The organism is Nonomuraea sp. NPDC005983, from assembly GCF_040614375.1.
In the GTDB taxonomy this organism is placed as follows: domain Bacteria; phylum Actinomycetota; class Actinomycetes; order Streptosporangiales; family Streptosporangiaceae; genus Nonomuraea.
Window position 1 is genome coordinate 1 of sequence record NZ_JBEXUP010000037.1, and the last position, 56,984, is coordinate 56,984.

A 56,984-nucleotide genomic window follows, 5' to 3' on the forward strand; every position below is an offset into this window, starting at 1 on the left:
AGGGCCGCACCCGCTCGTCCTGCCGCTCGGCCAGCGCCACCCGGTTCTGCAACGCCGCCAGGCGCTCGTAGGCGGCCACCAGGCCCTCCTCCCGCGCCCGCCACCGGACCTGACCGCCTTTAGGCCGTACGATCCGCCCAAGTACCGCCCCCGCCAGGTCCTTCTGCGTGGAACCTGTCAGCCGCCGCGCGCCCTTGGGGCCCGCAGGCGGCAGGGTGACTCCGCCGGGGAGCGCAGGTCGTGCACGTTGATGGAGCTCTGCCCGCCCGCCGCTCGACTTGGTCATTTCGCAGTGGTTTACAGACGGCTCACAAAACCCGTTGATCATCATGAGTCGGACAGGTAGCGTCTACTCTCAGTGGCGAGAATTTGTTCGAATTATCGCCATGTGCTCCCGAGCGTATCTGGAGATGATGAGATGAAGCGAACACTAGTTGTATTAGCCGTCGGGCTGCTGGCCTCCGGTCTCGTGGCCGCGCCTGCCGAGGCATCCAGCGTGAAGAGCGGTTTTCTGGTCTCTTCTCAACCGGCCGCTGTCGAGGTCGCGACGTTCTGGCTCGGCGATGGCGGCGCCAACCTGAAGAACGCGACTCCGTACAACGTCCAGACCGCCGTCGACATAGTCATTCCCGGCGGCGGCGTCTCCTCCGATGCCAAGCCCGGCACTATCCCGCCTTCGCCCCCGTCCACCTCTGGTGTGGCGAACGACAAGACGCCCACCACCTCGGGCAAGGTGTTCTTCGTCGGCGCCGACGGCCAGCCACACTGGTGCACGGGCACCGCCGTGCAGTCGCAATACCGCAACCTCGTCGCCACGGCTGGGCATTGCGTATACGACACCCAGCGCTCCGCCGCCACCCTCGACAAGTGGGTCTTCGTTCCCGGCTACTCCGACGGCGTGACTCCATTGGGTCTCTACGTCGGAAAGCTGGTCTCCACCCACTACGACTTCACCATTTACGACGACTACGACCGCGACTACGCCTTCGTCAACGTCTACAGCGGCGTCGTCTCCTCTACCTCAGGTGAATTGACCAACTTCGGAAGGCTGGCCGACAACGTCGGCGGACAGGGCCTGACCTGGAACCAGCCGCTGCACTCCTCGGTCGACGTCTTCGGCTACCCGGCCGGCCCTCATCCCGACGGCGAGCGGCCCTACACGGGTGAGACCATCGAATCCTCCAGCGGTCGCACAACCGCCGCCAAGGTCCCCAGATTGAAGGCCGAGGAATTCACCGCCGTCGAGTCCCCGTTCACGGGTGAAGGCTCCCTCGGCTCCTCCTGGTTGTTGCGCTATGACAACAGCAGCCGCATGGGCTACCTCAACGGCATCACCATCAGCGTCGCCGACACCGATGGCAACCTGCGTTACGACACGAGCCTGTCTCCGTACTTCGACGGCGAACTGGGGCAGGTCTACACTGCCGCCACCGCGCAGTGGACCGGCTCGCTCATCCTGCCCGCGTAACCGGGCTCGGCGTTCGCCCCTCAGGAGGGACGTCACAGTTCCCGTGAACCGGTAGATCCGCCACCGGGCCCCACAGACCTGTGGGGCCCGGTGGGCGAGCACGGGGGCCCTTGCACGCCGACAACCTCGGGTTCTTCGTCGCGGCGCTCGTTCGCTCCCGCCGACTCGCCAAATGAGACGGCGTTTCAGGGACGGCGCGTTGCGCTCCAGCGCCACCTCCCCTGGCCGTTGGTGTGGTCCTCCACGATGCTCGGCCATCGATCCAGCCGTCGGCTCCCAGCGGCCGGCGCGGGGGACGTTCGGTGGGCCGGAACTGTCGGTGGTGGTCGATAGCTTTCGATCACCCCCCGACGCGATGGAGGTTGGTCGATGTACCGACAGGGCGACGTCCTGATCATGCCGGTGCCCGAGGAGACGGCGCCGCGCACGTTACGTCCGGAGCCGCGCGACGCACGCGGCAGGCTGGTGCTGGCCTACGGCGAGGCCACCGGGCACTGCCACGCGATCCCCGGGCCCGGCACGCTGTCCGGCGGCTACCTGCACCTGCCCGAGGGCGGCAGGGTCGTCCACGAGGAGCACGATCCGATCTCCCTGCCGAAGGGCTGGTACCGGGTGGTCCGGCAGCGCGAGTACGTGCCGGGGTCGTACCGGGTGGTGGCCGACTGATGGAGACCTTGTCTTGGGAGCGGGTCGCCTTCGCCACCGGGCCGGGAGGCGACGCCGAGGCGGGCGTGCGGCAGGCGTACCGCGAGGCCGGGCTGCCGGAGCCGGAGCGGATCATCACGCTCGGCTCGCCGGCGGCGGGAGCGATCGCGGCGGCCTGGCTGACGGGCGACGCCGCCCTGCGCGAAAGCCTGAAACAGACCGTCCTCCGCTCGCGTCCCGAGCTTGTGACACTCGCGGGGCCTGCGACACCTCCGGCCGTTGGATCTTCCGCTGACTCTGGTACGTCTGCCGGCCTTGAAAGCTCGGCCCGAGCCGGGGCATCGGTCGGCGCCGGCCCGTCCGGTGGAACGGAGCAGGTGGCCGGGCCCGCTGAGGGGGAGGCGTTCGGCTGGGAGGGGTTGCTGCGTGAGTTGGAGGTGCTGTCCGGGCGGGAGGGGTTCGACCCGGGGCGGTCCGTGCGCGACCCGGGGCGGTCCGTGCGCGACCCGGGGCGGTCCGTGCGCGATGCGGTCCGGACCGTGCCGTGGGAGCGAGCCCGGACGGCGGCCCACGGCGAGCTGGGCCCAGCCGGGTGGGCGGCGCTGTGGGCGGAGACCGGGGGGCGGCTCTGGCCGCAGGTGAACCGGATCGTCGCCGACCTTCGCCGTTCGGTCGCCGACCTCGGTGAGGGCCTGCGGCACGTCACCCTCGACGCGGTGCTCGGCCAGCATGAGGCGCCCTGGCTGTCGGCGTTCGACGGCCTCGACGGGCTCAAGCGGGCGGCCGAGACGTCCGGGTGGTGGTGGCCGTTCGAGCGGCTGGCGATCATCACCGAACGTCCGGTCGAGCTGCACCTTGACGACCTGGGGCGGCTGCACCGGGCCGACGGTCCCGCGATGGCCTTCTCCGACGGGTTCGCGCTGAACGCCTGGCACGGCATGCCCGTCCCCGCCGGGTTCGGGGCCACGATGAGCGAGCTCACCCCCGAACGGATCCGCAACGAGGAGAACGCGGAGCTGCGCCGCGTCATGCTGGAGCACTTCGGCCTCGAACGCTACCTGGCCGAGTCGGGCGCGCGGCCGCAGCACTCCGACGAGACCGGCGTCCTGTGGCGGATCGAGCTGCTCGACGACGAGCCGGTGGCCATGGTCGAGGTCGTCAACTCCACACCGGAGCCCGACGGCACCCGCCGCACCTACTTCCTGCGAGTGCCGCCATGGGTCCAGCGCGCCCGCGAAGGCGTCGCCTGGACCTTCGGCCTCTCCGAACAGGACTACATCCCCCAGCACGAGACCTGACCCGCAACCACCCAGGGCCCGCTGCACGGCATGGCCTTCCTGGTCGTCGTCACCACTCTGCCGGCCAGGACCGCCACCTCGGCGAGTGCCCGCTGGTTCGCCGTCGTCCCGGGAATCGGCGGGCTTCTGGCCGTGTGGCGCGACCAGACAAGCCGGCCAGCCGGGTGACACTGTCGAGTGCTCCACAAACGCGCGCGGCTACGAACGAATTCAGGGCGTGGGGCGCCAGGTGGTCGGGACGCGTTCCAGGATGCCGCCCGCGAACACGTCGTACAGGCCCGTCGGTTCCAGGTGGACGTAGCCGATGTGGCAGTCGCAGGCCGCCGCCGGGCACCCTCGCGGGCGGAGCGCCGCACGGTACGACCCGTCGTAGAGGTTGCCCAGCACCTGCGGGACGAAGTGGCAGCGGCGGACGGTCCCGTCGCCGTCGACCGAGATCACGCTGTCGCCGGTACGGCACGGCAGCCCCGCGCTGGCATGGGGGAAGCGGCTGTGGTGGAAGAGCGGGTCGATGGCCGACCACTCGGCCGCCTCGGCGTCGGTGTAGAGGCGGCCCTCTTCGGCGTTCACCCACAGGTACGTCTGGGCGGGCAGGTCGGCCCTGAGCCGCCTGGCGGGTTCGAGGTGGGCCGGGTCGCCCACGATGCCGACGCTGTGCCGCACCGGCAGCGACCGGACCTTGCTCACGAACCGCTCGTACGGCACCTGGGTCGGGTGGTAGGTGACCCAGAGCGCAGCCCGGTCCGAGGCGTCGGCGAGCCAGTTGGTGCGGCAGCTGAGGTTCGTCTGGATGGCCACCTTCCGGACGTTCGGCAGCCACGACAGCTCCACCAGCGTCCTTCGGTACCAGGACCGCACCAGCCCCTCACCCCACGGCGTGAACAGCACCGACACGTCGAACTCCTGCGCCGCCACCCAGGACGCGAACCGCTCCAGCGCGGCCCTGTCGGCTCGCAACTGCTCGGGCGTGTCGCGCCGCTTGGCGAACGGGCAGTAGGTGCAGTCGTAGTCGCAGCTCGCGAGCGGCCCCCGGTAGAGGATGGTCAGCACGCCGCGTCCCTCTCCCTGAGCGGCCCTACCTCGGAGGTGAGCACGCCGCGTTCCTCTCCCTGAGCGGCCCTGCCTCGGAGGTCAGCATGCCGCGTACTCGTCCATGAGCTGCCTGACCTCGGGGGAGAACAGCGCGGGGCCGATCGCGTCGGAGTGGGCGAGCCCCTCGGCGGTCAGCCTGATCACGGACGGTTCCACGACGAGCCGGCCGTCGAAGCGCTCCAGCGGGAAGTCGTCGAGCACGTCGCCGCCGAACCGCGCCCGGTAGAGGTCGCGCGACAGCCCGTCGGCCTGTAGCAGCGACTGGATGAGGTGCCGCCGCCGCTGCTCGCCCGGTGAGAGGGTGAAGCCGACGTTGGCCACGTCGAAGTCGGTGCGCCGCAGGTAGTCGTCGATGATCGACCGGACGTGCCGCACGCCCACCGCGTACTCGAAGGAGTAGTGCAGCGTGCTCGTGTACGACCGCGCGCCGCAGCCCAGCCCCACCATGCCGTCGCTCTGGCAGCAGTACTCGGTGGACGTGCCGGAACCGGGTAGCCGGAACATCCGCATCGACACCTGTTCGTACCCCGCCGCGAGGAGGTGGTCGCGGCCCGCCCGGTACAGCTCCAGGCGCTGGTCGTCCCAGGCCCGCCCCTGGTTGCCGAGCCCGGTCAGCGGCCGGACGTAGAGCGGGTAGAGGTACAACTCCTCGGGCTTCCAGCTGAGCGCGGTGTCGAGCGAGTACTGCCATGTATCGGGCGTCTGCCCGTCGATGCCGTAGATCAGGTCGATGTTGAGCGTCGCGACGCCGGACGCGCGGATCGCGTCGAGCGCGGCGTCGACCTCCGCGCGCTTCTGCGGCCGGACGGCCGCGCGGGCCTCCGCGTCGACGAAGCTCTGCACGCCGATCGAGATCCGGGACGTCCCGCGCTCCGCCAGCACGGCGAGCCGGTCGGGCGTGGCCGTGGCGGGGGAGGTCTCGACCGACAGCGGGATGCGCGTCAGGTCGACGTCCATGGCCCGCTCGGTGAGGTCGAACAGGCGGGACAGCTCGTGGGCGCTGAGATAGGTGGGCGTGCCCCCGCCGAACGCGGCCGTGCTGAAGGCGGTGGAGGCGGCCGCTTCCAGTGCGTCGCGGACGGCCCCGGCCTGCCGTTCGAGGGCGTCGAGGTAGGCGGCGACCAGGCCCTCGGGTGCGCCGGTGCGGGTGAACAGGTTGCAGAACCCGCAGCGCATCTCGCAGAACGGGATGTGCACGTACAGCGCGCCCGCGCGCTCCCCCGCCCAGACGTCCTTCAGCAGGGGACGCGGGTCGAGCGGCCGGTAGGCGGTCTTGTGCGGGTAAGCGTAGACATATCCCTCATACGGCCGCATGACGCTCCAGGATGAACTCGGTGTAGGGGACCGTCCAGACGACCTCGTGGCCGATCCGGTGGCCGACGTGCCCGTCCTCGCCGTACGCGGTTCCGTGGTCGGAGCAGACGATCACCAGGCAGGGACGGCGCATGACGGCGTAGAGCCGGCCGATGTGCCGGTCGACGTACTCCAGCGCGGCGGCCTGGCTCTGCTTCGAATCGGTGACGGCGCCGGGCAGGTAGAAGTGGTTCGGCTGGTGCAGCGCCGACACGTTGACGAACAGGAACAGCGGCCGCCCCGGCTGTCGGGGCAGGGCGGCGGCGCGGTCGATCTGGTGCTCCAGCGACGCGGGGTTCGTCACGCCGAACTCCGGAGCCCAGTGGCTCTCCGCGAACAGGCCCGGCAGCGCCGACCCGAGCGGGGTCAGCTTGTTGAAGAAGCCGACGCCTCCGATGCAGACCGTGTCGTAGGCCGCCCGCGCGAGGCCGGTGGGCAGGTCGGGCGCGTCGAACACCCAGGTGCCGCCGGACGTCGTCTCGCTGCCGGGGAACGTCGCCGCGAACAGCCTCGGATGGGGCCCGGGCGTCACCGGGGTGGGGAGGAATCCGGCGAACATCGCGGCGTGCGAGGCGTAGGTGAAGCTGCCGGGGCTGTGCCGCCGCTCCCAGCGCGCGCCGGCTGGCAGCAGATTGGGCAGCCGCCCTGCGTCGGCCGACTCGGCCGCCACGTCGTAGCGCAGCGTGTCGAGGGTGACGAGAAGGATGTCGTGGCTGCCCACGACCTCGTTCATGTCCACGACGCCCTCCTCGCGCTGTCGGGACGGTTCGCGCCGCCGCTGGCGGCTTTGGGGTGGTTCGTGCCGCCGTCGCCGCCCTTCGCCGCGCTGAGAAGGGCTCTGACCTGCTCTGTATAGGTGTCGCGGTGATTGCCCGACAGGTCGCCCAGGCCCGGCAGCAGGTCGCCGAACGCGTTGACCTCGGCCACCGCCAGGGAGCGCCAGTCGCCGCCGACCATGAGATCGACGCCCGTGCTCAGGCTGCCGGGGAAGCACGCCGCCGCCCGCGAGCAGACGTCCAGCACCCGCTCCCACAGGGCCGGACGGGAGCGCACCGCCTCCAGGTCGCCCCTCCTGCCGCCGAGGTGCAGGTTCGTCATCGGGGTGCGGCTGGCGCGGACCACCGCGTGGGTCGGCACCCCGGCCACGGTCACCACCCGCAGGTCGAACACCTCCGCGCCGATCGACGCCTTGGGGAACCAGCGTTCGACGTGCAGCCCGTCGGGGGCGAGCACGTCCACGAGCCGCCGCACGTCCGCCTCGCCCTCGTAGGAGCGGACGCGCAGCGAGTTGCTCAGCACGTCGCCCACCCACGCCGCAGAGGTGACGGCCTTGACGCGGCCCGCGTGGGTCTGGAAGGCGATCACCCCGGACGCCGACGAGCCGTGGGCGGGCTTCACGAACACCCTGGCCCAGCCCCGTTCCGCCATCTTCTCCCGCAGGTCGTCGTACGAGGCGGCCTCGAACGCGGGTGGCACCGGGACCCCGGCGCGTTCCAGCACGGCGTGGCAGCGGCGCTTGTCGAACAGGACGGCGATCTCGTCGACGTCGCCCAGCAGCGTGACGCCGGGGATCGAGGCGATCGTGCGCAGCCCGCGCGTGAACGCCGCGTACCAGGCGGCGCCCCCGCCGACCCGCGTCGGATCGCCCGGCCCGCGCAACAGCGCGTCGGCCCCGGCGTCCTCGCCCGGCGAGTCGATCCGCACCAGCGCCCCCTCGGGCACCAGCCCGGACGCTCTCGCGCCGCCCGGGTGGCCCTGTTGCGCCAGGACGTCGCGCCACGGGATCAGGTGGGGTTCCGGGAGGCCGTGGGACAGGACGGCGTCGCGGAACATGGTGAAACGACGGTCGCCGGGAGTTCCGACGACGGCGAAGCGGATCGTCACTCGCTCACCGCGACGTAACGCCAGTCGTCCTCACTGCTGGAACGCTCCTGCCCCGACAGGTCGACCTCGACGCCCGGCAGGGCTGTGGAGAGGCGTTTCATGATCGCGTCGGAGAGGTAGTGGTGGTGCAGGTCGAGCTTGCGCAGGTGGGTCAGCGGCTGCCCGCTCAACAGCGCCTCGGCCCCCGTGTCGGTGAGCGTGCCCATCGACAGTGCCAGCGTCTCCAGCCGCGCCACGACGGGCGCGAAGGCCACGGCGGCGGCGATGTCGTCCTGGATCTCGCTGTCCTGCAGGCCCAGGTGGCGCAGCGCCGGCAGCCGCTCGCCTGTCAGGATGCCGTCGAGGTCGGCGGCCGTCGAGTCGCCGCCGTAGGAGTCGACGCCGAGCCACAGCTCCAGGTGCTCCAGCGCGGGCAGGTCGCAGCCGGCGACGGCCCGCACCACCTCGCCGGGGAGGCCGCCCGACTCGATGCGGAGCATCCGCAGCGACTCGTGCCGCACGCTCTTCAGCGCCAGGCCGGTGCCGCCGCGCACCTCCAGGCGTTCGAGCCGGGGGAACGCTTCCAGCAGCGGGGTGATGTCGGACTGCTGGATCCACGAGATCTCGGCCTGGTCGCTGCTGATCGCGCCGAAGAAGAGCGAGCGCAGTGCCGGGAGCTTCGCGGCGCTCTTCGCCAGCCGCTCGACGATGGCTTCAGAGCTGGTCGAGTAGCAGTCTTCCCATTCGCCGACGACGATCGCGGTGACGCGCGCGGTGTCGACCTGCTCGAAGAACAGGTCGAAGGTCTCGGTCATGGCTTCGGGATCGTCGCCGCCGTACTCGTTCGCGCACAGCCGCCACGCGACCGCGCCGGGGTCGGACGGCTTCTCCTCGGAATACAGATGGGCAACCGGCAGGCCGGCGTAGGTCTCGTCGTACCGGTGTTGGTAGCCGAAGTACCGGTCGTATTCGATCATGGAAGGACGTCCTCGGTCGGGGGGTTGGCGCGTCCTGTCCTACCAGACCTGGCCGACAGTTTCGTCAGGCGAAGAGCGTGCGCCCCCAGTAGTCGCCGGCGTCGCGCACGCCGGGCGGGCAGGCGAACAGGCCGCTGGAGACGTGCTTGATGTACTCGTTCAGCGAGTCGTTCCTGGCCAGCCGCATCTGCACCGTGACGAACTGCTTGCGCGGGTCGCGCTGGTAGGCGATGAAGAACAGGCCCGCGTCCAGCCGGCCGAGGCCGTCGGAGCCGTCGACGTAGTTGTAGCCGCGGCGCAGCAGGTGGGCGTTGCCGTTGCTGCTCGGGTGGGCCAGCTTGACGTGGGCGTCGTCCTTGATGAGGGGCCGGCCGTCGGCGCCCTTGGCGGCGAAGTTCAGCGGGTCGAACTCGGCCTTCGCGCCCAGCGGGGCGCCTTCGCCCTTGCCTCGGCCGAAGATCTGCTCCTGCTCGGCGAGCGGCGCCCGGTCCCAGGTCTCGATCGACATGCGGATCTTCCTAGTCACCATGTAGCTGCCGCCCGCCATCCAGTCCGCGCCGTCCTGGGCGGCCGCCCAGAGCTGGTCGCGCAGCAGGTCGGCGTCCTCGAGCTTGAGGTTGTTCGTGCCGTCCTTGAAGCCCATCAGGTTGCGCGGCGTCGCCTGCGCGCGGGACGTGGACGAGGTGCGTCCGAACCCGAGCTGGGACCAGCGGACCGAGACCTTGCCGAAGCCGATCCTGGCCAGGTTGCGGATGGCGTGCACGGCGACCTGCGGGTCGTGCGCGCACGCCTGCACGCAGATGTCGCCACCGGAAATTTCCGGTATGAGCTGCTCTCCCGGAAATTTCGGCAGATCGGCGAGGGCGGCGGGGCGCTTGGACGCCAGCCCGAACCGGTCGTCGAACAGCGACGGCCCGAACCCGAGCGTCAGCGTCAGCCCGGAGGCGGGCAGCCCGAGCGCCTCGCCCGTGTCGTCAGGGGCGGCCTCGGGGGCGCCGCCGACCGCGCCGAACGTCCCCGCGTCCTTGCCCTGGGTCAGCCTGGCCGCCGCGGCGGTCCACTCCTGCAGCAGGTCGACCAGCTCGTCGCGGCTCTTCGTGATCACGTCGAAGGCGACGAAGTGCAGCCGGTCCTGGGCGGGCGTGACGATGCCCGCCTGGTGCTCGCCGTAGAAGACCACCGGGTCGGACGTGGACGACGCGTGCGCGGCCGGCGGCTCGTCGAGCAGCGAGCGGGTGGCCACCGCGCCCGCTCCGACCACCGCCGCCCCCGCCGCGCCCAGGCCGAACAGCGTCCTGCGGCTCATGCGCTCGCCCATGACTCTCCCCTCGGTCACTTCGCGACGATCGGCGCGATCTTGCTGATCGGCTCGGCCAGTGCGTTGATCGCGTCGGACAGCGACTTCAGCTCGGCCTTGGACAGCTCGTTGTGCAGCTTCCAGCCGTCGCCCTTCCGGTGCGCGCCCAGCGCGGCCTCGGCGGCGGCGAACTGCTCGTCCAGCGTCTTGACCAGGTCGGGCGAGCGCTCCTCCAGCACCGGGCGGAGCGCCTGCACGGCGGCCTTGGACCCCTGCAGGTTGGCGTCGAAGTCCCACAGGTCGGTGTGCGACCAGATGTCCTCCTCACCGGTGATCTTCCCGGACGCCACCTCGTCGAGCAGCCCCTTGGCGCCGTTGGCCAGGTTCAGTGGGGTCAGCTCGGCGGCGTTGGACTTGGCCACGATGGTCTTGACGTCGGCGACGAGCTTGTCGGCGACGGGGCCGTCCTTGCTCACGTCCTTGGTGATCCAGAGATCCTTCTCGATCTTGTGGAAGCCGGTCCACTTCTCGCCGGCGGCCAGGTCCGCCTCGCGGGCGTCGATGGCCGGGTCGAGCTCGCCGAAGATCTCCGCGACCGGCTCGATCCGCTCCCAGTACGTCCGCGCGACCGGGTAGAGCTCCTTGCCCTTGGCGAGGTCGCCCGCCTTGACCGCGTCGGCGAACTCCTGGGTCTTGACCAAGAGCGTGTCGCTCTGGGATTTGATGTACCGCTTGTAGCTGGCGATGGCGTCTGCCAGTTTGACGTCCTGCGAGAGCGGCTTGTGGTCGCCCGTCACCTTCAGCGGGTTGCGGATGCCCTTGCCCACCATGCCGGGCTTGCACACCGCCTCGTACGTGCCCGCGGGCAGCTCCGCGACCAGCTCCCGGGTCAGCCCCGGCACGATGTTCTCCAGCTCGGCCATCACCCGGTCACCCGGCGCGTACACGTAGAACTCGGTGACCTTGGTGCCGCCGTTGGTGATGGTGAACGTGCTGGTGCCCGCCGTCACCTCGGTGGCGGCCACCTTGCAGTCGGTGTCGGACGCGGCCACGGTGATCTTCCCGGGCTTGCCGGGGCCGGCGCTCGCCTCGGTCGTCGTCCCCGAGCCGCAGGCGGTCAGCCCGGCCAGGGTGAGCGCGCCGAGGGACAGGCCCAGAACACGGGCGGTGGTAGGCATGATGCTCCTGTTCAGGCCGCGGAGGCGGTGGACGCGGGCGCGGGGGTGGACTTCGTCCGCTGCGGGCGCAGGAAGAAGAAGAGGGTAGGCACCAGGTAGACCACCCAGGCGACGACCTCCAGGACGCTCGGCTGCGGCGTGATGTTGAGCATGCCGGAGAGCAGCGTGCCGTACCAGGAGTCGGCGGGGACGGCCGCGCTGATGTCGAACGCGTACGTGGTCAGCCCCGGCAGCAGGTTGGCCTCCTGGAGGTCGTGCACGCCGTACTTGAAGATCCCGGCGGCGACCAGGATCAGCAGAAGGCCGGTCCAGGTGAAGAACTTGGTGAGGTTGATCTTCAGAGCGCTGCGGTAGATGCCCCAGCCGATCAGCGCCGAGGTCACCAGGCCCAGGCTGATGCCGATCAGCGGCGCGGCGCTGGCGGTGGCGCCCTGGACGGAGGCGAAGAACAGCAGCGCCGTCTCCAGGCCCTCGCGGGCCACGGCCAGGAAGGCCATCACGACGACGGCCAGGGAGCCCATCTCGAGGGCGTCGGAGAGCTTGCCCCTGAGCTCGCCGGAGAGCGCGCGGGCGGCGCGGCGCATCCAGAAGATCATCCAGGTGACGAACACCACGGCGAGCAGCGACGTGATCGCGTCGAAGAGCTCCTGGCCGGTGTGGCCGAGGTTGGCGGCCGTGAAGGTCAGCAGCGCGCCGAAGCCCACGGACAGGGCGACGGCGCCGGTGACGCCGACCCACACCTGGGGGAGCTTGTCCCTGCGGTCGCTCTTGACGAGGAAGGCGACGAGGACGGAGACGACGAGTGTCGCCTCCAGACCTTCGCGCAGGCCGATGAGGTAGCTGGCGAACACCGTCACTCCCGCATGACAATAGGAAAGGCTTACCTAAATTAGGGCAGGTGGAGCCTACCTAATGCAAGCCTCGGCGCAGGACAGGGGTCCCCCCTTTGGCGTCACCGCAGGTAGGGGCCGGAAAGTGGTTCGGCGATCCGTGGGGGGAGTGGATCTCGGGGGAGGGCCGGTGGGGCGCCTAGGGTGACCCCGGAAGTTCGGGAAAGGACCCCTTGATGATCGTGATCGCCCAGCTCAGCGACACCCACCTCGACGGCGGCCGGCGCAGCACCGCACGCGCGCGGGCCGTCACGCGCTACCTCGACGACCTGCCCTACGACTTCGACGCGGTGCTCGTCACCGGCGACATCGCCGACCACGGCCTGGCCGCCGAGTACGCGGACGCGCGCAAGCTGCTCGACCTCCGCCACCCGGTGCTCGTCCTGCCCGGCAACCACGACGTGCGCGCGGAGTTCCGCCGGGGGCTGCTGGACCAGCCCGCCTCCGACGGGCCGATCAACAGGGTGCATCGCACGCCCGAGGCGGTCTTCGCGCTCTGCGACTCCACGATCCCCGGCGAGGACGCCGGTCTCCTCGCCGAGGAGACGCTCGACTGGCTCGCGGGCGTGCTCGGCGACACTCCGTCCGACACGCCGGTGTTCGTCGCCTTCCACCACCAGCCCATCGTGCTGAACCACCCGTACCTGGACGCGATCGGCCTGCGCAACCCGGAGCCGCTCGCGGACCTCGTCAGCGCGTACCCGAACGTGGCGGCGGTGCTCTGCGGGCACGCGCACGCGGCCGCCGCGTCCACCTTCGCCGGCCGTCCGCTGCTGGTCGCCCCGGGGGTGGTGTCGGAGCTCAGGCTGCCGTGGGAGCAGGGGGCGGAGATCGCCGACTACGACTGCCCGCCGTCCGTCGCCTTCCACATGCTGGGCGACGACGGGCGGCTGGTGACGCGGTACCGCGTGGTGTCCGTCCGCGATTGACCCGAGGTCTTCTCTCGCCCGCAAGGGCGGACGGGAGAAAATATCGGTTGTAATGCCAAGTGTATGCTTGTTACATCCGATCTTTCGCTCTAACTTGAAGCGGCGGGGGCTTTGTTGCGACTCTCAGTCAGGAGAGATCCATGAGCGAGACCGCCTTACGGAGAGCAGCCGCCTGGGTCGCTGCTCTCACCGCCGTCGGCCTGAGCGCCCTGGCGATCGCCGTCCCGGCCACCCCGGCCGTGGCCGCGGCGGTCTTCAACGTCAGGGACTACGGGGCGACGGGGAACGGCTCAACCAACGACACGTCCGCGATCAACGCGGCCATCACCGCCGCCAACAGCGCCGGCGGCGGGACCGTCCAGTTCCCGTCAGGGACCTACCGGTCGGCCAACTCCATCCACATGAAGAGCAACGTCACGATCCAGCTCGACGCCGGCTCGACCATCATGGGCTCGCCGAACGACACCTACGACGCGCCCGAGTCCAACCCGAACGACAACTACCAGGACTACGGGCACAGCCACTTCCACAACGCGATGATCTGGGGCGACCGCCTGACCAACATCGCCTTCGTGGGGTCGGGCACGATCGACGGCGGCGGCAACCTCATCACCGGCAACCCGAACTCGGGCGAGGCCGACAAGATCATCTCGCTCACCCGCTGTGACGGGCTCACGGTGAACGGCGTCAAGCTGCGGCGCGGCGGCCACTTCGCCATGCTGACCAACGCCTGCGACAACATCACCTCCGACGGGCTGCGCATCGACACCGCCAGCGACCGCGACGGCTGGAACGTGATCAGCGCCAGGAACGTGACCATCAAGAACGCCGACATCGCGGGCAACGACGACGCCCTGGTGTTCAAGAGCGACTGGGCGCTCGGGCAGACCTACCCCAACGGCAACGTCACCGTGACCGACAGCCACCTGTCGGCGGGTTGCTGCAACGCCCTCATGTTCGGCTCGGAGACCTGCGGCGACTTCACCGGCTACCACTTCGAGCGCATCAACATCACCGGCGCGAACAAGTCGGGCCTCGGCATGGTGTCGATGGACGGAACGGTGATCTCCGACGTCCACTACAAGGACATCACCATGAGCAACGTGCGCAGCGCGATCATGGAGAAGATCGGCACCCGACGACGGTGCGGAAACAGCCCAGGGGTCGGCCGCATCGAGAACATCACCTACGAGAACGTCACCTCGACCGGGCAGAGCAGCGCCAACTTCACCGCGACCCTGTGGGGCGAGTCCAACACCGCCAACCGGATCCGCAACGTCACCTTCAACAACGTCGACCTGACGGTTCCCGGCGGCAACGCCTGCATGGGCACCGGCGTGCCGAGCAACAACGCGACGGACTACAACCCGAACAGCATCGGCACCCGCCCGGCGTACGGGTGGTACCTCCACAACGCGCACGACATCTCGTTCGTGGACAGTTCGGTGCAGTTCGTGAGCAACGACTGCCGCCCGGCCGTGATAGCCGACACGGGCAGCACGGTCACCTTCGACCGCTTCACCGCAGAACGCGGCAGCAGCAGCCCCTTCGACATGGGATTCCAGTCGATCAGCGGCTACTGCGTGTCCAACAGTCAGAACAGCACGGGCGGCGCGCTGCGCACCAGCGCCACCGGCTCCACGCAGAGCTGCACCCCCGGCGGCACCGACTTCCTGGAGGCCGAGAGCGCGACGATCTCGCAGGGCGTGGTCGAGTCCAACCACAGCGGGTTCAGCGGCACCGGCTTCGTCAACGGCGACAACGTCACCGGCAGCTACGTCCAGTGGACGGCCAACGCCGCCCAGGCGGGCAACGCCGCGCTGAACTTCCGCTACGCGAACGGCACCACGTCCAACAGGCCGATGGACATCACGGTCAACGGAGTCCCGGTCGCCGGAGGGCTCACCTTCGCGCCGACCGCCAACTGGGACACCTGGGCGAGCGCCGTCGTCAACGCCCCGCTGAACGCGGGCGCCAACACGATCAGGGCCACCTCGACGACCGCGAACGGCGGCCCCAACCTCGACTACCTGGACGTGACCGCGCAGGGCCCGGCGCCCGTCGACTACCAGGCCGAGAACGCGACGATCTCGCAGGGGGTGGTCGAGTCCAACCACACCGGCTTCACCGGCACCGGTTTCGTCAACTACGACAACCTGGCCGGCGGCTACGTCGAGTTCACCGTGACCGCCGCGCAGGCCGGCGAGGTGCCGCTGACGCTGCGCTACGCGAACGGCACCTCGGCGAACAGGCCGATGGACATCACGGTCAACGGGGTCCTGGTGGCCGACGAGCGGGCCTTCGACGCCACGGCCAACTGGGACACCTGGGCGACGTCCACGCTCACCGTCCCGCTGACCGCGGGCGCCAACACGATCCGCACGACGGCCACCACGGCCAACGGCGGCCCCAACCTGGACAAGATCTCGATCGGCTAGCCGCGTTCACCCGGCGCCTGCCGCACCAGCACGGGTGCGGCAGGCCCGTCGCCGTTACCGGTAGCCGTCCCTCTCGGGGGCGTAGGGGCGAACGCCGGCGACCGCAGGCACGTCGCGGGCCAGGTACGGGTCGCCCGACAGGAGCGCCTCCGCCGCCTCCTGGATGGTCACGCCCCGCTCCAGCGCGACCGCCGCGATGCCGCCCGCGACGTACGCCGCCGCCGCCGACGTGCCCTCCCACCTGGTGACGCCGTCGAAGCCGACAGGGTCGCCGGGACGCAGGACGCCCGTCTCGTCGCGGCGCAGCAGCCTGGCGTGCTCCAGGAAGAGGCCGTCGTGGCGGCCGGGGGCCATCAGGTCGACCCACGGCCCCGACTGCGAGTACGCCGCCCGCTCACCCGCCTCGTCGAGCGCGCCCACGGCGATCACGCCCGGCAGCGCGGCGGGGAAGATCGTGCTCTCCCTGGTGGGGCTCGGGTACGACGCCGCCTGCGTGAGGTTGCCCCAGTTGCCCGCGCTCGCCACGTGCAGGCAGCCGAGCCGTGCCTCGGCCCGCTCCAGCACGAACGGCGGCTGGTCGTCCCAGGTCGCGCCGCCCAGCGAGGTGAGCAGGATGTCCACGTCGTGGCTGAACTCGGCCATCGTCCTGGCCAGGGTCCAGGAGTCGACCTGGTTGGAGCCGTCGAGCGCCTGCCTGACCACCAGCTCCACGCCCGGCGCGCGCTGGAGCACGATGCCGCTCAGGTAGACGGCGTGGCCGAGGGTCGCAGGAGGCGGGTCGGCGGGCTGCTCGAAGGCGGCGGAGTCGGTCAGGTACCGCTTGTCGAGCTGCGGGTGGCGGTAGAGCGCGCAGTCGAGAATGCCGACCCGCACGCGGCGGCCCCTGGTGGACGCGCGGGCCGGGATCTCCACCCGCTCGCCCGGCGCGAGCCGCTCAGGGTCGCCCGCGCCGCCGCCCGTGTACGGGGTGCCCTCGGCGTACATGCGGACCTTCGCCATCGTGGGGGTCCAGCCGTGATGCTCCTCCCTGAACTCCTCGCGGAGCTGGAACAGCACCCTGTCGAGGACGCTCGGCTCCCCGGTCAGCCGGGTCTGCAGGTCGGCCCTGAGGGGGAACTGGCCGAGGTCGACGAGCTGGAGCCGGGTCAGCCCGAGCACCGGGTCGGTGTCGTGGCCGGCGGTGACGCTCTTCAGCCTGTCGAGCACGAGCTGGTCGTGCTGCGCGTCGACGACGATCTCGTCGAGGCGGTAGGTGCCGGTGCTCGTGCGGTGGATCGGCATGAACTGCTCCTCTTCGTTGGTCAAAGCGTGATCCAGCTCGTCGAGACGCTGGTCCCGTCGGCTGTGCGGCAGTGCAGGTAGAACGGGTGGCCGGGGATCGGACGGATGGAGAACCCGCCGATCTCGTCCGCGTGGACGGTGGTGTCCTGGCTCGACAGGACACGCACCTGGATGTCCACCTCCTGGCCGGGCACCACCTGGCCGACCAGGGCGTCATCGGTGACTTCCAGCTCGATCGTCAGCGCCGGGCAGACGAAGGTGAGCGCCCGCAGCGAGGCCGACTCGGCGCGGGTGAGCGCCGCCAGGCCGTCGACCTCGGAGTCATAGGCGAGCCGGGCCAGCTCGTCGTCGAGGTCGCGGGCGAGGAACGCGGCCTGCGCCGCGTGGACGACCTCCGGCGGCACCATCTCCTCGGCTCTCAGTGCCGCCGCCAGCTCGGCCAGCAGTTCCTCGTCGCTCCAACGTCCTTCAGGCATTGCCCTCGCCCTCCTCGTCAAGGCCCAGGTAAGCGGTCAGATAGGGGCTTCGGCGAAGCTTGGCCAGGCAACGGGCCCGGTTCGGGCCGATGCCGCCGACCGGCATGCTCAGTTGCCGGCTGACCTCCGCGTACGAAGGCCGAGGGTCGCCCATCAGCGTCGTCAGCAGATCTCGGCACAACGGCGGCAGCTGGGCGAAGGCGGCGCGCATCGCCGCCTGGAACTCCGCGCGCTCCAGCTCCCGCTCGATCACCTCCGAGCCGTCGCCCGCCAGGTCGCCGCCCAGCGGCGACTCCGAGAGCTCCCGTTTACGCGCCGAGCGGAGCACCCGGAAGCACTCCCGCTGGGTCGTCACGGCGATCCAGCCCGGCAGCGCCGACGGGGTGCGCAGCACCGCGAGCTGCTCGACGAGCCGCAGGCAGACCGTCTGCACCACGTCGTCGGCGTCGGGCCGGCCCACCCGGTACCGGTTGCAGATCGACCACATCAAGGGCAGATACCGATCGAGCAACTCGTTCCACGCCGCCTCGTCGCCCTTGCCGGCCCGTGTGACCAGGGCGATGACCGTCGGGTCTTCTCGCATCCAATGCCTCCTGCCGCCGTGAGCGGAATGGTGCCTAGAGCTAAAGAGAAGGGTTGTCGCCCGCCTGATACATCACAGGCGGAAAAATGTCCGCCAGACTTCTGTGGTGACGACGGATCAAGCCGAGGAGCTGCTGCGCCTGGCCGAAGCCGATCCGGCCCGGCTGATGCGCGACGCGGCCGAGGCCGCCGAGCAGGCCAGGGCCGAAGGCGACTCCGCGCTCGGGTCCGTGGCCGAGCGCGCCATGGGTGTGGCCGCCACGCACCTGCGCGACCTGGCCACCGCCACCCGGCACCTGCGCGCCGCCATCCGCCTGGGCCAGCGGGCCGGCTCACCGGAACTGGCCGCCGAGGCGAGGATCAGGCTGGCGTTCGTCATCAGCCTGCGCGGCAAGCCGCAGCAGGCGCTGACGGAGATCGACGGCGCGCTGCCCGCCCTGCACGGCGTCGCGCGGGCGCGCGCCGAGGCCCAGCGCGCCGCCGTCTTCAACCATCTCGGACGCCGCGACCACGCGCTCGCCGGATACCGGATCGCCGTCCCCGCCCTGCGCCGGGCCAGGGACCACCTGTGGCTGCAACGGGTGCTGTCGAACCGGGGCATCGTGCACGGCTACCGCCACGAGTTCGCCGCCGCCGAGGCCGACCTGCGCGAGGCGGAGGAGCTCTGCACCGCGCTCGACCTGGACCTGTCGCTCGCCATCGTCCGGATGAACCTGGGCTGGGTGAGCGCCGTGCGGGGCGACGTCCCGGCCGCGCTCGCCTACCTCGACAGCGCCGAGCAGCGCTTCCGCGCGCTGGGCACGCACCAGCTCGGCTGGCTCCTCACCGACCGCAGCGAGCTGCTGCTGTCGGTCGGCCTGGTCACGGAGGCCCGGCACGCCGCCCAGGAGGCCGTCGAGGAGCTCCAGAGCGGCCGGCGCACGATCGGCCTGCCCGAGGTGCGCCTCCTCCTCGCCCGCACGTCCGGCCTGGACGGCGCCCACCTCGAAGCGGAGCAGGAGGCCAGGCGGGCCGTCGCCGAGTTCACCAGGCAGGGCCGCCCCGACTGGGCGGCCCTGGCCCGCTTCGCCGTCCTGCGCGCCCGGGTCGCCCTGGCCGGATCGAGGGGGGCGAGGCCGCCGGGCGTCGGGACGCTGGAGCGGGCGGCGCGGGAGCTGGGCGAGGCGGGCTGGCCGGGTGCCGCGCTGGAGGCGCAGATCCTCGCCGCCCGGCTCGCCATGGAGCGGGGGGGTGGCCGAGCGGGCCCGCGGCCAGCTCGGCCGGGCCGCCGCGGCCCGGTTCCGCGGGCCGGCCCTGCTGCGCGCCCGCGCCTGGTACGCCGCCGCGCTGCTGCGCTCGTCCACCGGCAACCGGCGGGGGATGGCGACGGCGGCGCGGGCCGGGCTGCGCGTCCTGGACGAGCACCGGGCCACGCTGGGTGCGACCGACCTGCGGGCGCACAGCGCGCAGTACCGGGTGGAACTGGCCGAACTCGGGTTGCGGACCGCCCTGAGCGCCCGCCGCCCCGCCGCCGTCCTCGCCTGGGCGGAGGAGGGGCGGGCGAGCCACCTGCTGATGCCGCCTGTCTACCCGTCCGACGACCCCGACCTCGCCGAGCGGCTGAGCGAGCTGCGGATGGTCGTGGACGAGATCAACGACCGGCGGCGCTCGGGGCAGCCCACCACGCTGCTCGACCAGCGCCAGCTCGCCCTCGAACGGGAGATCCGCGACCACCGCCGCCGCCAGCCGGCCGCCCGTCCCGGCCTGCCCGCGCGGCCCGTCCAGGCCGGGCGGCTGGCCGAGGTGGCGGGGGACGCCGTCCTGGTCGAGTTCGTCCTGCTGGACGGGGAGCTGCACGCGGTCACCGTCGCCGGGAGTCGCCTCTGGCTGGACCACCTCGGGCCCGCCGCACCGGTCCGCGACCTCATCGACCGCGTCCCCTTCGCTCTGCGCCGGCTGGCTGGGCGCACGAGCAACGCGAGCAGCAAGGCGGCGGCGGAGATGCTCGGCCACGCCGTCGAGCACCTGGACGACCTGCTGCTGCGCCCGCTGTCCCGCCGCCTCGCCGACCGCCCCCTCGTGGTGATCCCCACCGGGCCGTTGCAGGCGCTGCCGTGGTCGCTCCTGCCGTCGTGCGCGGGCCGCCCGGTCACCGTCTCGCCGTCCGCGACGCTCTGGCACGCCGCCGCGTCCCCGGACACCGGAGCGGGGAACGGGGCGGGGCCACCGGCCAGGGACGGGCACGTGCTGTCCGTCGCCGGGCCGGGGCTGCCGGGCGCGCGGGTGGAGGCGGAGGCGGTGGCGGGCATCCACGCGGCCGGGGCGCTGGTCGGCGGGCAGGCGACGGCCGAAGCGGTGCTGGAGGGGCTCGACGGCGCCCGCCTCGCGCACCTGGCCGCGCACGGGCGGCTGCACGCCACGAACCCGCTCTTCTCCGCCCTCCACCTGGCCGACGGCCCGCTGACCATCTACGACCTGGAACGGCTGCGGCGCGCCCCGCGGCTGGTCGTGCTGGCCGCCTGCGACAGCGGACGGCCGATCGTGCGGGCCGGCGACGAGTTGCTCGGGCTCAGCGCCACCTTCCTCGCGCACGGCTCCAGGACCATCGTCGCGTCCGTCATCCCCGTCCCCGACGCCGAGACCACCGCGCCGATGATCGCCCTGCACCGGCTGCTCGCCGCCGGCCACTCGGCCGCCTCCGCCTTGGCGCGGGTCCAGCAGTCGGCCTCCGACGAGGCCCTGGCCGCCTCGGCGGGGTTCGTCTGCATCGGCGCCGACACCGGGATCCCGTTGACGCCGCTCTGACGCGGCGGGGTGTCAGCGCAAGTCCCAACGCAAGTCCTCCGGATTTTTGCGGATCTCTGTTGGTTTCCCACATTTCAACGGCGCTGCGGGCGCCTGTCAATGACTTGCCGCCGACTGCTGTCGCTTGGGCTGAAAGTTTTCGTTCAACTCTTGCAAGTGTGAGAAATCTGGATGTAACGTCTCGGCGCGTCAGGCCCATCTCTGCGCCCCCCGGGAGACCGACCATGGCCAACCTCGACCGCCGCCGATTCCTCCAGCTCAGCGCTCTGGCCGCGGGAGGTGCGGCGCTCACCGCGTGCGGCGGCGGAGGCGCCGCCTCGGCTCCCGCCACCGTCGGGCCCACCGGCACGGCCGCCACCGGCGACATCACGGTGTGGAGCTGGCAGGGCCCGGCCGCGATGATGAAGGCCCTCGTCCCGGACTTCCAGAAGCAGTTCCCCAAGATCAAGGTGGAGGTCCAGGACATCGGCAACCCCGCCATCTGGGACAAGATCACGTCCGGCATGGCCGCCGGTGGCCAGGGGCTCGGCGACGTCCTGCACATCGGCGTCGACTACCTGCCCGCCTACATCGAGAAGTTCCCCGACGGGCTGGCCGACCTGGTGCCGCTCGGCGCCGACCAGCACAAGGCCAAGTTCGCCCAGGGCATGTGGGAGACGGTCAGCCGCGACGGCAAGGTCTACGCCCTGCCCTGGGAGGCCAACTCGGCCGGCTTCTACTACCGCGCCGACCTGTTCGACAAGGCCGGCGTGGACGTGGAGGCGCTCCAGACCTGGGACGAGGTCATCGAGGCCGGGATCAAGCTCAAGGAGAAGACCGGGGTCCAGCTCCTCGGCATCAACAAGCCCGCCACGCAGGCCGACTCCGCCGGCCTCTTCCAGACGCTGCTGCAACTGCAGGACAGCTTCTACTTCGACATGCAGGGCAACGTCACGCTCGACACGCCCCAGGCCGTCACCGCCCTGACGATCATCAAGAAGCTCAACGACGCCGGACTCGTCGCGGACATGGCGGGCGGCTGGAACACGATGATCAGCTCGATCAAGAAGGGCAGCGTCGCCGTCCAGGCGATGCCGACCTGGTTCGGCGGCATCATCGAGGAGAGCGCCCCCGGCGACAAGGGCAAGTGGAAGGTGCGGCTGCCCCCGGCCGTGACGGCGGGCGGCAAGGTCTCGGCCACCGTCAACTCCACGCACCTGGCCGTGGCGGGCACCAGCAAGCACAGGGAGGCGGCCTTCGCCTTCGCCGAGTTCATCCTCACCCGTCCCGAGAACCAGGTGAAGATCTACAAGGGGAAGGGCATCGCGCCCGCCCTGATGGCCGCCTACGACGACCCGGTCTTCCACGAGCCGTCGGCGTTCTTCAGCGGGCAGAAGAAGGGCGAGATCTTCCTCAACGCGCTCAAGCAGCCGTCGTACGTGACCAACTACTCGGCCGACTACTCCCGCGCGCTGAAGGCCGTCGACGACGCCCAGAGCAAGGTGCTGCTCAAGGGCGCCGACCCGGCCGCCGTGCTCAAGGAGGCCGCCGACCTCGTCGCCCAGCAGACCGGGCGCAAGGTCCTGCGATGACCGCGCTCTCCGAACGGGTCTCGGCCAGACCGGCGACCAGGACGCGGGACAGGCGGCAGGGCATGCGGCTCGCGCCGTACCTGTTCGTGCTGCCCGCGCTCGCCCTGTTCGCGATCTTCAAGCTGTACCCGATCGCCTGGTCCTTCTGGCTCAGCCTGTTCAGGACCGACGGCGCGCTCCAGACGTTCGCGGGCGCCGCCAACTACCAGCGGCTGGTCGGCGACCCGCTGTTCTGGACGTCGCTGCGCAACACCGGCGTCATCCTGCTGGTGCAGGTGCCGGTCATGCTGGTGCTGGCGATGGGCCTGGCGGTGGCGCTCAACTCCTCGCTGCTGAGGTTCAAGGGCTTCCTCCGGCTCGGCTTCTTCATGCCGATGATCACCGGGCTGGTGGCGTACGGCGTGCTCTTCACGGTGCTGCTCAACCCGCAGTCGGGGTTGGTCAACTGGGTCATCGGGCTGGTCGGCGTGCCGGAGATCCCGTGGCTGACCGACACGTTGTGGGCCCGCATCGCCATCGGGCTCGCGCTGACCTGGCACTACACCGGCTACAACGCGGTGATCTTCCTGTCGAGGCTGCAGGCGCTGCCCAAGGACCACTACGACGCCGCCAGCGTGGACGGGGCCGGCGCCTGGAACCGCTTCAGGCACGTCACGCTGCCAGGGCTGCGCCCGGTCATCCTGCTCACGCTGGTGATGTCCACGATCGGCACGCTCCAGCTGTTCGACGAGCCGTACGTGATGACCAACGGCGGGCCCGACAACAGCACCATGACCGTCGGCCTGTACCTGTACAACAACGGCTTCAGGTTCCTCGACTTCGGCTACGCCTCGGCCATCGCCTACGCGCTCGCCGTGATCATCGGGATCCTCGGCGTCGTTCAGTTCCGCTTCCTGGGAGAGCGACCGTGACCCGCCGCGTGATGCTCACCTCGTCGCTGCTGATCATCGTCACCGTGGTGCTGGTGCCGTTCTACTGGCTGGTCGTCGCCAGCACGCACAGCACGGCCGAGGTGTTCGACAGCCCGCCGCCGCTGCTGCCGGGCGCCCATCTCCTGGAGAACCTGGCCAACCTGGAGTCCTCCATCGGCTTCAGCAGAGTCGTGCTCAACTCGGTGCTGATCGCCACGATCTACACCGTCCTGGCCGGGCTGGTCTGCACGATGGCCGGGTACGGCTTCGCCAAGTACGACTTCCGCGGCAAGGAGCTGATGTTCGGCCTGCTGATGCTCGGCCTGGTCATCCCCAGCCAGGTGACGCTGGTGCCGCTGTTCAAGATGATGCTGGCGCTCGACTGGCTCAACACCTACCAGGCGGTCATCCTGCCCAACCTGGCGCTGCCGTTCGGCATCTTCCTCATGCGGCAGTCGATGTCGGCGCTGCCCACCGAGCTGCTGTCGGCCGGACGCGTCGACGGCTGCGGCGAGCTGCGGCTGTTCGTCCGGGTGGTGCTGCCGCCGATGCGGCCCGCGCTCGCCGCGCTGGGCATCTATCTCTTCCTGTACCAGTGGAACGACTTCGTCTGGCCGCTCATCGCGCTGCGCACGCGGGACGCCTACACGATCCCGCTGGCCATCGCGTCCCTCCAGGGCGCCACCGAGACCGACTACGGCCAGATCCTGGCGGGCACGGCCGTCGCCGCGATCCCGATGGCGATCCTCTTTCTGCTGCTACAACGACACTTCGTATCCGGACTTCTCGCGGGAGCTGTAAAAGAGTGAGCGTCACTACCGCCGGGCTCGCGCCCGCGCCCACCGAGCACCTACTCGACGACGTACGGCTGGCCGTCCTCACGAAGGGCGCGCCCGCCCGGTGGTTCCTGGAGCCCCGACCGGACGGCACGGACGTGCTGGACGTGCACGCCGACGACGACCTGGAGATCAGGCTGTCGGTTCCGCTCGGTGACGCGGTGGGGTTCTGGCATCCCGACGCGGGCTGGAAGCGGACGGTCGTCGCCGACTGGGCGGGGCATGCGCGGGTCTCGCTGGTGCAGGGGGCCGTCGCGGGGTGCCTGTATGACAGCGCCGGGGCGTCCATGCTGGCGTTCGCCGCGCTCGACTCGGTGCCCGAGACCACGATCCGGTTCGGCGTCTCGGAGGAGAACAAGACGTTCGTGGTGCACTTGCACGTGCCGGCGGGGCGCTCGCCGTACAAGATCGCGTTCGCGCGGCGGCAGCCGAGTGTCGCCGCCGCGATGCGGGTGCTGCGCCGCGGGCTGGGAGAGGGGCAGGCGGAGGTGCCGGAAGGGGCGCGGCTGCCGGTCTACTCGACCTGGTACGGGTTCAGCCAGGCGGTCGAGGACGCGGCCGTCGCCGCGGAGGCGCGGCTGGCCGCGGAGCTGGGCTGCGGCGTAATCATCCTGGACGACGGGTGGCAGGAGCTGGGCAACGGGCGGGGCTATCAGGGTGTGGGGGATTGGCGACCCGATACGACGAAATTTCCGGATTTCGCGGGGCATGTCGCTCGGGTGCGGGGATACGGGCTGAAGTACCTGGCCTGGGTGGCTCCGCTGCTGCTCGGCCCCGAAGCCGAGTGCTACGCGGAGCTGTCGCCGTACGCGCCGCAGCCGGGCTGGACGCCGGGCGCGCAGGTGCTCGACCCGCGCAGGCCGGAGGTGCGCGCGCACGTCGTGGACCTGTGCGTGCGGCTGGTCGCCGACTACGGGCTCGACGGCTTGAAGATCGACTTCCTGGACCAGGCGATGGTCTACGCGGGGCGGCCAGGGCGCGACGGCGACATCCCGGACGTGGGAACCGCCATGCAGCTCATGCTGTCGGACCTGGTCGCCGCGGTCGAGGCGGTGCGGCCGGGGGCGCTGATCGAGCTGCGGCAGCCGTACGTCGGGCCGGGCATGGCGCCCTTCGGCTCCATGCTGCGGGCCGACGACTGCCCGGCCGACGCCGTCGCCAACCGGGTGCGCACCATCGACGTCGGGCTGCTCAACGTCCGCGGCGCCGTCCACGCCGACATGCTCATGTGGGACCCGGCCGCCCCCGCGCACAGCGCCGCGCGGCAGCTCATCGGCGCGCTGCACGCCGTCCCGCAGATCTCGGCCAGGCTCGGCGAGCTGACGGACGAGCACCGGCGGATGGTCGCGTTCTGGCTGCGGCGCTGGCAGGAGCTGCGGCCGCTGCTGCTCGACGGGGAGGTCGAGCCCGGCCGCCCCGACGAGCTGTACCCGGTGGTCAGTGCCGCCCTGGGCGACGAGTGCGTGATCAGCGTGACGAGCGACCGGGTGGTCCCCGTCGGGGCGTTCCGTAAGGTCACCGTGGTGAACGGCACCTCGTCCGGCAGGCTGGTGCTGGACGTCGCCGGCGACGATCTGTCCGTCTCGGAAACCCGCGCCGCTGACGGCTCTATGATCGTTGCGACGGCCGGGACGTTGCGGCCGGGCCTGTGCTCGCTGGACGTCCCGCCCTCTGGGCTGGCGGTGCTGGAGGTGAGATCGTGAAGATCGGCATCACCGAGGTCGCGGCCAGGGCTGAGGTGAGCGAGGCCACCGTCAGCCGTGTCATCAACCGCCGCACCGGGGTCTCCGCCAAGACCCGCGAGGCCGTCGAGCGCGCCATGGCCGAGCTCGGCTACGAGCGCAGCACCCGGGGGCAGATCGTCGCGGTGATCACGCCCTGGCTGTCCAACCCGTTCTTCGCGGACGTCGCCGAGCTGATCGAGGCCGCGCTGGCCCCGCACGGGCTCAAGGGGGTCGTCTGCCCGGCGCTGCCGGGAGGGATACAGGAGCGCGAGTTCGTCACGGCGCTGGCCGACCACGGGGTGGCCGGGGTGGTGTTCCTGTCGGCCAGCAACACGATCGAGAACGCCGACCCCGAGACGTACAACGTGCTGGCCGCCCGGCGCATCCCGTTCATCGGCGTCAACGGCGGCTTCGACGGGCACGACGCGCCCGTGCTCGCCACCGACGACTACCTGTCGGCTGAGCTGGCCGTCGACCACCTGTGGGCTCTCGGGCACCGCAGGATCGGGCTGGCCTCGGGCCCGACGGGCAACCGGCCGGCCGACCGGCGGGTGGAGGGGTTCACCTCCGCGCTGGTGCGGCGCGGGGTCGACGATCCCGGCGCGCTGGTGGTGAGGCAGCACTACACGATCGAGGGCGGGCAGTCGGCGACGGCCGAGCTGCTGCGGCGCGGGGTGAGCGCGGTCGTGGCGGCCAGTGACTACATGGCGCTCGGGGCCGTCAGGGCGGTGCGCAGGCAGGGGCTGACCGTCCCCGGCGACGTCTCGATCGTGGGGCACGACGGGTCGATGATCATGGAGTTCGTGGACCCGCCGCTGACCACCGTCCGGCAGCCGATCGACCGGCTGGCCAAGGAGGTGGCCCGCAGCATCGTCGCCCTGGTGAGCAACCGCGAGGTCCCGAAGGGCGAGCTGCTGTTCAGCCCCGAGCTGGTCGTGCGCGGCTCCACGGCGCCTCCGCGCGGCTCCCGGTAGACCTTCGCGAATCCACCTTTCTCATCCTCTCGTACGCCCCCCATTCATCCGATCATCGGGAGAATAACCATGAGAGTGCTATCCGTCCTGCTGGGTTCCTCGCTCCTGGCCGCCGCCGCCCTCACCCCCGCACACGCCGCCGCGGGCGGCGGCCCGCTGGTCGTGGTCAACCCCGGCTTCGAGAAGGGCGCCGAAGGCTGGACGTTCACCGACGGCACCGGCGTCGCCACCAACAACCCCCACGGCGGCGCCAAGCTCATCTACCTCGACGCGGGCGCGGGCAGGAGCGTGAGCCAGGTCATCACGTCCCCGGCGGCCGGCCGCTACACGATCTCGGCCTGGATCGCGACGGGCGGCCCCGGCGGCACGTTCGCCGTCCGGCGCAACGGCGCCGACGCCGGAACCGTCACGCTGCCCGCACGTTCCACCTACAGCAGGTACACGATCTCCAACGTGGAGCTGGCCGAGGGTGACCGGCTGGAGATCGTGTTCGGCTCGGGATCCGGCTGGGTCAACGCCGACGACGTGATGGTCTCGCCGGGAGCCACCGCCGACCCGCGCGTGACCTCGTCCAACCCCAAGGTCGTCGAGCTGTTCGCGTGGTCGAAGGCGAAGGCGGGCAGCTGGGTCCACCAGGACGGCGCGCCCGGCCTGCTCGACGTGGACGAGCGCCAGCCCGGCGGCACCGGCGAGGGGACCTACGCCCCGTCGTACTGGGCCGGGTACGCCCACCGCAGCGGCTACTACTCGCGCGACTTCGCGCACCAGCTCGCGGGCGCGCACATCCTCGGCCTGGCCGACGAGAACAGGAACATGCTGCGCTCCTTCGCCGTCTCCGCGACCGAAGAGCACAAGTTCTACCCTGTGTGGGCGCTGAACTTCGACGCCAAGACCTACCTGGACATCGACTACCGGTCGCCGACGAACTTCGTCCGCGAGGTGCCGGCCACGTTCGAGCTGGTCGAGAAGGCCAACCAGGCCTACCGCTGGAGCGGCGACCGTTCCTACCTGGACGACCCGGTGTTCTGGGACTACTACCGGCACGCCACCGGCGAGTTCGTCACCCTGCACGACGGCCGGCTCGCCAACGGGGTGGCCGAAGGCACCGGCAAGGGCATCTTCCAGGGGGCCGCCAGCTACAACGAGGCCGGCGACGAGCCGCTGGCGGAGGCCGGCGACTCGATCGGCGCGCAGTACCAGGCGTACCGCGCGCTCGCCGACCTCGCCTTCGACAAGGACGACGTCAAGCTGTCGCGCGCGTACGCCAAGAAGGCGGAGGACCTGAAGCGGTACTTCAACGACACCTGGAGCGTCAAGCCGGGCACGGGCGAGTTCGTCCGCGCCTACACGGTCGACGGCACCCCGCTCACCGGCTTCGGCAACGAGAACAGCTGGTTCATGCCGATGAAGGGGATCATCGACGCAGGCCCGCGCAACGACGCCTACCTCGACTTCGTCGACGCCGAGGCGAGCGGCGCCGGGAAGCCGAGTAACATCGAGGCGATCACGTACCTGCCCGACACCTTCTTCAGGCACAACCGGAACGAGACCGCCTGGAAGTGGATGCAGTACGTCTACGACCAGCGCGAGAACAAGCACGTCAGCCGCCGCCAGGGGCTCAACGGCGACTACCCGGAGGTGTCGTTCACGCTGGTCAGCCAGACGGTCGAGGGGCTGATGGGCATCCAGCCCGACGTGCCCAGGCGCACCGTGGCCACGCTGTCGCGGCTGCCCGCCGACATCGGCTGGCTGCAGGTGGACGACGTGCCCGTCGGCGACGGGACGGTGAGCGTCCGGCACGACGGGCAGACGTCCACGACGTTCACCAACGGGTCGGACGAGCTGCGCTTCTGGGAGGCGCGCTTCCTGGGTGAGCACCGCTGGCTGGAGGTCAACGGCCACCGCGCCGCCGGCCACCCCAAGGTGATCGACGGGGTCCGGTACACGGTGGCCGTCGTCCCCGTGCGCGGCGGCCAGACGGCCACCGCCAAGATCGCCGGCTGATATCGGGAGGGAGCGGGCGCCGTAATCGGCGCCCGCTTTCCCATTAAGCTCATAGGAAATACAGGAAAACCTATGATGCCAGCCAAGGATCGGTGAATCTCCATGAGTGCGCGCCAGCCGGCTCCTAGCCTCGTCCCCATGTCGATCGATGTGCTTCCAGAGCCCGGCCGCTCGGTGGTCGCGGTCCTCCCGCCCGTCGCGGGAGAGGGACACTGGGCGGGCGCGCCCAGCGCGGTCGCGGCTGACGGCCGCATCTATCTCGCCTACCGCCTGCGGCGCCCCGTGGGGGAGGGGCGCGGCTACGCGATCGTGGTCGCCGTTTCCGCGGACGGCGAGCGGTTCGAGACGCTGACCACGATCACCCAGGACGAGATGGACACCGACTCCCTCGAACGTCCGGCCCTGGTGCGCACGCCCGAGGGGCGCTGGCGGCTCTACCTGAGCTGCGCCACCCGCGACACCAAGCACTGGCGCGTGGAGGTCCTGGAAGCCGACGACCCGGCCGCGTTCGACCCGCGCGAGCGCCGGACCGTCCTGCCCGGCGACCCCAAGACCGGGGTGAAGGACCCGGTGATCCTCAGGAAGGGCGGCAGGTGGCACCTGTGGGCGTGCTGCCACCCCCTGCAGGACCCCGGCGAGACCGACCGCATGGTCAGCGACTATGCGACCAGCGCGGACGGCCTCGACTGGACCTGGCACGGTACGGCGCTGACCGGCCGCCCCGGCGCCTGGGACTCCCGCGGCGCCCGGATCACCGCCGTGCGCTTCGACGGCGACCGGGTCCTCGCGTACTACGACGGGCGGGCCGGCGCCGAGGAGAACTACGAGGAGCGCACGGGCCTCGCGGTGGGCACGGACCCTGCCGCGCTGACCCCGGTGGGCGCCGCGCCCGCCGCGTCCTCCCCGCACCGCGGCGGCGGGCTGCGTTACCTGGACCTGGTGGACCTGCCCGGCGGGCGGGTGCGCCTCTACTACGAGTACACCCGCGCCGACGGCGCCCACGAGCTCCGCACGGAACTCCGCTGACGGTCACGAGGCGGCGAAGCGGCCGTTTCTGGCCTGGCGCTGGCCCGGCGGGCGGGCGCCGATCAGCCCGCCCGAGCGCTCCCTCGGGCGGAGCCAGTCGGAGTAGTCGTCGCCGGTGACCTTCTGCAACAGCTCGACGTCGGCCGCGAAGTACGGGATGAGCTGCTGCCGCTGCTCCCAGGTGAGCGGACGTCGCGACCGTCCCCGGCGCTGGAGCAGGCGCTCGATCGGCTCGCCCAGCGCGCCGGGCAGGAAGCGGCGGAACGTGGCGAGCATCCGGTGTCGCTGGCCCGGGTCCGGATGCGCAGTCACGTTCTCCCGCGGGGCCTCGGTGAGCAGGCCCTGTTCCACGCCGAGGAAGGCGCAGATGCGGTCGAGCGTCCCGGCTGGTCTGTCGACGAGGTCGCGGTATCGGAAGATCAGCACCTGCTCGCGGGGGAAGAGCGTGAACAGGCTCGCCAGTTGCTCGCCGTACCGGCCGAGGGCGGTGTAGTGCCAGAAGTGGTCCCAGCCGGCGGCGATCCGCTGCTCCTCCGCGGCGCAGGCCCGGACGACGTCGTCGATCGGTTCGAGCCCAGCCGACCACAGGTGCGTCCAGTTGGAGTGGGCCCGCTCGACGGGGTCGCGCAGGATCACGATGAGCCTGGCCTGCGGGATGGTCTTCCTGATCCGGTGGTGCGCGGCGCGGTCGTAGAGGTAGAACGGGGTGGACTCACCGCACAGCGTCCCGGCGGGGGCGGCGGCGAACAGGGCCTCGTAGTCCGCGCGCCGCCAGATCCGCTCGCGGAACGTGCGGGCGTCGCCCGGGCCGCCTCTTGCCGGGGGCGGGCCGTCCGTGAGGAAGTACTTGGGCTCCTTCACCGGCGACAGGTAGAGGGCCGGATGCGCGCGGAGGGCTGAGTGCAGGGCGGTGGTCCCGGCCTTGGGTGCGCCGATCACCAAGAAGTTCGGTAAAGGCATGCCTTTCAGGTTAACCTCAATTTCCTACCAGATATATGGGATACTGAGGTATGAGCCTGGATCGCACGCGCTCATCGAGCGAACGTGCCGAGACACCGCTGACCGCCGCGATCATGGCGGGTCGGTGGATCCGCTCGGCCGCCGTGGACGACGAGCACGGCCGCCACTGGCGGGCCAACCCCGACGTCCGGGGCAGATCGGCCGTCGCGCCGGAACCCGCGTCCCTCTACGCGGGCGCGTCCGGCATCGTGCTGTTCTTCCTGGAACTGGCCGCCGCGACCGGCCACGAGGCCTACCTCGAAGACGCCCGCGCCGGCGCCCGCTACCTCGCCGCCACCTGGCAGGACGTCACCGATGTCACCCTCTACCACGGCCTGGCCGGGATCGCCGTCGCCCTCACCCACGCGGGCTGGGTGCTCGGCGACGGCCGCTTCGACGAAGCCGCCGCGGGCGCCGCCGACCGGATCGTCAGATCCGCGCGCCGCCTCGACGACGGCGGCCTCGGCTGGTCACGCGAGCACGCCCAACGCGGCGACGGCGGCGTGGTGCTCGGCCTGCTGCACGCCGCCGCCATGCTCGGCACACCCGCCTACGAGGACGTGGCCGTCGAAGCAGGCGCCCGCATCGCCGGGCTCTCCGTGCCCGGCCACCGCTTCGGCGACTGCGCAGACCTGCCCGTCGACGCCGTCACCCCAGGCTTCCTGTCCGGGACGGCCGGCACCGCCTACCTCCTCGCCCGCCTGTACGGCGTCACCGGCGACCACGCGTTCCTCCAGGCGGCACACCGGGGCGCCGACTTCGTCAGAACCGTCAGCGCCATCACCGACAGGTGCGCGGCCGTGCCCCACCACCTGCCCCACGGCAGGGAACTGCACTACCTCGGCTTCTGCTCCGGCTCGGCGGGCGTGGCCCGGACGTTCTACGAGCTGTACCGCGTCACCGGCGACGTCGAGGACCTCGACTGGGCCGAGCGGCTCGCGCACGGCATCGTCCGCAGCGGGGCGCCGCACCGGCAGACGTCCGGGTACTGGAACGTCTCGTGCCAGTGCTGCGGCACCGCCGGGCTGCTCGAACTCTTCGTGGGGCTGTGGGCGGCGACCGGGCGGCCGGCCTACCTCGACCACGCGCGCACGCTCGCCGACCACCTCATCGGCCGGGCCACCGACCACGACGGCAGAGGGTTGCGCTGGTACCAGGCGTACCGGCGGCTGCGTCCGGGGGAGGTGTCGGCCGACACCGGGTACATGGTGGGCGCGGCGGGCATCGGCGCGGCCCTGCTGCACCTGGACGCGGCGATGCAGCCCGACCAGGCCCGCCGGGTCATCCTGCTGCCGGACAACCCCTTCCCCGCCATCCCCGTTCCGCCCCCGGCCCTGCGCGGGGACGGTGAGAGCTAGCCAATGGGGTCACCGGGCGCGCTACCCCGGGAGGAGGGCGAAGCGCTCGGCGAACGCGGACATCTCCTCGCGTTGCTGCTCCGGTTCTGCGGCGCTGAGGTTCACCACGATGCGGGTCACGCCCTGCTCGGCGTACGCCTCGACCTGTTCGGCGGAGATGTCGGTCGAACCCCATCGGGTGTACTCCAGCGCCTGCGGGTCGCGTCCGGCCTCGGCGGCGGCCGAGCGGGCGAGGTCCATCTGGATGGCGCGCTCCTCGAGGTCGAGCCTGCCGCCGGGGAAGTAGCCGTCGCCGCGTCGACCGGCGCGGCGCGCGGCCGCCCTGCTCGACCCGCCGACGTGGATCGGCAGGTGCGAGACCCCGTAGGGCTTCGGGAACTGGCACAGGTCGTCGAAGGCGAAGAACTCTCCGTCGTGGCTGACACCCTGCTCGTCGCCGGCCCAGAGCAGCCGCATCACGTCGATCGCCTCGTCGGCGCGGCGGCCGCGGGTGCCGAAGTCGACCCCGGTCGCCTTGGCCTCGCCCGGCAGCGAGCCGAGACCCACGGTCAGCAACCGCATCCGCCCCTTGGACAGCACGTCGATGGTCGCCAGGCGCTTGGCCAGGACCACCGGGTGGTGGTACGGCAGCAGCAGCACGCCCGTCCCGAGCAGGATCCGCTGCGTGGCCGCGGCGACGAAGCTCAGGCAGTCGAGCGGATCGCCGTACGGCAGCGACGGCGGGAGCTCGAAGGGGCCGACCATGGCACCGGGATACAGCGCGATGTGCTCCGGCAGGTACAGCGACTCGAAGCCGCAGTCCTCGGCATGCCGAGCGTAGGCCGTGATCTTTTCAGGGTCGACGCCGTAGTAGGCCGTGTTGTAGCTGATCCCGAACTTCATCGCCACTCCTCCGATCGGCGGATGCGCGATCGCCCTCCTGTCGCCTGACCACCCGCCACCGCGGCCACGCTAGAACCTTCTCACCGGTGTCAAGGCAACTCGCGCCGCTCGGGCGGGCCGGGCAGCGGACGCTGTGCCCGCGTCGTCCAGGCGCAGACCGGGCGCTGTCCACGGCCCGCCCGCGTCGCCCGGGCGCAGACGGGGCTGTCGTGGTGAAGGGCCTGTCGCTCACCGAATCCGGGGGCGAGCCGCGTTAGCCTCGATGACCACTGCCTGGGCTTCCTGCCCGGCTGACGTGCGGACGGCATGGGGGACGGGGCGCATGACGGTCGGTCAGTTCACCACACACGACCTCGACATCCGCGACGACATCGTGATCAAGCGGTACACGTCGTGGCACCGGCGAGAGCCCCAGCGTGAATGGGCGGTGCTGACGTTCCTGGCCGAGCACGCCCCCGGCCTCGCACCCGCACCGGTCAGGGCCGAGCTCGACGCGGTCCCGCCCACCGTGGTGATGACCCGGCTGCCCGGCAGCCCGCTCCGGGGCCGGCAGGCCGGTCGCGAGCAGATCGCGGCCCTGGCTGCCGCGCTCACCCGGCTCCACCGCGACATCCCGGTTCGGGCGGTGAACACGATCCCGCCGGCCGCGTGGGGCCCGGGCGCCGCCGTCGCGAAGGTACGCCGGAGGGCCGGCGAACGGCCCGACCTCGGCGACGATCCGCGCGTCGTGGAGGCCGTCGCCCAGGGGGTGGCCTGGCTGGCCACCTCGGCCCCCGACCGGCTCGCCACCGACCCGTTGCCGCCGGTCCTCGGGCTGGCCGACGGGAACCACGCCAACTACCTCTGGGACCCGGCGAGCGGCCAGGTGCGGATGGTCGACTGGGAGGACTCCGGGCGCAGCGATCGCGCGTTCGAGGTCGCCGAGGTGGTCGAGCACATCTCCCACCTCGACGGCGGCTTCGCCGGTGATGCGCTGCTGTCGCAGCTCGACCTGACCGGCGTCGAGGTGAGGGTGCGGGACTTCCGGCGGCTGCTCGCGCTCGGCTGGCTGCTCATCCTCGGCCCTGGCGGGCCGTGCGCCCGCCGGAACCCGCCCGGCGCACTGGAGCGGCAAGCCGAGCACGTGCTCGCGCTGCTCGGTTGACGGCCCGCGCAGCCGCTCCCGCCACTGACACCGTCCGGGAGCCGACCGGCGGACCGGCGCGCAGGCCCGCCGGCTGGGCCGCGGAGTACGCCCCGGACCTCGGGTGAGTGGTTCGCGGGCCGGTTCGGGGCCTCAGGCCTTGAAGGCGGCTTCGAAGGAGTTGCGGGCGAGCTGGTCGAGCTGGTCCTCCGTCATGCCCAGCTCGTCGCGGAGGGCGCGGTAGTTGTCCTCGACGTAGCCGCCGAAGTAGGCCGGGTCGTCCGAGTTGACCGTGACGAGCAGGCCCTCGTCCAGCATGGCGGGCAGGATGTGGTCGCGCAGCGACGGCACGGCGCGCAGCCGGACGTTCGACAGCGGGCACACCGTCAGCGGGATGCGCTCCTCGCGCAGCCGGGCCACGAGCTGCGGGTCCTCCATGGCCCTGATGCCGTGGTCCACCCGCTCGACCCGCAGGATGTCCAGCGCCTCCCACACGTAGTCGGGGCCGCCCTCCTCACCCGCGTGCGCCACCCGGTGCAGCCCTTCGGCGGCGGCGATCTCGAAGACCCGCCTGAACAGCGACGGCGGGTAGCCCACCTCGGCCGAGTCGAGCCCGACGCCGATGAACTGGTCCCGGTACGGCAGCGCCGCCCGCAGCACCTGCTCGGCCTCCTCGGCCCCGCGGTCGCGCAGGAAGCACAGGATCAGCTCGGCGGACACGTCGCTGTCGCGCAGCGCCGCCGTCAGCCCGCCGAACACCACCCCCAGCGGCACCCCCCTGACCAGGTGGGCCTGCGGGTCGAAGAAGATCTCGGCGTGCTGGACCCCGGCCCGCTTCAGGTAGGCGGTGGCGAGGTCGTAGAAGTCCTGCTCGGTCCTGAGCACCGCCATGTTCTCGTAGTAGATGTCGAGGAACGACTGGAGGTTCGTGAAGTCGTAGCGGGCCCTGATGGCCTCCACGTCGAAGGTCGGCAGCTCGATCCGGTTGCGCCGGGCCAGCTCGACGACGAGCTCGGGTTCGAGGGTGCCTTCGATGTGCAGGTGGAGTTCCGCTTTGGGCCGCATGGCGTCGAGTAAACCGGACGGCCGTGGGGTCACGGTATCGTGCGAACCTCCGAACTATCACCGCATGAGCTGGCATAACATCAGATTTCGGGAGGTGTCGCTCTTGAGACTGGCGGATCTGCTGGCGCGCGACGACCTGCATCTGACGCCGGTTACGGGCCACGGCCACCTGGGCCGCGAGGTGCGCCGCGCATACCCTACCGACCTGCCCGATCCGCGCCGCTACCTGCGTGCCGGCGATCTCGTGCTGACCAGCGGCGTCTGGTATCGGCGGCCGTCCGACTGCGACTCCTTCGCCGACGCGCTCTGGGCGGCCGACGTGGCCGGCCTGGTCGTCGGGCTGGTCGTGCTCGGCGAGCTGCCTCCCGCTCTGGTCGAGGCGTGCGAGCGGCGCAACCTCCCGCTGATCCTGGCCGCGCCCGACCAGTCGTTCGGCGCCATCACCGAGGCCGTCGCGGAGGAGTCGTTCGCCGCCGAGCAGCGCAGGGCCGAGCGGGCCAGGGCGCAGACGCTCCTGGACGTGCTGGTCACGCAGCAGATCCCGCCCGGAGAGGTGTCGGCGCACCTGCGGCTGCTGGGGGCCGACCCTGGGCTGCCGACGACGGCCCTGGTGGTGCGGCTGACAGGCGGGTCCGACGGCCACGACCTGCCCGCCGTCCTGCACGAGGGGCTGGCCAGGAAGGGGCGGCACCTGATCGTCGGCGGGCTGCCGGGCGAGGCGGTCGTACTGGTCAACGGGAAGACCACACGCAAGAGCCTGAGCGAGGAGCTGCGCGGCTTGGCGGCGTCCAGGCCGGGGCTGCGGATCGCGGCGGGGATCAGCGAGGCGGCGTCCAGCGTGTCGCGGCTGGCCGAGGCGCTGGAGACCGCGCGGCGCGGCGTCGAGGCGGCCGGCGACGGCGCGGGCCCCGTGTCGATCATGTCCGCGGCCGACGTCGACACCCACGAACTGCTGCTGGCCTCGCTGCCGGCGAGCGTGCGCAGATCGTTCAGGGAGCACCTGCTCGGCCCCGTCGAGGAGTACGACGCCAGGCACGGCTCGGAGCTGCTGCGCACCCTGGACGTCTTCCTGGAGACGTGCGGCTCCTGGCAGCGCACGGCCGACGAGCTGTACGTGCACGTCAACACGTTGCGCTACCGGATGCAACGAATCGAGGAGCTGACCGGGCGGCGCATGTCGTCCATGCGCGACCGCACGGACCTGTACCTCGCGCTCAGGTCAGGGCAGCCGCCCGGCGACCAGCCGGCCCCGTGAGACCACGGCGACGACGTTCTCGGTCGCCAGGTCCTCGATCCGCTCCCACGGACGGCCCCGCAGCACGACCAGGTCGGCCCCGAGGCCGGGGGCGATCCGGCCCACCGGCATGCCGATCGAGTCGGCGGCGTCGGACGTGGCCGCGCGCAGCGCCGTCTCGGCGTCCATGCCCAGCACCCGCGTCATGTGGACGACCTCCGCGAGCTGGTCGCCGAACTGGACGTGGTGCCCGTTGGCGTCGGTGCCCAGCACGAACCGGACGCCCAGCGCGTACGCCTCGGCGAGCAGCACGTCGCGCCTGGCGACCAGCTCGGCGGCCTTGGCCATGGCCTCTTCGGTCACCGGCACCCGGCCCGCGGCGATCGCCTCGTTGATCAGCAGGGTGGGGGCGACCGGGGTGCGGCGGGCGGCGAGGGTCTCGGCGAGGTCCCGGGACATCAGCGTGCCGTGCTCGATCGAGTCGACGCCCTCCTCGACGGCGACGCGGATGCCCTCCTCGGAGTGGGCGTGCGAGGCGACCAGCATGCCGAGGGCGTGCGCCTCGTCCACGACGGCGCGGATCTCGTCGCGGGTGTAGTTGCGCCAGGCGTTCTTGTCGCCGATCGACAGGACGCCGCCGCTGGTGGTGAGCTTGATGCCGTCCATTCCGGCCCTGGCCCAGGTACGCACCAGCTTGCGGCAGTCGTCGGGGCCGTCGGCGGTGGGCTTGCGGATCGGGAACGCGGGCGGTACGAACAGGTCGTTGTGCCCGGCGGTCATCCCGACGACGCCGTGGACCTGGATGCGCGGGCCGGGCAGCACGCCCGCGTCGAACGCCCGGCGCAGCGCGATCTGCGCCTCGTCGCCGGCCAGGTCGCGCAGGGTGGTCACGCCGTGGCGCATGGCGCGCTGGGCGTGGGCGACGCCGTGCAGCACCTGCTCGTCGCGGGTGGTGACGAGCGGCCAGGTGGCGAAGTCGGACTGCCGCGGACTGGCGTCGCCGATGAGGTGGACGTGCGTGTCGACCAGGCCGGGGATGACGCACAGCTCGTCGTGACGCTGGGCGGCGGGCCGGATGTCGACGATCTCGTCAGGCTCCCAGGACAGGTCCACGGGGCCGCGGGGTTCGGTACCGTCCCAAAGCGGGATTCCGTCAAGTCTCATTTCAGGCCTGACGTTACCGGCTCCGTCCTGCGGCTGGAGAGACCTACGGACCTCGTGGGGTGCTCTCGTAGCTACCTACAGGTGGCGTTCCAGCGTGTACAGGGCTTTCGCCGCCCGGGCCGGGTCGCGCGGCCCACCTCCGCCGCGATGCCCGAAATTCCGTCACATGATGGTAATAATCGATATATACCCTCCTGACCTGCATCTTCACCGCCCGCTCAAGGAGAATTATGGCTACCCTCGACCGTCGCGCGTTCCTGCGGACGACAGGTATGGCCGGACTGGCGCTCGGCCTGGCCGCCTGTGGCGACAACGGCACGACCAGCGGGGCCGGCGGCGGAGAAGGCGGGCACGGCTCGGTCAAGCTCCAGCTGTCCTGGAAGAAGAACGTCGAGTTCGCGGGCGAGTACTTCGCCGACAGCAAGGGCTACTTCAAGGCCGCCGGGTTCTCCCAGGTCGAGCTGCTGTCGGGCGGCGGTTCCGGCACCTCGGTCGAGTCGGGCCTGGCCACCGGGCGCTGCTGGATCGGCCTGTCGGCGCCGACCATCACCGCGCCCGCCATCCTGCAGGGCGCGCAGCTCAAGATCGTCGGCGCGACGTTCCAGAAGAACCCCTTCGCCATCGTCTCGCTCGGCAAGAACCCGATCGAGGACCCCAAGGCGCTGGTGGGCAAGAAGATCGGCGTCCAGGACTCCAACGAGCTGGTCTGGAACGCCCTGCTCAAGGCCAACGGCATCGACCCGTCGAGCGTGACCAGGGTGCCGTTCCAGTCCGACCCGTCGATGCTGACGTCCGGACAGCTCGACGGCTACGTCGGCTTCGTCACCAGCGGCCCCGTGCGGTTGAAGATGCAGGGCGTGGACGCGACCCACATGCTCTTCGCCGACCACGGCCTGCCGCTGGTCGCCGAGACGTTCACGGTGACGCAGCAGACCATCGACAGCGAGCGCGACAAGCTCAAGGCCTTCCTGACGGCCGAGATCAAGGGCTGGAAGGACGCGGTGGCCGACCCGGCCAAGTCGGCCGAACTGGCCGCCGGCACCTACGGCAAGGACCAGAACCTCGACGTCAAGGAGCAGACGGAGGAGGCCAAGATGCAGAACGAGCTCGTGGTCACCCCCGACGCCAAGGCCAACGGCCTGTTCACGATGACCCCTCAGCTGATCGAGCAGAACATCGCCTCCCTCGCCAAGGCCGGGCTGACCATCAAGGCCGAACAGCTCTTCGACCTGTCGATCATCGACGAGGTGTACAAGGCCGATCCGAGTCTCAAGCTCGCATGAGCGGCATCAGCATCACCGGGCTGAGCAAGACGTTCAGCAAAGGGCTGACCGCGATCGACGGCGTGGACCTTCAGACGCCGAAGGGCTCGTTCCTGTCGCTGCTCGGCCCGTCAGGCTGCGGCAAGTCGACGGTGCTGCGCATCCTCGCCGGACTGGAGGAGCCCACCACGGGCGAGATCCGGGTGAACGGCGAGACGCCGGAGGAACTGCGCAGGAGCCACCACCTCGGCATCGCCTTCCAGGACTCGGCCCTGCTGGCCTGGCGCAGCGTGACCGCCAACATCCGGCTGCCGCTGGAGGTCGCCGGGATCAAGCCGGAACCCGGCGTCATCGAGGACCTGGTCAAGCTGGTCGGCCTGGAGGGCTTCGAGAAGGCCAGGCCCGCCGAGCTGTCGGGCGGCATGCGCCAGCGCGTCTCGATCGCCCGCGCGCTGGTGGTCAAGCCCAGCGTGCTGCTGCTCGACGAGCCGTTCGGCGCGCTGGACGACATGACCCGCCAGCGCCTGAACCTGGAACTGCTGCGCATCTGGACGGAGAAGCCCGCCACCACGCTGATGGTCACCCACGGCATCGGCGAGGCCATCTTCCTGTCGGACGTGGTCGCCGTCATGAGCCCGCGCCCCGGCCGGGTCGTCGAGATGGTGGAGATCGGCCTGCCGCGTCCGCGCACCCCCGAGATGATGCGCACCCCCGAGTTCCACGCGATCCACGACCACCTCAGCGACCTGCTGTTCGGGCACGGCTCATGAGACGGCTGCAGGGACTGGTCGGCGTCGTCGCGCTGATCGCGCTGTGGTGGCTGCTCGCGGTGACCGTCTTCGCCGGTGGCGGCGCGGTGCCGACCCCGTGGGCGGTGCTGTCGGGCATGGCCCACGACGGCTGGGCCTTCTACTGGCCGAACGCCTCGGCCACGCTGGGCGCGGCGCTGCAGGGCTTCCTCTGGGGCAACGGGCTGGCGCTCGCGGTGGCCGTGGTCGTCCTGCTCGTCCCCAGGTTGGAGGCCGTCGCCACCCAGCTCGCGGTGATCAGCTACTGCATCCCGCTGCTGGCCATCGGCCCGATCATCCTGGTCGTCTTCGGCGGGCAGGCCGCCGTGGTGTTCCTGGCCGCGATCTCGGTCTTCTTCACCACGCTGATCGGCGCCCTGCTCGGGCTGCGCTCCGCCGACCGGGCCAGCCTGGACGTGATCACGGTGTACGGGGGTGGCAAGCTGGCCAAGCTCCGGCACGTCCAGGTGATCTCGGCGCTGCCGAGCACGTTCGCCGGGCTCAAGATCTCGGCCCCGTCCGCGCTGCTCGGGGCCATCATCGGCGAGTACCTCGGCAGCAACGACCAGGGGCTCGGCGTGTCGCTGATGATCTCGCAGCAGCAGTTCCAGGTGTCGAGGACGTGGGGGCTGGCGCTCGTCGCGGGCCTGATCGCGGGGCTCGGCTACGCGGTCGTGGCCGTGCTCGCGCGCGTGGTGACCCCTTGGTCGTCAGGGAGAAGTCTGTGATCGGCCGTACCGTGTTGCGGGTCGTCGGCCCGCTGCTGCCCTCGGTGGTCATCGTGGTCGCCGCCTGGTGGCTGCTCCTGGAGGCGTTCGGGATCAGCCCGCTCGTCGGCAAGCGTCCGCCCCAGGTCTGGGACTACCTGTTCACCGTGCCGGAGGCCGCCGCGCACCGCGACGCCGTGTTCGGCGCGCTCGGCGTCACGATCAGGGACGCGGCCATCGGCTTCGCCAGCGGCATGGTCGCGGCGATGGCCGTCGCCATCACGTTCGTCCTGCTCAGGACCGTCGAGCAGACGTTCATGCCGGTCGCGATGCTGTTGCGGTCGGTACCGCTCGTGGTGATGACGCCGCTGATCACGCTGGTGTTCGGCAGGGACCTCGTCGGTGTGGCGGTGATCGGCGGCATCGTGGTGTTCTTCCCGGCGCTGGTCAACATCGCCTTCGGGCTGCGTTCGGCGTCGCCGCAGGCTACCGACCTGGTCATGGCCTACGGCGGCGGACGGCTCACCGTGCTGCGCAAGGTCGCGGTGCCGACCGCGATGCCGTCGGTGTTCGCGTCGGCCAGGATCTCCGTGCCCGCCTCGATCATCGGCGCGCTCATCGCCGAGTGGCTGGCCACCGGGCAGGGCATCGGGGCCGGCATCCTGCGCGCCATCGGCGGCTTCCGCTACGACGAGGTCTGGGCGGACATCGTCGTCGTCACGGCCGTGTCGATCCTCGCCTACGCGGCTGTCGGCGTGGTCGAGTCGCTGGTCCTGGCCCGGTTCTCGGACGGGCAGCGGTGATCTGACATTGGGAACGCGGACGCCAGATGTGCAGGTCACCGGGGAGGTTGGTCGGGGCCGAGTTCCTTGCTGATTCGGGTGCGCAGGGAGTGCAGGGCTTGCCTGAGTTCGGCCGGTTCGATGTCTGTGATGTCGGCGTCGAAGGTGAGGAGCAGTCCTGCCAGTCCTGGCCATGACCATGCGCCGAGTGTGAGTCGGCAAGTGGTTTCGGTGTCGTACTCGACTGTTGATCCGCCGGGGGCGAACCGGGCGACGGTGGAGGCGGGCAGGGCGAGGATGGCTGAGCCGCGGCATCGCCATTCTGCTGCGGCGTCTCCGCGGTCGTGTGTGGTCATGACGAAGGCGACGGGATCGCCGTGCGGGATGTCACGTCGGTCGAAGGGGGTGTGCGTGGGCATGTGCGGTTGGATGCGGTCCACGCGCATCGCGCGCCATCGGTCCGCGTCCGGGTCGAAGGCGACCAGGTACCAGCGTGCGGCCCAGACCACGAGGTCGTGTGGTTCCAGCGTGAGCGTGACGGGTTCGCCGTCGCCGGTGTAGTCCACGCGAACGAGGTGCCGCCGGTTGATCGCGCTGCCAACGGCGCGGACGATCTCGGCGTCGATCGGTGGCGCGGGGAACTCCCAGTAGTTGCGGGCTGAGGAGACGGTGAACGCTTCGGCGTGCAGGCGGCTGCGTGCGGGCATCGCCTGGTGCAGCGTGGCGAGAGCACGGGCCGCGTTCTCGTGGATGCCGGAGAGGATCGTCGGGACGGTCTGGAGCGCGACGGCCGTGGCGACGGCCTGGTCTTCATCGAAGACGACCGGCGGCAAGCGGGTAGCGCGACCGAGCCGGTATCCTCCACCTGCTCCGCGGACGGCCTCGATCTCGTACCCGAGGTCCCGGAGCGTGTCTATATCGCGACGCACGGTTCTCACCGACGCTCCGAGTCGGGCGGCGAGTTCCTCGGCGGTCAGGGGCGCACCGATTCCGAAGATCGACAGCAGCCTGAGCGTCCGCGCGGAGGTAGCAGCCATGATTCTCCGATTCTCTCACCGATAGCGGTCACTCCGTGGCAACTATGCCTGCGACGGTGGCCGACATGAACGACTCACCGAGCCCCCGAGAGAGCACCCGCACAGCTGGGGCTTCCCCGACACTCATCGCCAGCGCCGGCGCGACCACGGCGCTGTTGGTGGTGCTCTTCGGTTCCTTCATGGACCTTCTCGACGCGACGATCGTCACCGTCGCGGCCCCGGCGATAGCCCGAGACCTGGGTGCCGGCGACGCTCAGATCCAGTGGACGATCGCCGCCTACGTCCTCACCCTGGGCGCGGGCTTGATCACCGGCGGACGGCTCGGTGACCAGTACGGCCGCAAGCGGTTGTTCATGATCGGGCTGGCCGGGTTCATGGTCACCTCGGCGCTGTGCGCGCTGGCCGTCGATCCGGGGATGCTCATCGGCATGCGCGCCGGGCAGGGACTGACCGCCGGGATCATGGTCCCGCAGGTGTTCGGGATCATCCGGGCATCATTCGCTCCGGGCGAGCGTGCCAAGGCGTTCGGCGCCTACGGAGCGGTCCAGGGCCTCGCCTCGGTCGCCGGCCCGCTGCTGGGCGGGCTGCTCGTCGACGCCAACCTGTTCGACCTGGGCTGGCGCACGATCTTCTGGGTCAACGTGCCCGTCTCGATCCTGGCGCTCATCATCGGCGCGAAGGCCCTGCCGGAGTCCCGCTCCGCCTCGACCGCGCGACTGGACCTCCCAGGCGCGCTCCTCGCGGCCACGGGCATCCTTCTCCTGCTGCTGCCGATCATCCAGACCGAGACATGGGGATGGACCTGGGCCAGCTACGCCCTCCTCGCAGCCGGAATCATCATGATCGCGATCTTCCTCGCCTACGAGCGCCGCCTCACCGGTCGCGGAGACGAACCTGTCTTTGACCCGGCTCTGCTGAGAATCCGCGCCTTCGCAGTCGGACTGAGCGCTTCGGTGCTCTTCTTCGGCGGCATCGGGTCGTACTTCCTCACCCTGTCGGTCTACCTCCAGAACGGAACCGGCCGAACCGCATGGGAGACCGGCCTGGTGATCCTCCCGTACGCGCTCGGCTCGATCATCACCTCCGGCCTTGGCGTCGCTCTCGCCGCCAAGGCGGGCAGAACGCTCCTGATCACCGGCTCGCTCACCATTGCGGCATCTCAGCTCGTCCTGTGGTCCATCGTCAAGGACGGCAACGATCCCGGGTACTGGCTCCTCGCCCTCGCACTCTTCATCGGTGGCCTCGGGCTCGGTCTTGCCGCACCCATTCTCGTCAACGTCGTCCTCGCAGGCGTCCCCGGACGCAACGCAGGCGCCGCAGGCGGGGTGCTCTCCACTGTCAACCAGATCGGCGGCGCCGTCGGCATCGCCGTTCTCGGCACGATCTTCTTCACCGCCGTCACCGGATCAGCCACCGGAGCACCGGTGCTGCCCGACTACAGTCACGCGCTCAGCATCGTCCTGATCGTCTCCGCCGCGCTCTACCTGATTACGGCACTCGTGATGCTCGCACTCCCGAAAGCCGCAGTCGAGCACGCCGAGTAGAGGCTCGCGGTGCCGTTCGCCCTGTCGGCCCCGCCGCTCCGCGTCCCGGGCCCGCCCGCCCTGCCGCCGTCATGGCGCGCCCTGACCGGCCTGCTCCGCCGCCGCCGGCTACGGCGCGCCCTGACCGGCCTGCTCCGCCGCCGCCGGCTACGGCGCGTCCTGACCGGCCCGCTCCAGTGCGTCCCACGGTGTCGCCTCGTAGGCGCCGACGACCGTGGCCACGGCCTCGTCGTTCACCTTGAGGACGACGTCGTCCACCTGGCCGACGGCCACGACCCCGTGCGAGTTGCTCAGGAACACCGCCTCGAAGCCCGGCAGGTCCGCCACGCGCAGCACCCGCCTCTCCGACGGGATGTCGGACACCTCCAGCAGCCGCATCGTGATGCCGCGCAGCATCGGGGCGTCGGGCCAGATGATCCGGGAGCCGTCGAAGCAGCCCAGGTTCGTGATCGAGCCCTCGGAGATCACCCCGTCGGCGGTGGTGAACAGCGCCTCGTCGAACCCCTCGGCCTTCACCTGCCTGCCCAGGTAGCCCTGGGCGAAGCCGCCCGTGTGCTTGACGTGCGCGAGGAAACGCTGATGGCGGACCGACCTGAGCCGCTGCGGGACCGTCGCGACCTCGGCGGGCGGCGCGGCAGTGGCGATCACGCGCAGCCTGTCGACCTCGCACACGTACACCCGCACGCTCGCGTCGTCCCGGTCGAGGACCGTGCGGATCGAGTCGAGGACGAGGTCGCGGTCGAGCTCCTGGCCGAACAGCTCTCTGGTCGCCGAGTCGAGCCGGTCCAGGTGGAAGGCGAGGCCGCGCACCCGCCGTCCGCGCACCTGCATGGCCGTGAAGTGTCCGTACCGGGCGGTGATGGCCAGCGCCACATCCCCGGCGCCCGCCGGCCGCCCATCGATCACCGTGTTCACAAACCGGAACATACCCCGCCAAGCACCGCCCGCGGGGACCTATCCGGTGGCCACCCCGGGCTCCTTCGTCCCCCGGAAGACGCCGGCACCGGATCGGCGGGAAGCCGATCCGGTGTGAGGGGCGGTTCGTCATGCGGCGAGCTCCGCCTCCCGCTCGCTCTCGACCGGCTGCGGCGCCTGCCCGTAGCCGCGCAGGGCGATCACGGTGACGATCGAGAGGCCCAGGAAGACCACCGCCCCGACGGCCGCCACGGCGTTGAGCCCGGAGGTGAAGGCGGCGCGGGCGACGTCCAGCACCTCGGGCAGGTCCTTGGCGGCGTTGACGGCGGCGGCGATGCCCTCGCGGACGCTCTCAACCGGCAGCGTGTCCGGCAGCTCGCTCCGGTAGACGGCGGTGCCGAGGCTGCCCAGCGCCGCGACCCCCACGGCCACTCCGAACTCGCCACTGGTCTCCGACAGCGCGGCGGCGGACCCGGACTTCTCCGGCGGCGTCGCCGTCATGATCACGGTGTTGCCGAGGCTCATCGGCAGCGCGATCCCGGCCGAGGCGAGGACCAGCCCGACCACCACCAGGACGGTCCCGCCGGCGCTGGGCACCTGCGTCTGCACGAGCATCCCCACTGCGCCCAGTGCCAGCCCGGCGGCCATCACGTAGGCGGGACGGACCCGGCGGGCGATGGCCGGGCCGAGCGACATCGCGGCGATCATCGCGACGTTCTGCGGCACCAGCCACAGCCCCGCCTGCAGGGGCGACAGCCCGGCGACGGTCTGCAGGTAGAGCGTGGACATCAGGGACGTGCCCGCCATCACCACGCCGCCGAGCGACATGATCCCGAGCGTCGAGGCGAAGGCGCGGTTGCCGAACAGGCGCAGGTCGAGCAGCGGGCCGGCCAGCCGGCGCTGCCGCCGGACGAACACCGCGCCGACCACGAGACCGAGGACGACGGCCGCGACGGGCACGGGGTGCCAGCCGTTCCTGGCGACGTCCTTGAGGCCGTAGATGACCGGCAGGATGGCGGCCAGCGACAGGCCGACGCTCGGTAGGTCCAGCCGCCCGGCCGACGCGTCACGGTACTCCGGCAGCAGCACCCGCCCGGTGGCCAGCACCAGCACCATGAACGGCACCCCGAGCAGGAACGCCGCCCCCCACCAGAAGTGCTCCAGCAGCAGCCCGCCGACCAGCGGGCCGAGCGCCATGCCGAGCATGAAGCAGCTGAACCAGATGCCGAACGCGCTGCCGAGCTGCTTGCCGTCCTGGAACATGTTGCGGATCAGCGCCATCGAGGACGGCAGCAGCGTCGCCCCCGCCACTCCGAGCAGCGCCCGCGTGACGACCAGCATCTCCGCGCTGGACGAGTACGCCGCCACCACGGAGGCCACTCCGAAGGCCGCCGCGCCGGTCAGCAGCAGCCTGCGGCGGCCGATCCTGTCGCCCAGCGTGCCCATCGTGACCAGGAACCCGGCCAGCATGAACGAGTAGATGTCCATGATCCAGAGCTGCTGCGACGCGCTCGCGCCCAGGCCGGCGCTCAGGTGCGGCAGCGCCAGGTACAGGACGCTGACGTCCAGGGAGAGCAGCAGCGCGACCGAGGCCAGCACACCCAGCCCGATCCATTCCCGTCGTCCCGCCTGTGTCGTGGTGTTCATGTCTGTTCCCCTTTCGTCGCCACCACGGTGCTGGACGGCGCTTCGGGTGCGCTTCTCGCCGGCTTAAGGTCGCGCATAAGGTGGCTGACATGCGCTTTGGGGTGCTGGGACCACTTTCGGTGTGGACCGACCAGGGAGAGCCCGTCACGATCCCCGGGCTGAAGGTGCGGGCGGTCCTCGCGGACCTGCTCGTCCACGACGGCGTGACCGTGTCGGCCGACCGGCTCGTCGACGACCTGTGGCGCGACGAGCCGCCGGGCAACCCGTCGGGTGCGCTGCAGGTCCGGGTCTCGCAGCTGCGGCGGGCGCTGGAGGAGGCCGAGCCGGGCGGCAAGAACCTGGTCGTCTCGCGCGCCCCCGGCTACCTGTTGCAGGTCGCCACCGAGGCCGTCGACGCCGGGCGGTTCACCGCGCTGGTGGCGCGCGCCCAGTCCGCCGACGGGCCGGGCGAGCGGTCGGCGCTGCTGGGCGAGGCGCTGGCCCTGTGGCGCGGGCCGGCGCTCGCCGACTTCGCCGACGAGGAGTGGACCAGGGCCGCCATCCTCAGACTGGAGGAGCAGCGGCTGGCCGCCCTGGAGCAGCGGGCGGAGGCGCGGCTGGAGCTGGGCGAGCACAGCCTGCTCGTGGGGGAGCTGGGCGATCTGGTGGCCCGGCATCCGCTCCGCGAGCGGCTGCGGGCCGTCCACATGCGGGCCCTCTACCGTGCGGGACGGCAGAGCGAGGCGCTGGCCGGCTACGCCGAGCTCCGCGAACGGCTGGCCGACGAGCTGGGGCTGGACCCCGGGCCGGAACTGGCCGCGCTGCACCAGGCCATCCTGGAGCAGGACCCAGGGCTGGCGCCGCCCAACCCGAACGCGGCCGTCGGTCCGCGCACCAACCTGCCCGCCTCGCTCAGCCCCCTGATCGGCCGCGACGACGGGCTGGACGAGGTCCGCTCGCTGCTGGAGACCGGTCGCCTGGTCACGCTCACCGGGAGCGGCGGCGTCGGCAAGACGCGCCTCGCCCTGGAGACGGCCACGCACCTCGTCGACTCCTACGCCGACGGCGTCTGGCTGGTCGAACTGGCCCCGCTCGACCTGCGCCGGGCGGCCGATCCCGCGCCGCCGGACCGGCAGGCGGGCGAGCGGGGAGTGGAGGCGCTGGCGGAGGCGGTGCTGACCGCGCTGGACGTCCGGCAGGACACCGGCCCGTCGGCCACCGTGGACCGGCTGGCAGAGGTCCTGCGCCCGCGCCGGACACTCCTGGTGCTCGACAACTGCGAGCACGTGGTCGAGCAGGTCGCCAAGCTGGCCGAGCGGCTGCTGAGGGCGGCTCCCGGGCTGCGCGTGCTGGCCACCAGCAGGGAGCCGCTGGCCCTGGTGGGCGAGGTGCTGTGGAACGTCCCGCCGCTGGACGTCCCCGACGGCGCCGGCCTGGAGGCCGTGAGAGGCTCCGACGCGGCCCGGCTGTTCGTGGCACGGGCCGCCGCCACCGCCCCCGGGTTCGCGCTCGACGCGGGCAACGCCGGGGCGGTCGCGCAGCTCTGCAGGCGGCTGGACGGGATCCCGCTGGCGCTGGAGCTGGCGGCGACCAGGGTCCGGGCGCTCGGCGTCAACGGCGTGGTGTCGCGGCTCGACAACCGGTTCCGGCTGCTGACGGGCGGCCACCGCGGCACCCCGGCACGCCAGCAGACGCTGACGGCCGTGATCGACTGGAGCTGGGAGCTGCTGACCGAGCCCGAACGGACGGTCCTGAGACGGCTGGCCGTGCACGCCGACGGCTGCACCCTGGAAGCCGCCGAAGAGGTCTGCGCCGACGGGGTCGGCGACGCCGAGCTGGACGTGCTCGACCTGCTCGTGCGGCTGGTCGACAAGTCGCTGGTCGTGGCGGTCGAGGGGGCGGCCGGGGTGCGGTACCGGCTGCTGGAGTCGGTGTCGGAGTACTGCCTGGCACGGCTCTCGGACGCAGGGGAGCTGCGCGAGGTCCGGCTGGCACACGCCCGCTACCATCTCGCCCTCGCCGTCCAGGCCGAGCCGCGCCTGTACGGGCACGACCAGCAGGAGTGGCTGCGACGACTCGACACGGACTCGGCCAACCTGCGGGCCGCTCTCGACACCATGTCTCGCGAGCGGGACACGACCGGTGCGCTCACCCTGGTGAACGCCCTGGCCTGGTACTGGTACCTGCGCGGCAGGAACGCCGAGGCGCTGCGCTCCCTGGAGACCGCGCTGGCCGTCGAGCACGCCCCGGCCGACACCGCTGCCGATACCGCGGCTGCCAGGGCGGCGGCCTGGCGGGCGGGCTTCGTCCTGCTGCTGGGCGGGGCGACCGGCTGGGAGGCCACGCTCGACGCGATCGAGGACCGAGGCGTCCGGGCCCGCGCGGAGTTGTTCATCGGGCTGGTCGTACGCGACCTGTCCATCAGCCAGGACCTGGTGGGCAGGGCGTTGACGACCTTCCACACGGCCGGCGACACGTGGGGCGTCGCCGCGGCGCTGAGCAGGCGCGCCCGCGACGCCTTCGTGCTGCGGGACGTGATCGCGCTCGACCGCGACGGCAACGAGAGCCTGCGCCTGTTCCGGCAGCTCGGCGACCGGTGGGGGCAGCTCCAGGCGGTGGAGTGGCTGGGCGGCCTGGCCGAGATGAGCGCCGACGCCGACGAGGCCAACAGGCTGTTCGAGGAGGGGCTGCGGATCGCCGAAGAGCTGGGCCTGTGGCCGGACGTCGCGCGGCGGATCTCCTGGCTCGGCTGGGTGGCGCTGCAGTCAGGGGAGTACGGGCGGGCGATGGAGCACTGCGAGCGGGCCATGCGGCTGGCGATCGGCCAGGGCTACAAGGAGGGCGAGATCATGGCCGAGATGGGGCTCGCCTTCGCCGCGCGCCGGGCGGGCGAGCTGGACCTCGCCGAGAAGCACCTCAACCACCTGCTGGAAGGCGTCCCGAGGGACCCCGACGGGGAACCGCTCCTGCACGTCCCGACGACCCTCGTCGAGCTGGGTTTCCTGCACGAGCGCCGCGGCGACGTCGCGACGGCCCGCGACCTGCAACTGGAGGCGATCGCCGCCGCGCAGAAGGTGGGCGACCCCGCCACGACGGCCCTCGCCGCGGAGGGGCTGGCATCGGCGCTGGCGGCGTCGGGCAAGCATGACCGGGCCGCCCGCCTGCTGGGCCTGGCCGCCGCCGCCCGCGAGGCCGGCCAGACTCCAGCGGGGATCGCGGACGCCGCAGAGCTCGAGCGGGTCGCGTCCCGCGCCCGCGAGGCGCTCGGCGACGCCGCCTTCACCGCCGAGTACGAGCAGGGCGGCAGGCTGAAACTCGACGACGCGGCCGGCCTGGCCTGATCCCCGCTGTTCACTGCCGGGTGAGGTGCTCGCCCAGCTGGTCGAAGAACTCGATCCAGCCGGCTTTGGCCTGCTCGGCGTGGGCCGCGTCGGTGTTGACGCCGAACTGGTGGAAGCGCATCTCGGTCTTGCCGTCGAGGTCGGTGAGGGTGAGGGTGACGACGGAGGCGGGGCCGTCACCGGGGTTGTCGGGGTCGCCGGTGGTGAAGACGAGCCGGTGCGGGGCGTGGATCTCGCGGTAGACGCCGTTCAGCGTCACCTCGAACCCGCCGTCTCCGGCCAGCGTGGCCTGCCACGTCCCGCCGGGGCGGACGTCCAGGACGACCTTCTCCTCGGGGGTGGCCATGGCGCGCGGCCCGAACCACTGGGCGAAGCGGGCCGGCTCGGTCCAGGCGGCGTAGACGTCCTGGCGGGAGGCGTCGAAGACCCGGGTGATCTCGTACTCGGCGGTCTGGCTCATCGTGGTGTCCTTCCATGCTGTTCGGCTGATGTCTTCGACGATGCCGGAAGGGGCTTACGGTCTCCTTCGCGTGGACTTAAGGTCACCTATTTCCGTTAAAACCAGTAGGGGATTTTGATTGAATCGGTGGAGTCTGCCAGTACGCCTGACGCCGCGGCACGATTGACCATACTTCGTTCAACATAGTATGGTCCGGGCTCATGCAGAGAAGATCGTTGGCGCTGGCCGCCCTCGCCCTTGTCGCCGGTTGCGGGGGCACCGGCGCCGCCGCGCGGCCGTCCGCCGGCCCCACCTCGGCCCAGGGCAGGGACTTCCAGATCGAGACCCTGAAAGCGGACTGCATGAAAGGAAAGGGGTTCAAGTATGTCGCCTGGGTCCATCCCGACGAGCCCCTGACCGACGAGGACAAGCAGCGTCTCTCCCCTGACTTCGCGACACGGAAGGCGTATCGCGCAACACACGGCTTCGACCTCATGTACCGCCAGATCCACGGGGGGCCCGAGAGCGCCAAGGACGCCCCGGTCGACCCCAACTACGCCATCAGGGACGACCTGTCGCCCGCCCAGCAGAAGGCCTACGGAAAGGCCTCGGACGGGTGCGAGGCCGAGGCGATCAAGAAGGTCACCGGCAAGGTCGTGAAGTCCGTGGGCGACTGGAGGCAGCAGCTGAACAAGCTGTATGCCCAGCGCATGAAGCGCGAACTCGACGGCGACCCGCAGCTCGTCGAGCTCGCCACGGCCAAGGCCGACTGCCTCACCGCCAAGGGCTACCAGGTGAGCTCGACCAAGCCGACGGTCATGGGGGACTGGGGCAGGCAGCTCGTCGAGCGGGAACTTCACGAGCGTGCCCGGAAGGAGGATAAGGGCATTCCCCCCTACGACCCCGACAGCGGAGTGGCGTACGGGACCACCCGGCTGACCGATCAGGAGAAGCGCCAGTACCTGCAGAAAGAGATCAAGACGGCGGTCGACGACCTCGAATGCGGCAAGGACTTCGACGCCGCCTTCTCTCCCAAGGCCACGCAGATCTGGGAGCGGGTCAGCCAGTAGCGCGTTGTGAGCGACCGCCCTTTCGCCGGCGGTCGGCGATCGGGTCCTCGTGCTCGGGACGGCGGCGTGCGCGCCGTTCCTCGCGTCCGGGATCGGTGTCACTCCTCGGTCAGGACGGATTCTCCGACGACCCGGCGGAGCCGGTCGTTGGCCCGCTCGAGTGCGGCGATCGCGACCTCGCGCTCCTCCTCGCTCGCGTCGCCCATCGCCAGTTCGGCCAGCTCGGCCCACGCGCGTTCGATGCCGGGCACGAGCTCATGCCCGGCGTCCGTGACCACGATGCGCACCTGGCGGCGATCCGTGGCGACGGGCTCGCGCCGGAACCATCCGCCGCTCTCCAGCCGGGCCAGGCTGCGGGTCGCGGTCGGCGGCTCGATGCCGAGCCGCGCCGCCAGCTCCGAGACCGTCATCCCCTCGCGTTCCTGGGCCAGGAACCACAGCAGCACATCCTGCCCGGGGTGTAGCCCGAGCGCCGCGAGCTTGCGGGCCTTCACGGCGCGGTAGAGCTTGCTCATCTTGTTCAGCGCCCGGTTGACGCGGATCGCCTCGCTTGCATCCACGTCCCTCATTGTACTAGGTATATAGTCGGCTAATAGATAGTCGGCTAATTATCGGAGGAACAATGGATCTCGGTCTCGATGGTCGGGTCGTGCTGGTCACCGGGGCGTCCGGCGACATCGGCTCGGCGATCGCCAGGGTGTTCGCGGAGGAAGGCGCGCTCGTCGCCGCGGGCTGGCACAGCGACGAAGGGCGGGCGCGCGCCGTCATCGACGCCATCACGCAGACGGGTGGGAAGGGCACGACGGTCCGGATCGACCAGCGTGACCGCGACTCGGCGAAGGCGGCGGCGCGCCAGGTCGAGCGCGAGCTCGGCGACATCGCGGTCCTGGTCGCCAACGCGGTCGCCTGGCCCACGTGGACACCGGAGACGTGGGACACCCTGACGGACGGCTTCACCGCGAACGTGACAGGGACGCTCGCCATGATCGACGCCGTCCTCCCCGGCATGAGGGCCGCCGGGTGGGGGCGGCTGGTGGTGATCTCGTCCGACGTGGTCGACCAGCCGATGCCCGCGGGCGTGGCGTACCCGGCCGCCAAGGGGGCGCTGGAGACGGCGGTGAAGGTGCTCGCCACCCGGGAGGCTGAGCACGGCGTCCTCACCAACGTCGTCAGGCCCGGCTTCACCCTGACGGACCGGGCGCTGACCACGTTCGGGCAGGAGGCCGTCGACGCCGAAGGCGCCAAGACGCCGACCGGCCGCATCTGCACCCCGGAGGACGTCGCCTCAGCGGTCGCCTACCTCGGCTCGGCCGCGAACGGGCACGCCAACGGCGAGGTCCTCTCGGTGGCAGGCGGACGGCACCTGACCCGCTAGCCGGCTGGGCGGCCCAGACGGCTCGGTGCCCCGCTCCCCGTCGAAGATCCGCACGTCGCGGATGAGCGTTCACCAGCACGTTCGTGGCCGCCGAGCGGGCCTGCGTGACCGAGGTCCTGGACCGGGCGGCTGGGCCTGACACCTGCCGGGCCGGGATTGTCGGTGACGATCATTACTGTCCCGGGCATGGCAGACGCGGTGGTGGCGTACTCATACGCCCGCTCATCCGGGCTCGACCTGGCAGCTGGCCAGCTCGGCCTGTCCACGTCCGGGGGAATGACCCGGCAGGGCCTGGTGGCCCATCCCCACTTCTTCAGCGGGCTGCTCACCCGGCCCGCGTGCGCGGCGTCCGGGCTGCTCGGGGTGGCCGACGTGGCCAGGGCCCGCTACTACGACGCCCGCCCGACCGGGATCGTCCGCGACCCGGTGGTGACGTGCAACGGCGACCGGCTGCGGTTCGAGTCGTTCTCGGCCTGCGGCGGCGTGTACGCCAGGCTCGACGTGCTCCAGGAGGCGCTCGACGGCGACGTGGTCGAGCTCGGCACCACGAACGTCGACGTCAACAACCCGCTCAGGCAGGCGCTGGCCCGGGTCGGCGGCGGCGACCCGCTGCACCTGGCGGTCGGGGCCGACGAGCTGGTCGCCACCACGCTCGACGGGGCGGTGGTGGAGAAGAAGGTGCCGCTGCCCGAGCGGTGGGTGCGCGGGTTCGCCGAGGTCCAGGTCATCGCCTCCGGGTTCGACCTGCGCGCGGAGCTGACCGGCCCGGAGGCGGTCCGGTTCCTGCGCGGGTTGCCGAAGCGCGGGGTCTTCTGGGCGGTGCCGGCCGGGCGGATGCTGCGGCTGTCGGCCCGTCCCGCCGCCGGGGCGGTCTGCCTGCCGGGCCCCGACCGGCTGGCCACCCTGCTGCCGCTGCTGCGCTTCGCCACCGGGCTGAAGGCGTACGGCCCGGCCGTGCCGTCCAACGGGCTGCCGGTCGCGAGCGCCTGGGAGCTGGAGCTGCCGGGCATGCGGTACGTCCTCACGCTCTCGCCCGAGCCCAAGCGCGGCTTCTCCGGCGAGGGGGCGGTGCTCGACGACCTGTCCACCGACCACGCCGCCGCCGACGCCGACCTGGTGGGCGTCCTGCTGGCGTTCGAGCCGAGGCTCGACGCCGACCTGCTGGCGGAGGAGTCCGGGCTGTCGCGCGACCGGGTCCGCGCGGCGCTCACCCAGCTCGGCACCGCGGGCCGGGTCGGCTACGACGTGGCGGAGGCGGCGCACTTCCACCGCGAGCTGCCCTACGACGCGGGCCGGGTGCTGGCGATGAACCCGCGCCTGAAGGCCGCCGTGGAGCTGGTGGCGCGGGGCGCGGTGCGCTTCACCGGGCCCGGCGTGGCCGAGGTCGGCGAGCGCAGGGTCCGCTTCACCGCCGACGGCCCGACCTGCAGCTGCCCGTGGTGGGCCGACTACCGGGGCACGCGAGGGCCGTGCAAGCACGTGCTCGCCGCCCAGCGGGTCCGCAACGAGGCATTGGACGTGACGGAGGTGGCGGTGTGAACCCGTGGCGTGAGGTGGTCCATCGCATCGAGGTGGGCGACAGCGTCGCCATGGCCCGGTTGCTCGCGTCGCTCAACGACCTCGGGCGGCGGGCGGTGGCCGTCCAACTGCCCGGTTACCTGTCGGAGCGGCTCGGCCAGGGATGGGACGCGCGATGGGAGGTCGAGAGGCAGGCGGCGAGGTTCCGCATGGCCGGAGCCGCCTGCCTGGGAGGGGCCGCGCAGGTGGCGTCCTGGCTGAACCGGCGGGAGCTGCGCGACGTCGACGGCCCCCGCACCGACGCCGAGCGCATCCTGTCGCTGATCAGGAACCGGCCGGAGGAGTGGCGGAAGGACCTGGCGGCCCGGCTGGTCGAACGGCTCAGGCCTGGTGTGGCGCGCTGGCAGCGCGACCAGGGGCCGCCCGGCTGGGACCTGGCCGCCGGGTTGGCGGTCGAGACCGGAGTCGACCCTTCGGGCTCCGACGCGTTCGTGGCCGGATGGGTGTGGCGGATGGCGGGCATGCGCGGCAGCACGGCGGTCCTCCGCGACGACCCGTTGCTCGACTCCATGGTGCCGAGGATCTTCGAAGCCGACGGAGTGGCCGAAGCGCTGGCCTGGGACCAGATGTGGAACTCCGAGCGCACCCTCGTCGACGCGCTCGCCGAACTGGCGGCGGAGGGCAGGCTGAAGCGCGACGACCTGCTCCGCGGGTGCGCGGGCCGGTTCCTCGTCGGTGGCGAGCCCGAGGAGATCGCGCCGTTCGTCGCGCTCTGGCGTGCGCTGCATGTCGAGGTCACCGAGGTTCCGGCGCTCGACTTCGTCCGGCTGCTGCCGTCGTCGTCGTCCGCGTTCGTCCAGCTGGCGGTCGAGGAGCTGCGCCGGGTCGACGACGCGGGCGGCCTGTCCGACGAGCTGTTCGCCGAGGCGGTGCAGGCGCTGGCGTTCCGGCCGGAGAAGAAGCACGTCACGTCCGCGTTGCAGTGGATCGCCAAGGCGGTCCCCGCCCGCACCGACGGCGCCCTCACGGCGCTCGCGCTGGTCTTCGCCCAGGACACCCCCGCCCTACGCGACCGCGCCGTGCGGCTGGCGGTCAAGCTCGCCTCCCGCCCGGCCGCGAAGAGCCAGGCCGTCGACCGGGCGGGGTGGGAGGCCGTCCGTGAGGCGGCCGCCGGGCTGCCGGACGAGCTGCGCGAGCGGGTCGCGGCGATGTTCGGGGAGGTCGAGGCGGCGGTCGAGGACGTCCCCGTGCTCTCGGCGCCGGTCGTGAACGCGCTGGCGGAGCTGCTGCCGCCGATCGCCTCGCTGGAGGAACTGGCCCACGAGGTCGAGTCGCTGAGGTGGCCGGACGAGCCCGAGCAGTTCGAGCGGATCCTCGCCGCGCTGGTCGAGATGGCGCACCGCGACCGTGGGAGCCTGGCGGAGGCGCTGCGGCCGTGGTTCGAGCGGATGTGGCAGCCGATGGTCGAGACCGAGGTCGAGAGCTACGTCCACGACTACTACGAGTACTACACGCATCCGCTTCTGGCGCGGTGCGTGCTGGCGGTCATCATGCCTTCCAGCAGTCGCAAGCTGACCGCGGCGCTGGATCAGCCCAAGGTGTCCTACGCACCCAGCGGGGCGACGGAGCTGTTCGTCCTTCGACGGATACGCGAGATCGTCACCCTCCTGGAGTCGGGCGCGACACTGCCGGTGCTGCTGGCCACGCCGACGGCCCCGACGGGCCACCTCGATCCGGAGACCCTCGTGGCCCGGATGGAGCGGCTGGAGGGGGCGGAACCGCTGCCCGCCGACTTCGCCCAGGCCCTGCTGCGGCTGCCGCGCCGGATCGACCCGGTGATCGCCGAACGGGCAGGAAAGCTGCGATCGGAGGCGGGCCGGAACCTGGCCGCGTGGCTGCGCGCGGGCGGGCTGCCGGACCCCGTCGCCACCGACCGCGGGATCACCCCGCCACGCATCGGCACCGTGGGCGGTGACGCCGCCCCACGGCAGGAGACGACCGCGCCCGAGCTACCGGAGGACATCCGCCGGTTGTGGACGGTGGGGCACATGCCGGCCTACGCGCGCGACACGATGTGGTGGCCGTCCCTGATGCCTTCGCACCGGGAGGCCGTGGCCGCGTGGCTGATGCACCCCCTGCGCGAGTCCATGAGCAGCCGTAACGGGCACATCGAGGTCGTGGCGCGGTTGGTGCACGGAGACGGCCCGGTGGGGGCGGTCACCGCCGCCGCGATCACGATCGGGATGGGGCACCGGGCCCCCGCCCAACGGGCCGCCGCCGCTGACGCGCTGATCACCCTGGCGTCCCGCGACGAGGTGCCCGCCGCCGACTTCGGGTCGGCCATCGGGCGGCTCGTCTCCGAGGACTTGGTGAAGCTCAACCGTCTCGCCTCGGCGCTGGAGGAGGCGACGCCGGCTGGAGCGCACGCGGCGGTGTGGGCGATCTTGGCGGAGGCGCTGCCGAGCCTGCTGCCCGCCCCGGGTGCGGTGCCGAGGGCCGGGCTCGGCCAACTGCTGGCCATCGCCGTCAAGGCGGCCGTCCTGACGGGGGCGCGCGGAGACATCCCCGGCCTGGCGGACCTGGCCGCCCGCAAGGGGACCAGCCGCGTGGCAGAGGAAGCCCGCCGCCTCCACCGCCAGCTGGCTTAGTGCCCTGTGGCGGCGGGCCGCCTGCCTCCAACGACAGCCGGCTCAGTCCCCTGCGGCACCCGGCCGCACTGGGCCGGCCGGGTGGCGGAGGAGGCTCGCCGCCTCCACCGGTTACGTAGGGTGCCTTGCCGGCCGACTAGGGTCGTCACCTGTGAGGACAGAACTGGAGGAACTGGCGGCGCGGCTGCGGGAGTTCGCGAGCGTCCGCGACTGGGAGCAGTTCCACACGCCCAAGAATCTCGCGATGGCCCTCGCCGGCGAGGTGGGGGAGCTGGTGGCGGAGTTCCAGTGGCTCACCGCGGACGAGTCGGCGGGCCTGAGCGAGGAGGAACTGGCCAGGGTCCGCTCCGAGTTGGGGGACGTGACCGTCTACCTGGTGCGGCTCGCCGACCGGCTCGGCGTGGACCTGGTCGAGGCCGCCCACGCCAAGCTGGACGAGAGCGACCGTCGCTACCACCCCGACCAGTACCGGGGCTCCGCCAGGAAGGCCCCGCCGCTGCCGTCCTAGGC

The 56,984-nt window shown here is 71.4% G+C and carries 50 protein-coding genes and 1 pseudogene; 28 read left to right on the forward strand and 23 right to left on the reverse strand.

All coding sequences use genetic code 11. The annotated features are described in order from the left end of the window. Positions 1-286 (reverse strand): annotated as a pseudogene (locus tag ABZ297_RS18425) (hypothetical protein); the annotation flags it as partial. 132 nt (positions 287-418) lie between these two features. Here ABZ297_RS18425 and ABZ297_RS18430 point away from each other — a divergent pair. The 4 genes from ABZ297_RS18430 (at position 419) to ABZ297_RS18445 (ending at position 3,579) form a co-directional block, all read left to right on the forward strand. Then, positions 419-1,468 carry a hypothetical protein gene (locus ABZ297_RS18430; protein WP_355347037.1) on the forward strand — a complete coding sequence of 350 codons (1,050 nt, stop codon included), beginning with the start codon at positions 419-421 and terminating at the stop codon, positions 1,466-1,468. A 369-nt stretch (positions 1,469-1,837) separates the two neighbouring features. After that, complete coding sequence (locus ABZ297_RS18435; RefSeq protein WP_355347040.1) at positions 1,838-2,134, forward strand: hypothetical protein; 297 nt, start codon at positions 1,838-1,840, stop codon at positions 2,132-2,134. Further along, a complete protein-coding gene (locus ABZ297_RS18440; protein ID WP_355347042.1) occupies positions 2,134-3,411 on the forward strand; it encodes a DUF6745 domain-containing protein in 1,278 nt (425 codons plus the stop codon). The genes ABZ297_RS18435 and ABZ297_RS18440 overlap by 1 nt, the downstream gene beginning before the upstream one ends. 30 nt (positions 3,412-3,441) lie before the next feature. Further along, positions 3,442-3,579, forward strand: a complete 138-nt coding sequence (locus tag ABZ297_RS18445; protein WP_355347045.1) for a hypothetical protein — start codon at positions 3,442-3,444, stop codon at positions 3,577-3,579. A gap of 42 nt (positions 3,580-3,621) precedes the next feature. Here ABZ297_RS18445 and ABZ297_RS18450 read toward each other — a convergent pair whose 3' ends face one another. The 8 genes from ABZ297_RS18450 to efeU form a co-directional block, all read right to left on the reverse strand. Beyond that, complete coding sequence (locus tag ABZ297_RS18450) at positions 3,622-4,461, reverse strand: STM4011 family radical SAM protein (protein WP_355347048.1); 840 nt, start codon at positions 4,459-4,461, stop codon at positions 3,622-3,624. Between the two features lie 81 nt (positions 4,462-4,542). Beyond that, on the reverse strand, positions 4,543-5,817 hold the full coding sequence (locus tag ABZ297_RS18455; protein WP_355347051.1) for an STM4012 family radical SAM protein: 1,275 nt from the start codon (positions 5,815-5,817) through the stop codon (positions 4,543-4,545). Then, positions 5,804-6,589 (reverse strand): STM4013/SEN3800 family hydrolase, encoded by a 786-nt coding sequence (locus tag ABZ297_RS18460; protein WP_355347199.1) that lies wholly within the window; start codon positions 6,587-6,589, stop codon positions 5,804-5,806. Before ABZ297_RS18460 ends, ABZ297_RS18455 begins: the two co-directional genes overlap by 14 nt. Continuing rightward, positions 6,586-7,740 (reverse strand): STM4014 family protein, encoded by a 1,155-nt coding sequence (locus tag ABZ297_RS18465; protein WP_355347054.1) that lies wholly within the window; start codon positions 7,738-7,740, stop codon positions 6,586-6,588. The genes ABZ297_RS18460 and ABZ297_RS18465 overlap by 4 nt, the downstream gene beginning before the upstream one ends. Continuing rightward, positions 7,737-8,696, reverse strand: coding sequence for an STM4015 family protein (locus ABZ297_RS18470; protein ID WP_355347057.1), 960 nt, complete (start codon positions 8,694-8,696; stop codon positions 7,737-7,739). Before ABZ297_RS18470 ends, ABZ297_RS18465 begins: the two co-directional genes overlap by 4 nt. Before the next feature lie 64 nt (positions 8,697-8,760). Next, positions 8,761-10,032: an iron uptake transporter deferrochelatase/peroxidase subunit gene (efeB, locus tag ABZ297_RS18475; RefSeq protein WP_355347060.1), complete on the reverse strand. Its 1,272-nt coding sequence runs from the start codon at positions 10,030-10,032 to the stop codon at positions 8,761-8,763. Next, positions 10,029-11,171 carry an iron uptake system protein EfeO gene (efeO, locus tag ABZ297_RS18480; protein WP_355347063.1) on the reverse strand — a complete coding sequence of 381 codons (1,143 nt, stop codon included), beginning with the start codon at positions 11,169-11,171 and terminating at the stop codon, positions 10,029-10,031. Before efeO ends, efeB begins: the two co-directional genes overlap by 4 nt. 11 nt (positions 11,172-11,182) lie before the next feature. Next, positions 11,183-12,028 (reverse strand): iron uptake transporter permease EfeU, encoded by an 846-nt coding sequence (gene efeU, locus ABZ297_RS18485; protein ID WP_355347066.1) that lies wholly within the window; start codon positions 12,026-12,028, stop codon positions 11,183-11,185. Between the two features lie 209 nt (positions 12,029-12,237). Between efeU and ABZ297_RS18490 the strand changes: the two genes are divergently transcribed. Further along, positions 12,238-12,990 carry a metallophosphoesterase gene (locus ABZ297_RS18490; RefSeq protein WP_355347069.1) on the forward strand — a complete coding sequence of 251 codons (753 nt, stop codon included), beginning with the start codon at positions 12,238-12,240 and terminating at the stop codon, positions 12,988-12,990. A 140-nt stretch (positions 12,991-13,130) separates the two neighbouring features. Then, positions 13,131-15,428 (forward strand): glycosyl hydrolase family 28 protein, encoded by a 2,298-nt coding sequence (locus ABZ297_RS18495; RefSeq protein ID WP_355347072.1) that lies wholly within the window; start codon positions 13,131-13,133, stop codon positions 15,426-15,428. Positions 15,429-15,482: 54 nt separating this feature from the next. Here ABZ297_RS18495 and ABZ297_RS18500 read toward each other — a convergent pair whose 3' ends face one another. The 5 genes from ABZ297_RS18500 to ABZ297_RS18520 form a co-directional block, all read right to left on the reverse strand. Beyond that, positions 15,483-16,733 carry a S8/S53 family peptidase gene (locus ABZ297_RS18500; RefSeq protein WP_355347075.1) on the reverse strand — a complete coding sequence of 417 codons (1,251 nt, stop codon included), beginning with the start codon at positions 16,731-16,733 and terminating at the stop codon, positions 15,483-15,485. Then, entirely contained in the window at positions 16,730-17,185 is a 456-nt protein-coding gene (locus ABZ297_RS18505) for a hypothetical protein (protein WP_355347078.1), read from the reverse strand. Before ABZ297_RS18505 ends, ABZ297_RS18500 begins: the two co-directional genes overlap by 4 nt. Further along, positions 17,178-17,768: a sigma-70 family RNA polymerase sigma factor gene (locus tag ABZ297_RS18510; protein WP_355347081.1), complete on the reverse strand. Its 591-nt coding sequence runs from the start codon at positions 17,766-17,768 to the stop codon at positions 17,178-17,180. Before ABZ297_RS18510 ends, ABZ297_RS18505 begins: the two co-directional genes overlap by 8 nt. A gap of 40 nt (positions 17,769-17,808) precedes the next feature. After that, complete coding sequence (locus tag ABZ297_RS18515; protein ID WP_355347084.1) at positions 17,809-18,033, reverse strand: hypothetical protein; 225 nt, start codon at positions 18,031-18,033, stop codon at positions 17,809-17,811. A 66-nt stretch (positions 18,034-18,099) separates the two neighbouring features. Continuing rightward, positions 18,100-18,750, reverse strand: coding sequence for a hypothetical protein (locus ABZ297_RS18520; RefSeq protein WP_355347087.1), 651 nt, complete (start codon positions 18,748-18,750; stop codon positions 18,100-18,102). Between the two features lie 247 nt (positions 18,751-18,997). Between ABZ297_RS18520 and ABZ297_RS18525 the strand changes: the two genes are divergently transcribed. From ABZ297_RS18525 to ABZ297_RS18560, 8 genes are all read left to right on the forward strand, one after another. Further along, positions 18,998-20,551 carry a CHAT domain-containing protein gene (locus ABZ297_RS18525; protein ID WP_355347090.1) on the forward strand — a complete coding sequence of 518 codons (1,554 nt, stop codon included), beginning with the start codon at positions 18,998-19,000 and terminating at the stop codon, positions 20,549-20,551. A gap of 224 nt (positions 20,552-20,775) precedes the next feature. Then, a complete protein-coding gene (locus tag ABZ297_RS18530; RefSeq protein WP_355347092.1) occupies positions 20,776-22,122 on the forward strand; it encodes a sugar ABC transporter substrate-binding protein in 1,347 nt (448 codons plus the stop codon). After that, on the forward strand, positions 22,119-23,033 hold the full coding sequence (locus ABZ297_RS18535) for a sugar ABC transporter permease (protein ID WP_355347095.1): 915 nt from the start codon (positions 22,119-22,121) through the stop codon (positions 23,031-23,033). Before ABZ297_RS18530 ends, ABZ297_RS18535 begins: the two co-directional genes overlap by 4 nt. After that, positions 23,030-23,842 carry a carbohydrate ABC transporter permease gene (locus tag ABZ297_RS18540; protein ID WP_355347098.1) on the forward strand — a complete coding sequence of 271 codons (813 nt, stop codon included), beginning with the start codon at positions 23,030-23,032 and terminating at the stop codon, positions 23,840-23,842. The genes ABZ297_RS18535 and ABZ297_RS18540 overlap by 4 nt, the downstream gene beginning before the upstream one ends. Further along, positions 23,839-25,572 (forward strand): glycoside hydrolase family 36 protein, encoded by a 1,734-nt coding sequence (locus ABZ297_RS18545; protein WP_355347101.1) that lies wholly within the window; start codon positions 23,839-23,841, stop codon positions 25,570-25,572. The genes ABZ297_RS18540 and ABZ297_RS18545 overlap by 4 nt, the downstream gene beginning before the upstream one ends. Further along, positions 25,569-26,567: a LacI family DNA-binding transcriptional regulator gene (locus ABZ297_RS18550; RefSeq protein WP_355347104.1), complete on the forward strand. Its 999-nt coding sequence runs from the start codon at positions 25,569-25,571 to the stop codon at positions 26,565-26,567. Before ABZ297_RS18545 ends, ABZ297_RS18550 begins: the two co-directional genes overlap by 4 nt. Before the next feature lie 69 nt (positions 26,568-26,636). Continuing rightward, entirely contained in the window at positions 26,637-28,571 is a 1,935-nt protein-coding gene (locus tag ABZ297_RS18555; RefSeq protein WP_355347107.1) for a hypothetical protein, read from the forward strand. 138 nt (positions 28,572-28,709) lie between these two features. After that, positions 28,710-29,597, forward strand: a complete 888-nt coding sequence (locus ABZ297_RS18560) for a hypothetical protein (protein ID WP_355347110.1) — start codon at positions 28,710-28,712, stop codon at positions 29,595-29,597. A gap of 3 nt (positions 29,598-29,600) precedes the next feature. Here ABZ297_RS18560 and ABZ297_RS18565 read toward each other — a convergent pair whose 3' ends face one another. Then, positions 29,601-30,557: a sulfotransferase gene (locus tag ABZ297_RS18565; protein ID WP_355347113.1), complete on the reverse strand. Its 957-nt coding sequence runs from the start codon at positions 30,555-30,557 to the stop codon at positions 29,601-29,603. Positions 30,558-30,607: 50 nt separating this feature from the next. On the opposite strand from ABZ297_RS18565, the gene ABZ297_RS18570 reads away from it, so the two are divergent. Beyond that, the gene (locus tag ABZ297_RS18570) at positions 30,608-31,954 is read left to right on the forward strand and encodes a lanthionine synthetase LanC family protein (protein ID WP_355347116.1); all 1,347 of its coding nucleotides are present in this window, start codon (positions 30,608-30,610) and stop codon (positions 31,952-31,954) included. A 21-nt stretch (positions 31,955-31,975) separates the two neighbouring features. Here the strand turns inward: ABZ297_RS18570 and ABZ297_RS18575 are convergent, their stop codons facing one another. Next, a complete protein-coding gene (locus tag ABZ297_RS18575; protein ID WP_355347119.1) occupies positions 31,976-32,836 on the reverse strand; it encodes an LLM class F420-dependent oxidoreductase in 861 nt (286 codons plus the stop codon). A 322-nt stretch (positions 32,837-33,158) separates the two neighbouring features. On the opposite strand from ABZ297_RS18575, the gene ABZ297_RS18580 reads away from it, so the two are divergent. Beyond that, positions 33,159-33,980 carry an aminoglycoside phosphotransferase family protein gene (locus ABZ297_RS18580; protein ID WP_355347122.1) on the forward strand — a complete coding sequence of 274 codons (822 nt, stop codon included), beginning with the start codon at positions 33,159-33,161 and terminating at the stop codon, positions 33,978-33,980. Positions 33,981-34,112: 132 nt separating this feature from the next. On the opposite strand, the gene ABZ297_RS18585 is transcribed toward ABZ297_RS18580, so the two are convergent. After that, complete coding sequence (locus tag ABZ297_RS18585; protein ID WP_355347125.1) at positions 34,113-35,024, reverse strand: adenosine deaminase; 912 nt, start codon at positions 35,022-35,024, stop codon at positions 34,113-34,115. Positions 35,025-35,127: 103 nt separating this feature from the next. Between ABZ297_RS18585 and ABZ297_RS18590 the strand changes: the two genes are divergently transcribed. Continuing rightward, positions 35,128-36,279: a helix-turn-helix domain-containing protein gene (locus ABZ297_RS18590; RefSeq protein WP_355347128.1), complete on the forward strand. Its 1,152-nt coding sequence runs from the start codon at positions 35,128-35,130 to the stop codon at positions 36,277-36,279. On the opposite strand, the gene ABZ297_RS18595 is transcribed toward ABZ297_RS18590, so the two are convergent. Further along, positions 36,244-37,422: an amidohydrolase family protein gene (locus ABZ297_RS18595; protein ID WP_355347131.1), complete on the reverse strand. Its 1,179-nt coding sequence runs from the start codon at positions 37,420-37,422 to the stop codon at positions 36,244-36,246. The two genes, ABZ297_RS18590 and ABZ297_RS18595, sit on opposite strands and share 36 nt — an antisense overlap. A gap of 230 nt (positions 37,423-37,652) precedes the next feature. Here ABZ297_RS18595 and ABZ297_RS18600 point away from each other — a divergent pair, with 230 nt between their 5' ends. From ABZ297_RS18600 to ABZ297_RS18615, 4 genes are read left to right on the forward strand one after another with little or no spacing between them, the layout of a single operon-like run. Then, complete coding sequence (locus ABZ297_RS18600) at positions 37,653-38,705, forward strand: ABC transporter substrate-binding protein (RefSeq protein ID WP_355347134.1); 1,053 nt, start codon at positions 37,653-37,655, stop codon at positions 38,703-38,705. Continuing rightward, complete coding sequence (locus ABZ297_RS18605) at positions 38,702-39,454, forward strand: ABC transporter ATP-binding protein (protein ID WP_355347137.1); 753 nt, start codon at positions 38,702-38,704, stop codon at positions 39,452-39,454. The genes ABZ297_RS18600 and ABZ297_RS18605 overlap by 4 nt, the downstream gene beginning before the upstream one ends. Next, complete coding sequence (locus ABZ297_RS18610; protein ID WP_355347140.1) at positions 39,451-40,200, forward strand: ABC transporter permease subunit; 750 nt, start codon at positions 39,451-39,453, stop codon at positions 40,198-40,200. Before ABZ297_RS18605 ends, ABZ297_RS18610 begins: the two co-directional genes overlap by 4 nt. Next, positions 40,197-40,982: an ABC transporter permease subunit gene (locus tag ABZ297_RS18615; RefSeq protein ID WP_355347143.1), complete on the forward strand. Its 786-nt coding sequence runs from the start codon at positions 40,197-40,199 to the stop codon at positions 40,980-40,982. The genes ABZ297_RS18610 and ABZ297_RS18615 overlap by 4 nt, the downstream gene beginning before the upstream one ends. Positions 40,983-41,017: 35 nt before the next feature. Here the strand turns inward: ABZ297_RS18615 and ABZ297_RS18620 are convergent, their stop codons facing one another. Then, complete coding sequence (locus ABZ297_RS18620) at positions 41,018-41,998, reverse strand: WYL domain-containing protein (protein WP_355347146.1); 981 nt, start codon at positions 41,996-41,998, stop codon at positions 41,018-41,020. 65 nt (positions 41,999-42,063) lie between these two features. On the opposite strand from ABZ297_RS18620, the gene ABZ297_RS18625 reads away from it, so the two are divergent. Continuing rightward, a complete protein-coding gene (locus ABZ297_RS18625; protein WP_355347149.1) occupies positions 42,064-43,542 on the forward strand; it encodes an MFS transporter in 1,479 nt (492 codons plus the stop codon). A gap of 147 nt (positions 43,543-43,689) precedes the next feature. Here the strand turns inward: ABZ297_RS18625 and ABZ297_RS18630 are convergent, their stop codons facing one another. Then, positions 43,690-44,457, reverse strand: a complete 768-nt coding sequence (locus ABZ297_RS18630) for an aminotransferase class IV (protein WP_355347152.1) — start codon at positions 44,455-44,457, stop codon at positions 43,690-43,692. Positions 44,458-44,586: 129 nt separating this feature from the next. Then, positions 44,587-46,104: an MFS transporter gene (locus tag ABZ297_RS18635; RefSeq protein WP_355347154.1), complete on the reverse strand. Its 1,518-nt coding sequence runs from the start codon at positions 46,102-46,104 to the stop codon at positions 44,587-44,589. 89 nt (positions 46,105-46,193) lie between these two features. Between ABZ297_RS18635 and ABZ297_RS18640 the strand changes: the two genes are divergently transcribed. After that, positions 46,194-49,424 (forward strand): BTAD domain-containing putative transcriptional regulator, encoded by a 3,231-nt coding sequence (locus tag ABZ297_RS18640; RefSeq protein ID WP_355347157.1) that lies wholly within the window; start codon positions 46,194-46,196, stop codon positions 49,422-49,424. Positions 49,425-49,434: 10 nt separating this feature from the next. Here the strand turns inward: ABZ297_RS18640 and ABZ297_RS18645 are convergent, their stop codons facing one another. After that, positions 49,435-49,884, reverse strand: coding sequence for an SRPBCC domain-containing protein (locus ABZ297_RS18645; RefSeq protein WP_355347160.1), 450 nt, complete (start codon positions 49,882-49,884; stop codon positions 49,435-49,437). Between the two features lie 200 nt (positions 49,885-50,084). Between ABZ297_RS18645 and ABZ297_RS18650 the strand changes: the two genes are divergently transcribed. Continuing rightward, a complete protein-coding gene (locus tag ABZ297_RS18650; RefSeq protein WP_355347163.1) occupies positions 50,085-50,933 on the forward strand; it encodes a hypothetical protein in 849 nt (282 codons plus the stop codon). A 98-nt stretch (positions 50,934-51,031) separates the two neighbouring features. Here ABZ297_RS18650 and ABZ297_RS18655 read toward each other — a convergent pair whose 3' ends face one another. Then, positions 51,032-51,493 (reverse strand): MarR family transcriptional regulator, encoded by a 462-nt coding sequence (locus tag ABZ297_RS18655; RefSeq protein WP_355347166.1) that lies wholly within the window; start codon positions 51,491-51,493, stop codon positions 51,032-51,034. Between the two features lie 62 nt (positions 51,494-51,555). Here ABZ297_RS18655 and ABZ297_RS18660 point away from each other — a divergent pair, with 62 nt between their 5' ends. From ABZ297_RS18660 to ABZ297_RS18675, 4 genes are all read left to right on the forward strand, one after another. Continuing rightward, positions 51,556-52,308, forward strand: a complete 753-nt coding sequence (locus ABZ297_RS18660) for an SDR family NAD(P)-dependent oxidoreductase (protein ID WP_355347169.1) — start codon at positions 51,556-51,558, stop codon at positions 52,306-52,308. A 186-nt stretch (positions 52,309-52,494) separates the two neighbouring features. Then, complete coding sequence (locus ABZ297_RS18665) at positions 52,495-53,847, forward strand: SWIM zinc finger family protein (RefSeq protein WP_355347172.1); 1,353 nt, start codon at positions 52,495-52,497, stop codon at positions 53,845-53,847. Further along, positions 53,844-56,474, forward strand: a complete 2,631-nt coding sequence (locus ABZ297_RS18670; protein WP_355347175.1) for a DUF6493 family protein — start codon at positions 53,844-53,846, stop codon at positions 56,472-56,474. Before ABZ297_RS18665 ends, ABZ297_RS18670 begins: the two co-directional genes overlap by 4 nt. 151 nt (positions 56,475-56,625) lie before the next feature. Further along, positions 56,626-56,982, forward strand: coding sequence for a nucleotide pyrophosphohydrolase (locus ABZ297_RS18675; RefSeq protein WP_355347178.1), 357 nt, complete (start codon positions 56,626-56,628; stop codon positions 56,980-56,982). The last annotated feature ends 2 nt before the right edge of the window (positions 56,983-56,984 follow it).

Bases quoted from the DNA above. Each gene is read 5' to 3' on its own strand.
- ABZ297_RS18510 (WP_355347081.1), bottom strand. From the start codon at position 17,768: ATGCGAGAAGACCCGACGGTCATCGCCCTGGTCACACGGGCCGGCAAG.
- ABZ297_RS18440 (WP_355347042.1), top strand. From the start codon at position 2,134: ATGGAGACCTTGTCTTGGGAGCGGGTCGCCTTCGCCACCGGGCCGGGA.
- ABZ297_RS18565 (WP_355347113.1), bottom strand. From the start codon at position 30,557: ATGCCTTTACCGAACTTCTTGGTGATCGGCGCACCCAAGGCCGGGACC.
- ABZ297_RS18650 (WP_355347163.1), top strand. From the start codon at position 50,085: ATGCAGAGAAGATCGTTGGCGCTGGCCGCCCTCGCCCTTGTCGCCGGT.
- ABZ297_RS18610 (WP_355347140.1), top strand. From the start codon at position 39,451: ATGAGACGGCTGCAGGGACTGGTCGGCGTCGTCGCGCTGATCGCGCTG.
- ABZ297_RS18600 (WP_355347134.1), top strand. From the start codon at position 37,653: ATGGCTACCCTCGACCGTCGCGCGTTCCTGCGGACGACAGGTATGGCC.
- ABZ297_RS18445 (WP_355347045.1), top strand. From the start codon at position 3,442: ATGGCCTTCCTGGTCGTCGTCACCACTCTGCCGGCCAGGACCGCCACC.
- ABZ297_RS18580 (WP_355347122.1), top strand. From the start codon at position 33,159: ATGACGGTCGGTCAGTTCACCACACACGACCTCGACATCCGCGACGAC.
- ABZ297_RS18635 (WP_355347154.1), bottom strand. From the start codon at position 46,104: ATGAACACCACGACACAGGCGGGACGACGGGAATGGATCGGGCTGGGT.
- ABZ297_RS18555 (WP_355347107.1), top strand. From the start codon at position 26,637: ATGAGAGTGCTATCCGTCCTGCTGGGTTCCTCGCTCCTGGCCGCCGCC.
- ABZ297_RS18490 (WP_355347069.1), top strand. From the start codon at position 12,238: ATGATCGTGATCGCCCAGCTCAGCGACACCCACCTCGACGGCGGCCGG.
- ABZ297_RS18430 (WP_355347037.1), top strand. From the start codon at position 419: ATGAAGCGAACACTAGTTGTATTAGCCGTCGGGCTGCTGGCCTCCGGT.
- ABZ297_RS18505 (WP_355347078.1), bottom strand. From the start codon at position 17,185: ATGCCTGAAGGACGTTGGAGCGACGAGGAACTGCTGGCCGAGCTGGCG.
- ABZ297_RS18645 (WP_355347160.1), bottom strand. From the start codon at position 49,884: ATGAGCCAGACCGCCGAGTACGAGATCACCCGGGTCTTCGACGCCTCC.
- ABZ297_RS18495 (WP_355347072.1), top strand. From the start codon at position 13,131: ATGAGCGAGACCGCCTTACGGAGAGCAGCCGCCTGGGTCGCTGCTCTC.
- ABZ297_RS18560 (WP_355347110.1), top strand. From the start codon at position 28,710: ATGTCGATCGATGTGCTTCCAGAGCCCGGCCGCTCGGTGGTCGCGGTC.
- ABZ297_RS18460 (WP_355347199.1), bottom strand. From the start codon at position 6,589: ATGAACGAGGTCGTGGGCAGCCACGACATCCTTCTCGTCACCCTCGAC.
- ABZ297_RS18625 (WP_355347149.1), top strand. From the start codon at position 42,064: ATGAACGACTCACCGAGCCCCCGAGAGAGCACCCGCACAGCTGGGGCT.
- ABZ297_RS18640 (WP_355347157.1), top strand. From the start codon at position 46,194: ATGCGCTTTGGGGTGCTGGGACCACTTTCGGTGTGGACCGACCAGGGA.
- ABZ297_RS18530 (WP_355347092.1), top strand. From the start codon at position 20,776: ATGGCCAACCTCGACCGCCGCCGATTCCTCCAGCTCAGCGCTCTGGCC.
- efeO (WP_355347063.1), bottom strand. From the start codon at position 11,171: ATGCCTACCACCGCCCGTGTTCTGGGCCTGTCCCTCGGCGCGCTCACC.
- ABZ297_RS18575 (WP_355347119.1), bottom strand. From the start codon at position 32,836: ATGAAGTTCGGGATCAGCTACAACACGGCCTACTACGGCGTCGACCCT.
- ABZ297_RS18660 (WP_355347169.1), top strand. From the start codon at position 51,556: ATGGATCTCGGTCTCGATGGTCGGGTCGTGCTGGTCACCGGGGCGTCC.
- ABZ297_RS18470 (WP_355347057.1), bottom strand. From the start codon at position 8,696: ATGATCGAATACGACCGGTACTTCGGCTACCAACACCGGTACGACGAG.
- ABZ297_RS18585 (WP_355347125.1), bottom strand. From the start codon at position 35,024: ATGCGGCCCAAAGCGGAACTCCACCTGCACATCGAAGGCACCCTCGAA.
- ABZ297_RS18595 (WP_355347131.1), bottom strand. From the start codon at position 37,422: ATGAGACTTGACGGAATCCCGCTTTGGGACGGTACCGAACCCCGCGGC.
- ABZ297_RS18665 (WP_355347172.1), top strand. From the start codon at position 52,495: ATGGCAGACGCGGTGGTGGCGTACTCATACGCCCGCTCATCCGGGCTC.
- ABZ297_RS18620 (WP_355347146.1), bottom strand. From the start codon at position 41,998: ATGGCTGCTACCTCCGCGCGGACGCTCAGGCTGCTGTCGATCTTCGGA.
- ABZ297_RS18535 (WP_355347095.1), top strand. From the start codon at position 22,119: ATGACCGCGCTCTCCGAACGGGTCTCGGCCAGACCGGCGACCAGGACG.
- ABZ297_RS18435 (WP_355347040.1), top strand. From the start codon at position 1,838: ATGTACCGACAGGGCGACGTCCTGATCATGCCGGTGCCCGAGGAGACG.
- ABZ297_RS18605 (WP_355347137.1), top strand. From the start codon at position 38,702: ATGAGCGGCATCAGCATCACCGGGCTGAGCAAGACGTTCAGCAAAGGG.
- ABZ297_RS18570 (WP_355347116.1), top strand. From the start codon at position 30,608: ATGAGCCTGGATCGCACGCGCTCATCGAGCGAACGTGCCGAGACACCG.
- ABZ297_RS18455 (WP_355347051.1), bottom strand. From the start codon at position 5,817: ATGCGGCCGTATGAGGGATATGTCTACGCTTACCCGCACAAGACCGCC.